This is a genomic window from Staphylococcus lloydii (assembly GCF_015775975.1).
In the GTDB taxonomy this organism is placed as follows: domain Bacteria; phylum Bacillota; class Bacilli; order Staphylococcales; family Staphylococcaceae; genus Staphylococcus; species Staphylococcus lloydii.
This window is the reverse complement of the sequence record NZ_CP064056.1, coordinates 115,344-173,014: the sequence shown is the minus strand read 5'-3', so window position 1 is coordinate 173,014 and position 57,671 is coordinate 115,344. Positions and strand designations below refer to the sequence as shown.

The following is a 57,671-nucleotide window of genomic DNA, read 5'->3' as shown; positions in this document are numbered from 1 at the left end:
GATGAAAATGAATAGTTTAACTGATAAAGATATTATTAAAAAATTATTCGAAGCTTCACAAGCTGGCGTCAAAGTAGACCTTATCATCAGAGGTATCTGTTGCTTAAAACCAGGCATTCCTGGGATTAGTGAAAATATAAGAGTAGTCAGTGTGGTAGGTCGTTTCCTTGAACATTCACGTGTTTACTATTTCCATAACAATGGCGACTCTCAAATTTACTTATCTTCTGCAGATGCCATGACACGTAATATGATTAAGCGTGTAGAAATTCTATTCCCTGTCGAAGATAAACGCATCGCATTACGTCTTATTGATTACTTGAAAGTACAACTATCCGACAACCAAAAAGCGCGTTATCAAGACGAAAATGGAATCTACCATTATGTGCAAAATGACCTTAAGCCATTCAATTCTCAAACCTATCTCATGCAAATTGCTTTGAGCTTTGGCGAACGATTGAAACGACAAATTAGCAGACCTTCAGGCAGGCCAGCACCTAAAAAGAACATGTGGTTCAAAAAATTAAAAGACAGATTTCGTAAATAAATCCATTGAATTTACGTTATCTAATCGATGTCGTAAATATTCAAAATCATAAAAGACAAGTAAAATAGTGCACCTATTTTACTTGTCTTTTATACGTTGGAAGACCAATCATTTTCATTATAGGAGTAATAAAAAACAACTAATGATGTTAATCATTAGTTGTTAAAAATACATACTGTGTAAATGGCAATGATTCATCCATTCCTAATCTTAATCGTAGGGCAAATAAACTTTTGATTATTCGCTACCGACACTTCATCAGTCATTAATTGTTTATTCTGCTTTTCTAATTTCCTCGGCAATATTTTTATAGTCTATATCCGTATTCGTGAATTTTTCATCATTAACAGCAAAATGTTGCTCGAACGTCTCAAAATTTTGAATTTCTACTGTGACATTATCCACTTCAAAATCTAATACATGTCCACCGAAATTGCGTTCATCATTAGCAAAATGGACATGGAAGCCTGAAGAACCAATGCCGTGGAACAATTCTGGTGTAAAGATGCCTACAACTGAACCTTCAACATTTTCTTCCGTTTGTTCAGGTTGTTTGACTGCCGCATTAATCAAACGTTCATATGGTGGTTCTTGTCCCGGCATCATACGTACATGCATATTTTTAAATGTACCCGTTATTTTTACCGCAGAAAATAAATTTTTACTCAACATCTTTTCTTCAACTTCTTTAAACACTTCTTCAGACGATTTATTAGACGTATTGAACGACGTATCAGCTGTAAATTTCGCTACTGTTGCATAGGGTGATAATTCTTCCCCTTTTAGCTCTCTAAATTCTTTATGTTCATTGGCATGGTAAGCTTTACCATCAACAATAATTACTTCACCATCAGATCCTGTTAAGGTAGCAATGCCTAAGTCTCCATTTTTAAGCAATTCACTTATAGAAACAGTACCTTCTAATAGTCCTGCCATCAATGTACCTAATGTGCCGTGTTGATATAATACGTTAGTCATAATCATTTCCACTCCTAGTTTAATATTTTTTGTTGTCTCAATATTAATTTAATACATCTGGTAACATCGTTGATGAAAGTTCTTCGTTATCTTCATAATTAACTGGAATATCGATTAATACAGGTCCTTCCGTTTCATAACCTTCTTTAATTGCCGCTTCTAATTCTTGTTGATTAGTAACACGTAATCCTTTGGCACCGAATGATTCAGCATATTTAACATAGTCTACTGCGCCGAAATCAACACCTGCTGAACGTTGGTATTTCATTTTTTCTTGGAATTCAACCATATTGTATTTACCATCATTCCAAATTAATTGGATGATATTTAAATTTTTACGCACAGCCGTTTCTAATTCTTGACCTGAAAATAGAAAACCACCATCGCCAGATACGGAAACAATTTGTGTGTTTGGACGTACTAATGCTGCTGAAATGGCCCACGGTAACGCTACACCTAACGTTTGCATACCATTACTGAAAAGCAGATGTCTCGGGTTATAACTTCTAAATTTGCGAGCTAACCAAATATAATGACTACCTACATCTACCGATACCGTCGTATCATCCGTTAAAACTTTTTGCATAGAATCAATGATTTCGAGTGGATGTAAAATCCCATCTTTATGTGTAGGTTTGATCGCAGTCTTCTCAAGCGTAGTGGCTCTTAATTTCTCTAGTTCATCTAAATCACTTGAATTTATGAATGGCGCATTAACTTTGTCAGAAATGATGTCAATTGTTCCAGCAATGTTACCAATTAATTCTTTTACCGGTTGCATATGATTACTAATTTCTGCTTGGACTTCATCAATATTGATAATTTTAGTATCTAGTTCTTTATTCCAATTACTCGCTTCATATTCAATTGGATCATAACCAATAGTTAACACTAGATCACTTTTTCTTAATAATTCGTCGCCCACTTGGTTACGGAAAAGACCTACACGACCGAAAAAGTGATTTTCTAGTTCGCGGCTAATCACTCCAGCACCTTGGAAAGTTTCTACTACAGGTAAATTCGTTTTTTCAACCAATTTTCGAATAGCCTGCGTTTCATTATGACTCGAGCTTCTCATACCCGTTAAAAGTACCGGGAATTTTGCATTTTCGATGGCTTCTATCACTTCGTTTATATCATTTTCACTTGGCACACCTAAGTTAGGTTTTTGACTAAGTGAAATTGCGCGTGACTCCACCTCTGAAGATATAACATCTTGGGGAACGCTAATAAAGCTTGCCCCATTCTTACCTACAGTCGCCGTTCTGATTGCATTTGTCATGACTTCAGACAATGATTCTGGGTCTTGAACCTCTTCACTATATTTTGTTGAAGATTTTAATAATGATGCATTGTCTACACTTTGATGCGTTAAACGTAGTAAATCTTGACGTTTAACTTGCCCACCTATTGCCAGTACAGGGTCTCCTTCTGACGTTGCAGTTAATAAACCCGTTGTTAAATTACTCACCCCTGGGCCACTCGTAACTATAGCAACGCCAGGTTGTCCTGTTAAACGACCAATACCTTGAGCCATCATTGCTGCATTTTGTTCATGACGCGCTACGATTAACTCCGGACCACCATCTTTAAGCGAATTAAATAAGTAATCGATTTTAGCACCCGGAATACCAAAAATATATTCTACGCCGTTATTTTTTAATGTATCAATTACCAAATCTGATGCAGTATAATTTTTGTCAGCCATTTTATTATTCATTTCCTTTCCACATTGTATTTCTTAATAACAATGAAACCACTTAAGCCTTTTTATAAATGTGCTTCTGTTTTTTTACTCGTAAGTTGTTATTCATATTTTCCCCTTTATATATAATTAGCAAACATTTACCAAATGAATTTATAGTTTTAGCAATTTATAACATATTATTTAAAATATTTTGTAATGAATAATAATATAATTGTCTAAGGCATTAATTGTGAAGTAACTAACACTTACGTTTATTAAAAAAGAAGAACTAGGTCGTAAATGACTAGCCCTTCTTTCTTACTTTTAAAATGCATTCTTAAATCAACAAGGTGCGATTATCTACATTTGACCATTAAATTTCTTTCACAACAACCAATGGTTTCATTACTCATTTTCATAACTAGTGCTACTGTTTGCTCTTACCAAAATTTATATTCCAATCGCCTTTCTTAAACCCTTTAATTGAATATCTCGAATCGTCGCTGCAACTTCCCTCACGTCAATACTCTCTTTATTAGCTGACCAATATTGGAATGTTTTAATTAAAATGACATATAAATATTCTTTCACTAAGTCCTCACGTACTTTAGAAACATGGTGGAGTTCCCCTAAATTGACAAACCTTTTAGCTATTTCATTTTTTATTTTCATTTCAAAACTCGTGTCCCCATTATGACCGAGTAAAACACGTATTGCTTCCGAGTACGACTCTAAACTTTCAAACAATTGTTGAAACACTTCGACAGTAAACATATCTTCTTCCGTAAATTGTTGATTAATCTTCTGGCGTGCTTCATGTAATTGATTTAAAATTTCTTCTTCTATTTCTGATAGTAGACTATATTTATCTTCATAATATCTATAAAAAGTACTTCTTGTGATTTCTGCTTCTTCCACAATTTGGTTTACCGTAATTAAGTCAAATTTATGTATATCTAATAACGTTATTAAACTATTTTTAATGTGCTTCTGAGTTAAAGCAGTCTTTCTTTGATACCCCATGTCATCACTCCTATTTTCTAAATATAACACAAAATAATACAATTTGTTCGATTTCATACATAGTATCATATTTTGTTCTTTTATAATTTCATACAGGGTGCTATATTTCCTAAGTATTAATTATTAAGAACTTTAGGAGGCTTGTTTATGTCTACTCAAACAAGTAAAAATATGAACTTAGACATTCATGGACAACAATATAAACCCAAAATTATTATGAGTATTATTCTTCTAGCAACATTTGCTGGCGCACTCATGCAAACGTCATTAGGAACGGCACTGCCTACTTTGATGAATGACTTTGATATAGATTTTAGTACAGCGCAACAAGCAACGACTTGGTTTTTACTTGCCAATGGTATTATGGTGCCATTATCTGCCTTTCTAGCAACAAGAATTTCTACTAAGTGGTTACATGTCTGTGCATACGGCATGCTATTAATCGGTTTAATACTGACTGCTATCGCACCATCACATCATGATGCATGGATTATTTTCTTATCAGGTCGCATCGTAACAGCAATAGCAGTAGGACTGATGATGCCTTTAATGCAAATTATTATTATCAATATGTTTCCTATCAATAAAAGAGGAACAGCTATGGGATTGAGTGGTTTAGCTGTAGGTTTAGCACCGGCTATGGGTCCTACATTTGCAGGATGGATCTTAGATAAAGACCATGTTTTATTAGGTATTACGATTTCTGATTCATGGAGAAATATTTTTGTATTACCAATTATTATTGTAGCTATCGCATTTGTATTGAGTTTCTTTTTTATGAAGGACGTTATACCAAATCGTAAATTAAAATTAGATATTTATTCACTGATACTATCTTGTATTGGCTTCGGTCTCTTTTTATGGGGATTCTCCAATGTTTCAAGTGAAGGTTGGGACAGCGTAAACTACGTTATCCTCCCTATCATTATTAGTGTTATAGTTTTAACACTATTCGTAATAAGACAGCTCAAATCCAAAGATCCTTTCCTAGATTTACGTGTCTTCAAATCTAAAGGATTCACTATCGCAACTATTGGGTTGATTGTGGTCACTATGGCCATGTACGGTGTGGAAATGATGTTACCAACCTATTTACAAAATATTCATGGCTTTTCACCTTTTGAATCAGGTTTAACATTACTCGCTGGTGCTTTAATGCTCGGTTTTATCTCACCAATATCAGGTACGTTATATAACAAAGTGGGCATTAAACGTTTAGCTTTTGTAGGCTTTTCAATTTTAACTTTATCATCCATACCATTTGGATTTTTAAGTGATAATACATCACCTACATTAATACTTGTACTTTACGCAATTCGTATGTTCGGTATCGCCATCTTGATGATGCCTTTAACTACAAACGCAATGGATGCCTTAACTGTTGAAAAAGGAACACATGGCACAGCGGTCAATAATACAGCTAGACAAGTCGCTTCATCTATAGCCGTTGCACTATTAACTTCCGTTACACAAAATATCATTAATAACAATATGCCGGCTTCTGGCCTTAAAGATAGCAACCCTTTAAAATATGCTGAACAAGCACAACAAGCGTCAATTGACGGCTTTAATACAGCATTTATGATAGGTATCTTCTTTGCGTTAGTCGGTGTGCTCATCGTGCCATTCTTGAAAATGAATTCAACAGAAAGTGAGGACAAATAATATGATAATAACAATTATTTTAACGTTATGTGTATTTGTTAGTTGGTTATTAATTCCTCATAAAGTCACACGTTATATATTAGGTTCTATTTTCACATTCGCCTTATTACTGATGATTGTGGGTATCACAGCTAATATGACACATCATTGGGGTATGGAGAAAAAAGTAATCACTTCTGACAAAAAAGAAATATATAGTGCTGGTTCTAAAGACAGCCCAGCCAATATGTTAATTGCTAACGAGATTGGCAAAAAGACAAACAATTATATTATGGTTTATAAGAATCATTCAGACGACCAAAAAGCCCAGACACATTTCAAACCTAACATGGATAAAGATCAATTATCAGAATCAGTTAAACACCAAGCGACGTATAAAGTGAAAGATACTAAAAAAGCGACAAAACAAACTCGCAAAGAAGTTTGGGTTTGGAAATCAGATATTTACAAATCATTATTTAGCTTCGGGCATAACAACCAAGAACTAATAAAAAAAGTGACAGTTGTAACAGTACCTAAAGATACTTGGGTCGTTTTAGATGCTAAACAGGCAAAGCAATTACAAAATTCACAACAAAAGCAAAATAATGCAGGAACTCAACAAGAACAGAAAAAAGTAATGCAACAATTAGCGAGTAACTATAAAAAGCAAAATCCAGAAGCGTCACAACAACAAGTAAAAGATTATTTAAACCACCAAAAACAAATCCAAGCAACCAAACAAATCAAACAAGAAATAGGGAAATAAATTCGTAATAACGTTCAATACAGCATAAAAATTTTGCTTTATGTACGATTATAAAAACAATCATATGATTATTAAAATCAACAAATAACCAATATATAATACAAAAAGCTACATGGTATCCAAATAGATATCATGTAGCTTTTATTTACTTATAAATTATTACCCTGCTAAGTGAAACAATTATTTTATTGTTTTTTTCTTCTTCTACCTAATAAGAAGATTCCTACAATAGCTGCTAGAATACCACCAATTAATGTAGTATTGCTCGACTTATCTCCACCAGTTTCTGGCAATGAATGCTTATTGTTTTCCTTCTTATCTTTTGTAGCAACATCATCTTGAGTGCTGTTATCTGTTGAACCTATACCAGAAGTATCTTGAACGTTAAGTTCCGGTGCGACCGTTTCGCTTGATGTACTTGGTTCTGCTGGGTTGCTCGGTGCATTTGGCTCCCCTGGATTACTTGGTACATTTGGCTCCCCTGGATTGCTTGGCGTACTTGGTTCTCCTGGATTACTTGGTGTACTTGGCTCTCCTGGATTACTTGGCGTACTTGGTTCTCCTGGATTACTTGGTGTACTTGGCTCTCCTGGATTACTTGGTGTACTTGGCTCTCCTGGATTGCTTGGTGTACTTGGCTCTCCTGGATTGCTTGGTGTACTTGGTTCACCAGAATCTTTTGGAGTCACTGTAATTATGAACGTTGTCTCCGTTTGATTACCATTCGCATCTGTTGTTATCACTGTAATTGGGTATGTGCCCACTTCACTTGGTGTACCACTTATTGTGTTCGTTTCTGGATCAAACGTTACGCCTTTTGGTAAACCTTTTACTTCATTTGTGACTGGTTTACCACTATTATCTTCACCTTTGATTATGATTGGGTCAATCGGTGTATTTACTTCTTTGGTTTGATCACCTATCGGTTCTACTGTAGGTGCTGTCTTGTCTACCACTGTAATCGTGAACGTTGTTTCTGTGTGATTACCTTGCTCATCTGTTGTTATCACTGTGATTGGGTATGTGCCCACTTCACTTGGTGTGCCACTGATTGTGTTTGTTGATGGATCAAATGTTACGCCTTTCGGTAAACCTTTTACTTCATTTGTGACTGGTTTACCACTGTTGTCTTGACCTTTAATTTTAATTGTATCAATCGGTGTATTTACTTCTTTTGTTTGACTCGGAATAGCTTCCACCGTTGGTGCTGTCTTATCTACTACTGTAATCGTGAACGTTGTTTCTGTATGGTTACCTTGCTCATCTGTTGTTGTCACTGTGATTGGGTATTCTCCAACTTCACTTGGACTACCACTGATTGTGTTCGTTGCTGGATCAAATGTCACGCCTTTTGGTAAGCCACTCACTTCATTCGTTACGGGTTTACCACTATTGTCTTGACCTTTAATTGTAATCGTATCAATTGGTGTGTTCACTTCTTTCGTTTGATTGCCAATCGCTTCGACCGTCGGCGCCGTCTTATCTATCACTGTAATTGTGAATGTTGTTTCTGTGTGGTTACCTTGCTCATCTGTTGTCGTTACCGTAACTGGGTATTCTCCAACTTCACTTGGGCTGCCACTGATTGTGTTTGTTGTTGGATCAAATGTCACGCCTTTTGGTAAACCGCTCACTTCATTTTTGACTGGTTTGCCACTATTATCTTTACCTTTGATTGTAATTGAATCAATTGGTGTGTTCACTTCTTTGGTTTGATTACCTATTGCTTCCACCGTTGGTGCCGTGTTATCTGTCACTGTAATCGTGAACGTTGTTTCTGTGTGGTTACCTTGCTCATCTGTTGTCGTAACTGTGATTGGATATTCTCCGACTTCACTTGGACTACCACTGATTGTGTTCGTTGATGGATCAAACGTTACGCCGTCCGGTAGACCTTTCACTTCATTTTTGACTGGTTTACCACTATTATCTTCACCTTTGATTGTAATTGAATCAATTGGTGTATTAACTTCTTCCGTTTGACTATCAATCACTTCCACAGTTGGTGCTGTTTCATCTTTCACCGTAATCGTGAATGTCGTTTTCGTTGTATTACCACTTGGATCTGTCGATGTTACAGTTACTGTCGAATTTCCAACATTAGTAGGTGTACCACTAATTGTGTTCGTTTCTGGATCAAACGTGACACCCTCTGGTAAACCTTCTACTTTGTTTGTGACAGGCTTACCACTATTGTCTTCACCTTTGATTGTAATCGTATCAATTGGTGTATTGACTTCTTTTGTTTGACTCGGAATAGCTTCCACCGTTGGTGCTGTCTTGTCTACTACTGTAATCGTGAATGTTGTTTTTGTTGTATTGCCGCTTGAATCTTTCGTTGTTACCGTAACTTCAGATGTTCCTACTTCGCTTGGTGTTCCGCTAATTGTGTTTGTTGTTGGATCAAATGTCACGCCTTTTGGTAAACCGCTCACTTCATTCGTTACGGGTTTGCCACTGTTATCTTCACCTTTAATTGTAATCGTATCAATTGGTGTGTTTACTTCTTTGGTTTGATTACCTATTGCTTCCACCGTTGGTGCCGTTTCGTCTTTTACTGTAATCGTGAACGTTGTTTCTGTGTGGTTACCTTGCTCATCTGTTGTAATCACCGTTACTTTATTTGTTCCAACTTCACTTGGCGTGCCACTAATTGTGTTCGTTGACGGATCAAATGTTACACCGTCCGGTAAGCCTTTCACTTCATTCGTTACGGGTTTACCACTATTATCTTGACCTTTAATTGTAATCGTATCAATCGGTGTATTAACTTCTTTCGTTTGATTGCCAATCGCTTCCACTGTCGGTGCTGTGTTATCTGTCACTGTGATTGTGAATGTTGTTTTTGTTGTATTACCACTTGGATCTTTTGTCGTAACTGTCACTTGAGATGTTCCAACTTCACTTGGACTACCACTAATTGTGTTTGTTGATGGATCAAATGTCACACCTTTTGGTAAACCACTCACTTCATTTGTCACAGCTTTACCGCTATTATCTTGACCTTTAATTGTAATTGTATCAATTGGCGTATTTACTTCTTTGGTTTGACTCGGAATAGCTTCTACTGTCGGTGCTGTGTTATCTGTCACTGTGATTGTGAACGTTGTTTTAGTAGCATTACCGCTTGGATCTGTCGATGTTACAGTTACTGTCGAAGTCCCAACATTAGTAGGTGTCCCGCTAATTGTATTCGTTGTTGAATCAAATGTTACACCCTCTGGTAAGCCATCTACCACATTCGTAACTTTACCTTTACTATTATCTGAAGTTGAAATAGTAATAGGTGTAATCGCTGTATTCACTTCTTTGGTTTGATTACCTATTGCTTCCACCGTTGGTGCCGTTTCGTCTTTTACTGTAATCGTGAACGTTGTTTCTGTGTGGTTACCTTGCTCATCTGTTGTAATCACCGTTACTTTATTTGTTCCAACTTCACTTGGACTACCACTAATTGTGTTCGTTGACGGATCAAATGTTACACCGTCCGGTAAGCCTTTCACTTCATTCGTTACGGGTTTACCACTATTGTCTTCACCTTTAATTGTAATCGTATCAATTGGTGTATTGACTTCTTTCGTTTGATTGTCAATCGCTTCCACCGTCGGTGCCGTTTCATCCTTCACTGTAATCTTGAATGTCGTTTTCGTTGTATTACCACTTGGATCTGTCGATGTTACAGTTACTGTCGAAGTTCCAACATTAGTAGGTGTACCACTAATTGTGTTCGTTTCTGGATCAAACGTGACACCCTCTGGTAAGCCTTCTACTTTGTTTGTCACTGCTTTACCGCTATTATCTTTACCTTTAATTGTAATTGTATCAATTGGCGTATTTACTTCTTTGGTTTGACTCGGAATAGCTTCTACTGTCGGTGCTGTATTATCTGTCACTGTGATTGTGAATGTTGTTTTTGTAACATTACCGCTTGGATCTGTCGATGTTACAGTTACTGTCGAATTCCCAACATTAGTAGGTGTACCACTAATTGTGTTCGTTTCTGAATCAAACGTGACACCCTCTGGTAAACCTTCTACTTTGTTTGTGACAGGCTTACCGCTATTGTCTTCAACTTTGATTGTAATTGAATCAATTGGTGTATTAACTTCTTTCGTTTGGTCACCTATTGCCTCAACCGTTGGTGCCGTGTTATCTGTCACTGTAATCGTGAATGTCGTTTTCGTTGTATTACCACTTGGATCTGTCGATGTTACAGTTACTGTCGAATTTCCAACTTCGCTTGGTGTTCCGCTAATTGTATTCGTTGTTGGATCAAACGTCACACCTTTTGGTAAGCCACTCACTTCATTCGTTACTGGTTTGCCACTGTTGTCTTGACCTTTAATTGTAATCGAATCAATCGGTGTATTAACTTCTTTCGTTTGGTCACCAATCGCTTCCACCGTCGGTGCTGTTTCATCTTTCACCGTAATCGTGAATGTCGTTTTCGTTGTATTGCCGCTTGAATCTTTCGTCGTTACCGTAACTTCAGATGTTCCAACTTCGCTTGGTGTTCCGCTAATTGTATTTGTTGATGGATCAAATGTTACACCTTTTGGTAAACCGCTCACTTCATTCGTTACTGGTTTGCCGCTATTATCTTCAGCTTTTATTGTGATTGGGTCAATTGGTGTGTTCACTTCTTTTGTTTGTTCACCAATCGATTCAACTGTTGGTGCTGTCTTGTCTACCACTGTAATCGTGAACGTCGTTTCTGTGTGATTACCTTCCGCGTCCGTTGTCGTCACTGTGATAGGATATTTACCAACTTCACTTGGTGTGCCACTAATTGTGTTCGTTGTTGGGTCAAACGTTACACCCTCTGGTAAACCTTCTACTTTGTTTGTGACAGGCTTGCCACTATTATCTTCAGCTTTTATTGTGATTGAATCAATTGGTGTATTAACTTCTTTCGTTTGGTCATCTATTGCTTCCACCGTTGGTGCCGTTTCATCCTTCACTGTAATCGTGAACGTTGTTTCCGTGTGGTTACCTTCTGCGTCTGTTGTAGTAACCGTAACTGGATACTCTCCAACTTCACTTGGGCTGCCACTAATCGTGTTTGTTGATGGATCAAATGTCACACCTTTTGGTAAGCCACTCACTTCATTCGTTACGGGTTTGCCACTGTTGTCTTCAGCTTTTATTGTAATCGTATCAATTGGTGTATTAACTTCTTTTGTTTGATCATCTATCGCTTCCACCATCGGTGCTGTTTCATCTTTCACCGTAATCGTGAATGTTGTTTTTGTTATATTGCCGCTTGAATCTTTCGTTGTTACCGTAACTTCAGATGTTCCAACTTCGCTTGGTGTTCCGCTAATTGTGTTTGTTTCTGGATCAAATGTCACGCCTTTAGGTAAACCGCTCACTTCATTCGTTACGGTTTTGCCGCTATTGTCTTCAGCTTTTATTGTGATTGAGTCAATCGGTGTATTAACTTCTTTCGTTTGACTATCAATCGCTTCCACCGTCGGTGCTGTTTCATCTTTCACTATAATCGTGAACGTTGTTTCTGTGTGGTTACCATTCGCATCTGTTGTAATCACCGTTACTTTATTTGTTCCAACTTCGCTTGGTGTGCCACTAATTGTGTTTGTTTCTGGATCAAATGTCACACCTTTTGGTAAGCCGCTCACTTCATTCTTAACTGGTTTGCCACTATTGTCTTCAGCTTTTATTGTAATCGTATCAATCGGTGTATTAACTTCTTTCGTTTGGTCACCTATTGCCTCAACCGTTGGTGCCGTGTTATCTGTCACCGTAATCGTGAATGTCGTTTTCGTTGTATTACCACTTGGATCTGTCGATGTTACAGTTACTGTCGAAGTTCCAACATTAGTAGGTGTACCACTAATTGTGTTCGTTGTTGGGTCAAACGTGACACCGTCCGGTAAACCGTTCACTTCATTTTTGACTGATTTACCACTATTATCTTGACCTTTAATTGTAATCGTATCAATCGGTGTATTAACTTCTTTCGTTTGGTCATCAATCGCTTCAACTGTTGGTGCTGTCTTGTCTACCACGGTAATCGTGAACGTCGTTTCTGTGTGATTACCTACCGCATCTGTTGTTGTCACTGTGATTGGATATTCTCCCACTTCACTTGGACTACCACTAATTGTATTCGTTTCTGGATCAAACGTTACACCGTCAGGTAGACCTTTCACTTCATTTTCAACTGGTTTACCACTATTGTCTTGACCTTTAATTGTAATCGTATCAATTGGTGTGTTCACTTCTTTGGTTTGACTCGGAATAGCTTCTACTGTCGGTGCTGTGTTATCTGTCACTGTGATTGTGAACGTTGTTTTTGTTGTATTGCCGCTTGAATCTTTCGTTGTTACCGTAACTTCAGATGTTCCAACTTCGCTTGGTGTTCCGCTAATTGTGTTTGTTGATGGATCAAATGTCACGCCTTTAGGTAAACCGCTCACTTCATTCGTTACGGGTTTACCGCTATTGTCTTTACCTTTGATTGTAATTGAATCAATTGGTGTGTTCACTTCTTTGGTTTGATTACCTATTGCTTCCACCGTTGGTGCCGTTTCGTCTTTTACTGTAATCGTGAACGTTGTTTCTGTGTGGTTACCTTGCTCATCTGTTGTAATCACCGTTACTTTATTTGTTCCTACTTCGCTTGGTGTACCACTGATTGTATTCGTTGCTGGATCAAACGTTACGCCGTCCGGTAAACCTTTCACTTCATTTTTGACTGGTTTACCACTATTATCTTCACCTTTGATTGTAATCGTATCAATTGGTGTATTAACTTCTTTCGTTTGACTATCAATCGCTTCCACTGTCGGTGCTGTGTTATCTGTCACTGTGATTGTGAATGTTGTTTTCGTTGTATTACCACTTGGATCTTTTGTCGTAACTGTCACTTGAGATGTTCCGATTTCACTTGGGCTACCGCTAATTGTGTTTGTTAATGGATCAAATGTTACGCCTTTTGGTAAGCCACTTACTTCATTTGTCACAGCTTTACCACTATTATCCTTACCGTTAATCGTGATTGTATTAATCGGTGTGTTCACTTCTTTGGTTTGACTCGGAATAGCTTCTACTGTCGGTGCAGTGTTATCTGTCACTGTGATTGTGAACGTTGTTTTTGTAGCATTACCACTTGGATCTGTCGATGTTACAGTTACTGTCGAATTTCCAACATTAGTAGGTGTACCGCTAATTGTATTCGTTGTTGAATCAAATGTTACACCGTCAGGTAGACCTTTCACTTCATTTTTAACTGGTTTACCACTATTGTCTTGACCTTTAATTGTAATCGTATCAATTGGTGTGTTCACTTCTTTGGTTTGACTCGGAATAGCTTCTACTGTCGGTGCTGTGTTATCTGTCACTGTGATTGTGAACGTTGTTTTTGTTGTATTGCCGCTTGAATCTTTCGTTGTTACCGTAACTTCAGATCTTCCAACTTCGCTTGGTGTTCCGCTAATTGTGTTTGTTGATGGATCAAATGTCACACCTTTTGGTAAGCCACTTACTTCATTTGTCACAGCTTTACCACTGTTGTCTTCACCTTTAATTGTAATCGTATCAATCGGTGTATTAACTTCTTTCGTTTGACTATCAATCGCTTCCACCGTCGGTGCTGTGTTATCTGTCACCGTAATCGTGAATGTTGTTTCTGTGTGATTACCATTCGCATCCGTTGTAATCACCGTTACTTTATTTGTTCCTACTTCGCTTGGTGTACCACTGATTGTGTTTGTTGATGGATCAAATGTTACACCTTTTGGTAAACCGCTCACTTCATTCGTTACGGGTTTGCCACTATTATCTTCACCTTTAATTGTAATCGTATCAATTGGTGTATTAACTTCTTTCGTTTGACTATCAATCGCTTCCACCGTCGGTGCTGTGTTATCTGTCACTGTAATTGTGAATGTCGTTTTCGTTGTATTGCCACTTGGATCTTTTGTCGTAACTGTCACTTGAGATGTTCCGATTTCACTCGGACTACCACTAATTGTATTCGTTGTTGGATCAAATGTTACGCCTTTAGGTAAGCCACTCACTTCATTTGTCACAGCTTTACCACTATTATCCTTACCGTTAATCGTGATTGTATTAATCGGTGTGTTCACTTCTTTGGTTTGACTCGGAATAGCTTCTACTGTCGGTGCTGTGTTATCTGTCACTGTGATTGTGAATGTTGTTTTTGTTGTATTACCACTTGGATCTTTTGTCGTAACTGTCACTTGAGATGTTCCAACTTCACTTGGACTACCACTAATTGTGTTTGTTGATGGATCAAATGTCACACCTTTTGGTAAACCACTCACTTCATTTGTCACAGCTTTACCGCTATTATCTTGACCTTTAATTGTAATTGTATCAATTGGCGTATTTACTTCTTTGGTTTGACTCGGAATAGCTTCTACTGTCGGTGCAGTGTTATCTGTCACTGTGATTGTGAACGTTGTTTTTGTAGCATTACCGCTTGGATCTGTCGATGTTACAGTGACTGTCGAAGTCCCAACATTAGTAGGTGTACCGCTAATTGTATTCGTTGATGAATCAAATGTTACACCCTCTGGTAAGCCATCTACCACATTCGTAACTTTACCTTTACTATTATCTGAAGTTGAAATAGTAATAGGTGTAATCGCTGTATTCACTTCTTTGGTTTGATTACCAATACTAGTTACTACTGGTGCGATTGTGTCTTTAACCGTAATCGTAAATATTGTTTTCGTCGTATTGCCACTTGGGTCTTTTGTCGTTACTGTAACTGTCGAAGTTCCAACATTAGTAGGTGTACCGCTAATTGTGTTTGTTGATGGGTCAAATGTTACGCCTTTTGGTAAGCCACTCACTTCATTCGTTACGGGTTTGCCACTATTATCTTGACCTTTGATTGTAATTGTATCAATTGGTGTGTTTACTTCTTTGGTTTGACTGCCAATCGCTTCCACCGTCGGTGCAGTTTTATCTTGCACTGTGATTGTGAATGTTGTTTTCGTTGTATTGCCACTTGGATCTTTTGTCGTTACTGTAACTGGATACTCTCCAAGTTCACTTGGTGTACCGCTAATTGTGTTTGTTGATGGATCAAATGTTACACCTTTTGGTAAACCACTCACTTCATTCGTTACGGGTTTACCGCTATTGTCTTTACCTTTGATTGTAATTGCATCAATTGGTGTGTTCACTTCTTTTGTTTGATTCGGAATAGTTTCAACTGTTGGCGCCGTGCTATCTGTCACTGTGATTGTGAATGTTGTTTTTGTTGTATTACCACTTGGATCTTTTGTTGTAACTGTCACTTGAGATGTTCCGATTTCACTCGGACTACCACTGATTGTATTCGTTGCTGAATCAAACGTTACGCCTTTTGGTAAACCACTCACTTCATTTGTCACAGCTTTACCACTATTATCTTTACCTTTGATTGTAATTGAATCAATTGGCGTATTCACTTCTTTTGTTTGACTCGGAATAGCTTCTACTGTCGGTGCAGTGTTATCTGTCACTGTGATTGTGAACGTTGTTTTTGTAGCATTACCACTTGGATCTGTCGATGTTACAGTTACTGTCGAATTCCCAACATTAGTAGGTGTACCGCTAATTGTATTCGTTGATGAATCAAATGTTACCCCGTCTGGTAAACCATCTACCACATTCGTAACTTTACCTTTACTATTATCTGAAGTTGAAATAGTAATAGGTGTAATCGCTGTATTCACTTCTTTTGTTTGATTCCCAATACTAGTCACTACAGGTGCGATTGTGTCTTTAACCGTGATCGTAAATGTTGTTGTTGCGGAATTCCCAGTTGCATCCGTTGATTTAACAGTTACAGTATAGTTACCAACTGTACTTGGCGTACCACTAATTGTGTTCGTCGTAGCATCAAACGTCACACCTTTTGGCAGACCACTTACGCTGTTAGTAACAGTACCCCCACTATTATCTGAAGTGGAAATGGTAACAGGTGTAATCGCTGTATTCACTTCTTTTGTTTGATTGTCAATACTACTTATTGATGGCGCAGAAATATCTTTAAAAACATAAGTGACTGTTTGGTTTTTAGTACTTACTGTTGCAGAATTACTAGCGCTATCAAAAGCACTTGGTACAGTCGAAGAAGATGACACTAATTGGTAACCATTCTTTTGCGCCTTAGCTATTGCATCACTAAAATTAATTTTTTCATTAATAGCTCCTGATTTTTCTTCGTCTGACATACCTGGTATAGTATTTCCTTTTTCATCAACATACTTTACGTTAACAATACCTTTGGCAGTGTATGTAAATTGCGAAATTTGGAATTGTTGTAAATTGGTTGCCAATCCAGTAGAAGAAGACATGGAAAGCGCATAATTTGTATTAGGTTGGATTAATGAAGACAAGTTTTTTGTAAAGGTATACGTTGTTCCACTTGCCACATAACTCACAGTCATTGTTTTAGTGTCTCCATTGTAATCAATAGTTACATCATTAAATGTATTATTAGTGGGTCCAGGCAAAAACTTTACACTATCAGCATCTGTTGTCGCTTTACCATTTTGGTCAGTAGTCACAAAGGCACCCATTACTTTTGAACTATTTGATGCAAAACTAGATGGATCTGGGTTAAAAGTCGTTGTCTTGTCACTGTTATACCAAGTATCAAATTTGAAGCCAAAGGCATTTTTCAAACCACCAATACCAAGCGCGCCTCCATTATCACCAATATCATTCACATTATTAGGTTGAAAAACAAATCCAATTCCGTCTCCACCTAGTTTTGTACCGTTTTTATCACCTAAATTAATCTTACCTGTTAAAGTGAAACTTTGTGACATGTCTATTTTGCTACCTAAGGACATATTACCTTTTTGTGTTCTTGCATTTTGCGTTAAAGTTACGATGCCTGTAGAGGAATTATATGAGGCATTACCACCTACATTAAAATAATTACCAAAATTGTTTTTGTCCACTGTTTGTACTGTTGTTGTGCTAGCAGCAGACACAAGTTTATTATTTACAGCTAATTTTTTTACAGATCGTGTTGTTACTGGTTGTTTTATTTGTGTATCAGTAGTTGACGGTGACTTTGAGTTGTCATTATTTGATTGATTAGACACATCGCTTTTACTTACTTCATTTTGACTGTTCGTATTAAGCTTATTTGTTGATGATAAGCTTGATACATCATCATTTTGGCTATTATCAGCACTGGCGATATTAGCTATTTTATGATTATCTGCTTCACTACTTGTTTCAGACAACTTATTACTTTCTTTAGGTTGTTTTATAGTGTCTTCTTTACTATTTGCATTTAAAGTGCTTTCTTTTTCATTAGTAGTTAATTTATCTTCACTTTGTACTTCTGTAGTTTTATTTTCAGCATTATTTTGTTTGTTTTCATCTGTATCTTTTACGTTATCTTTAGCATTACTTTGAGTGCTTTTAACTGTATCTTTTACATTATCTTCAGTTTTATTTTGATTATTTTCCTCTGTGTCTTTCACATTATTTTCAGTATTATTTTTATTTGTGTCATTTACGTTATTTTCTTCAGTCTTTTCTTCTTTTTTTGAACTTTCAGTTACAGGTTTTTCTACTGTTTTCGTTGCATTGGCGTTTTCAGCTACTTGCTCATCTTCAACATTCTGTTTTTCCGGGATACTTTCACTATTTTTTAATTGGTTGGCATCTTGATTTAAGTTAGTTTTATTTGCTGACTGTTGAGGTTTGTTTTCCGAGGCATTATCTGATGCTTGAGTAGTTGGATTTTCAGTATTGACTTGCTCATTTTCACTATTTTTGTTTGTACTATCTGTATCAACATTGTTATTGACATCTGATTTATGACCTATATTGGTTTGTACATTTGTTACTGTTTCAGCTGCTTCAACTTTAGTTGTATGTACAACAAATGAAAGACTTAATCCTATAAGTACGGAACCCGCTCCAAATGTATACTTTCTAATCGAAAATCTCTGTTTTTTAAATTTTTCTCCATATAAATCTCCTTTTTCTATTGCATTACTACTAATTAATTTTTATTAAATGATGTTCAAGTTAATCGCTATTATTATTATTAATTTTGTATTTAAAATGATTCCCTACAACAAATAATATTATACGCTTTTAAAATTTTTAATACAATATAATTACATAAAATTTACAACCATTAAATAATGTACTCTTTATTAATGCAATAAATTTTATTTAAATACATTTTAAATATGCACAACTATTTGAATATGCTATTATTTTTAACGTTTATGCTCATTGAATAGAGCAATAAAATGAATAAAAAAGGAATGTTTAATTTTCAAAAAAATATAGTGCTGGTTTTAACTGCAGATCAGCCAATATGTTAATTCCTGACAAAGTGGAAAAAAACACAGAAAGTGATAAAGTAAAAGATAATAAAAAACCGTCAATTTCTACTGAAATTAAATAGAAATTGACGGTTTTTTGAATTTAATATAATTAATTAAGTGGTACTCTCTTTATTATCTTTTCCCTTCTCACTGGCGCACCGTTTCCTCCTATAATACCTATTTGTTTACGCATAATTTACAGTCTCCAGCCTTCTGATTGTGTCTTAGTCTTAATGAAGTTTTGATATATTCCAGACTCATTAATCAATGTATTATGAACACCTTTTTGAGTGATTTCACCCTCGTTTAGTACGATTATTTCATTAGCATTTTTAATCGTTCCAATTTTATGTGCTATGGTAATCACTGTTTTTCCTTTACTTAATTCATCAATCGCACTTTGTATGAGGTGTTCGTTTTCTGGATCAATACTTGCAGTTGCTTCATCCAAAATTATTATCGGTGCATCTTTCAATATAGCTCTCGCAATTGATATTCTTTGTTTTTCTCCACCAGATAAATTATTACCTTTTTCATTCACCATTGTCTGATATCCATCTGGCAATGACATTATAAAATCATGACAACATGCTTGTTTAGCAGCTGCTACCACTTCTTCTTTACTTGCATTTGGTTTTCCATATAATATGTTATTCTCGATTGTGTCATTAAATAAGTATACTTTTTGAAATACTGCACTAATCTGAGACATAAGGGTGCTAAGCGTCATATTTCTAATATCAATACCACCAAGTCGGATAGCTCCTTCATCTACATCATAAAATCTTAACAATAAATTACAAAGTGTCGATTTCCCACTTCCTGAAGGGCCTATAATAGCGGTAGATGTATGTGAACCTACTTTAAAATTAACGTCTTTAATAACTTGTTTATCTCCATATGAAAAACTAACGTTTTCAAATTCAATATCATAATGATTAATCTCTATATTTTTTCCTTTTTCATCTAATATAGGCGCTTTATTAATTTCCTCAATGTCATTTAAGGTCATATCTATCATTTCTAGTACATGGGCTGCACTATTTACATTCTCCACACTTTCAAAAATAACAAACGAAAAGATAGAAATCATAATGAGCGTTGATAAATCGATACTTTGATTCATATAGAGTAAACATGCTACTAATACAATAACTATAGATATTACTTTTAAACTTAACAAATGTAGTAAATTATATGGAATATACTGTAATTCAATTTTAGAATTGATTCGTTTACTTTCATCTACTGCTTTATTAAAACTTTGAAGACTTGCATTTTCCTTTGAGAACGATTTAATAACTTGTATACCTCTAACCACTTCTAATACTTTTTCAACAAGTTGATTTTGAACATAATGGTATTGTGGCGCATTTTGGTGACTCTTTTTTTCTAATAGATGAATGCTCGCCAGAGATAAGACTATGCCGATTAACACTAATAAAGAAACTTCCCAAGATACAACTAGTAATGATAAAAGTAGTACTGTAATTAATATGTAGCCATTTACGACGATATCTACCATTTTCATTGCATAATTTTCTAAAAATGTTAAATCCGTAGTTACAACCGTTGCTAATTCATTTGTCTGGTTATCTTCAAAGTAACCTAACCTTACATCTTTTAACTTATCACCAATGTTCAAACGTTCTTTCGCGCTCATTTCATAGGCAATACTTTCTTGAAGTCTGTTCTTCATGTATGCTGTAACAAATCTTGCTAACACTAATAAAATCATAATTCCTAATACAGCCATAACTTCATACATCGCAATCTGTTTATTGGACAAGACACGGTTAAATACTTGTGCAGCTAAGAAAATCGGGAGTGCAATAAAAATAGAATTAACAAAGGACATGACAAAACCTAGTATCATTCTTGTTCTATAAGGTATTGCCCATTTTAAAATCTTAAATGTAATATGAAACATTTTTTACCTCCTTTAGATTTGAACTTTTTACAAATTAAGAAGATACCCCCCAATCTTTTGTCCCTATGTGCACATCCCACATTTTTTTATATTGGCCTTTCTTCTCCAATAATTTAGTATGAGTTCCTTTTTCAATAATTTGTTGGTCACCCAAGACAATAATTTGATTTGCTTGTGTAATTGTCGATAATCTGTGAGCAATAACGATAACCGTTTTGTTATGAGTCAAAGTATTTAAAGCGGCTTGAATTTTTTGTTCATTATCTGGGTCAACATAAGCTGTCGCTTCATCTAATACAATTATAGGCGCGTCTTTTAATATCATTCTGGCAATTGTGACGCGTTGTTTTTCACCGCCAGATAATTTATCTCCGACAGAACCCACATTAGTATCGTAACCATGCGGTAACTTTTCAATAAATTCATGACACTGTGCTAACTCTGCTGCTTTTTCAACCGCTTCATCTGTTGCTTCTGGATTTCCAAGTTTAATATTTTCTTTAAAAGTAAGATTTAATAAATAATTATCTTGTCCTACAAAACCCACTAATTCATTAAGTTTCTTAGGTTCAATATCTTTAATGTTTATGCCACCAATATCAATTTCACCTGATGTAACATCCCAATACCTAGATAAAAGTTTAGCAATTGTTGACTTACCACTACCCGATGCACCAACGATTGCAGTAAAAGACTTTTCAGGAATTGTAAATGATAAATGATTAAATACTAAGTTATCTTTATCATTTGTATAAGAAAACCTAACATCATTAAATGTAATTTCATTATGTCGTGGTTCTTTATATTGGTCAGAAATTTCTAGATCTTTTAAACTCAATACTTTTCGTACTTCCACAATCGCATATTGGATAGACTTCAATTGATTCACATAGTTAGTAAAATTCTTGATTGGTGCTACAACACCTAAAGACAATACTAAGCACAGAAAAAATTCTGCGTAAGTAAGTTGGTCTATTGAAATCAAATACATACCAAGTGGTAGCACTCCTAGAAAAGTTGAAGGAAGAATGCTTGCCCCTAAGTTCATATAACCCCACGTACTTTTAAACCAATTTAAAGTATGTGTTTTGTATGCATCTACTGAGTCTTTATACTTTTTATATGAATTTTGAGATTGATTAAATGCTTTTATAACTTCTATACCTTCTATATATTCAACGATTGAACTATTCATATAATTATTTGAAGCCATTTGTTCTTCGTATGTTTCATTAAACCCAGACATCAATTTTTTGAATGCAAAAAATGCTATCGGAATTGTAATCAACATAGCACAGGCCATACGCCAATCTATAATCACAATATATACAAATATAGAAATTGAAAGTAACAAGTTTCCAATAACTTCCGGAATAATATGTGCTAAAGGTAATTCGATCGTTTCAACTTTATCGACAAATATACTTTTAAGTTCACCAATTTTTTTTGATTCTACAACGCCTAAAGGCAAGCGCATTAACTTTTGAGCTAACTGTTTTCTTATATTGGATAAGATATCGTAGGCTGTAACATGCGATAACATTGTTGAACTACCGAAGCATACAACTTGTATAATATAAGCGCTTATTGCGATACTAATATAAAGAACAACTTGATTAAATTCTTGATTGCCTTTAATTATTGCTAGAATAATTTTGTAAACTGTCCAATAAGGTATTAATCCAGAAAACACACTAATAATAGACAATAATACAGATAAAATAATTTTAAATTTTGCATCTTTACCAAATTCAAATAATGATTTTATCCAATGTTCATTGGTGTTCATATATACTGGCTCCTCTCATTGCCACGTTTTATACATCAAAGTAATCATTTAATTGCTCCATGCCTTGATGATTTAAAGCGAATTGATTCACAATACGCCCATCTGCAAAATGTAATACATAAGTACATATTTCTAATATCAAAGATTTATCATGTGTAATAATAAAAATTTGCTTACCTTGGTCATGTAAGTCCTTAATCATTTCCGCAATTTTTTTCATATGATATAAATCTAGCCCTGAGGTAGGCTCATCAAAAATAATGATTTCTTTGTCGCTTAATATCGCAGTAGCGATTGCAATTCTTTGTTTTTCCCCTCCAGAAAGTGATAACGGATGTTCATATTTTTTATTCAATAAGTTCACATTTCCTAACAGGTCATCGACTTGTGATTCAGTTACCTGAACATCTAGTAGTTGCAATTCTTGATTTAAGTTTTCTGTAAATAATTGCGTATTCACATCTTGGAAGACCATATAGCTATACTTTAATAATTGCTTCTTCTTGAGCCGTCTGTTGTCATAAGTCACATGGCCATTGAAATGCTTTGGTAAACCACACAGACATTTGGCAAAGGTTGACTTGCCACTCCCGTTATCCCCAATTATCGCAACGACTTCTCTTCTTGGTATTGTTACTGAATTCATTTCTAACTGTTTATCTTTACTAAATTTATCGTACGCATATGTAAAGTCATGCATTACCATTACATCAGATTCCGATTTGGGTTCACATATGAATTGCGTTTGTTTATCATGTCTAACCCCCATACTTTCTAATTTGTGACAATTGAGTGCTTTGAATTCGTCTGCATAATAACGTGTATGTATTTCTCCATTGTCCATATAATAAATAGAATCTGCATAATTTATAATATAATCCATGCGATGTTCAATAAGTACGATTGTTTTGCCATGCTTCTTTAAATAGCAAATCATTTCTTTCAATTTTTTAATACTAAACATATCCAAATTTGATGAAGGTTCGTCTAGTACGATTACTTCAGGGTTAGAAATAAGTACAGAAGCACACGCAATAATTTGTTTCTCACCACCTGACAATTCGAATATATTACGATTTAACAAGTGCTCTATTTTAAATCTGTTCATCACTGTTTTAATCTTTTCAATAATGACTTCTTTATCTATTCCTTGATTTTCCATATTAAATGCTAGTTCACTCGTCGTATCAACGTTATAAAATTGCGTTTTGGGATTTTGGAACACACTTCCAACCATTTGCGATAACTGATACATTTCAATTTCTGAAATATTTTGACCGTCAATATAAACGTGACCACTTATTTCACCATTTTGAACTTTAGGAATTAATCCATTTATCAATTTTGTAATTGTAGATTTACCACTACCTGATTTTCCACAAAGCACAACTAATTCACCTTGTTTAATTTGAAGTGATACATTTTTGATAGCTGTTTCTCTTGAAGAAGCATAGTTAAAAGTCACATCATCAAATTTAATCATTGAATAACTTCTCCTTAAAATATATAATCCATAACATTATTAATACGATTAATAGAAAGATATCTAGCATTTTAAATCTTACGACGCATATATTTGTCCTTTTATATGGCGAATCAACCCCTCTTGTCATCGCTGTAAAAGAAAGATCATTTCCAATTTGTACAACAGATATAATGAGTGGTATCATCCTATATTCAATCATTTTAAGAAAATTGTTTGAAAACGTAATACCACGCATTTTCATCGCATAATTAATATTTCTATATTCTTCAGCAATCGTTGGAAAGAATCTAAAAATTACCGATATCGGGATGATAATATTTCTTGGTAATTTCATTTTTTCCATAGCTGCTATAAATTCACTTATCTTTGTAGAAAATAATGTGTAATATCCAACAATAAATCCCGGAAACATATTCATAAATATGCCAACAAAAGCTAAAAGCACAAACTTAAACATACCTTCAGAATATGGAACGACGAAATTTTGAATCAATATAAGCACCAAAAAAGTAATAGTACATTTTATAAATAAGCTTATTTTATGAATCGATAATAATAATGAGAGAGAAAATAATGACAAACAAATTCTTAAAATACTTTGCGAACTACCACTAGATATTAAAATTGTACTTATCGTAATCGTTAACGCTATCTTTGTTCTAGGATCTAGTTTCGCAACAATATTTCTATAATCTACTAATGGATCAGCCGTCACCTTCATACTAGTCCCGCCTTTTTAAAATGTTTACCAAACATTTTCTTACCTAACCATGCACCAATAAGTCCACCAATTATCGTTAAAATAAACATTACTGGTAATGTCCATATAGGGGTAATAGATTCTAAGATATCCACATAATCTTGTCCGTATGACTTAGCGATTTCTTTAAAGTATTGATCTCTTGCGATAAACATTCTTACTACAAATCCCATCATCCAAAGAGAGAAAATTGCATATCCCCACGTAATAGATTTCCAATTTTTATAATTTCCAGATTTCATCAATAAATCTCCGATTAAACCGCAAAGAATACCGAATGGTATCATAATTAAGCCACTACCCATTACTGTAAAAGCAATACCTAAAATAGTGCCTGTCAATGTCACCATGCCAAACTTGTCTATTTTCATAACATATAGGATAAAAGGAATACCACATATGATCGGGCAAATTAATCCTAAAAACGGAATTAAAAATGGTATATATCCAATCATAAAAGTTACAAAGAATACTACTAAATAAATTGCTGTAAAAATACCTACTGTAATTAAATCTTTAACTGATAATTTGTTCATAATCTAACTCCTTTAATAATAGTCTGAATTTGCAATACATGAAGTTGTTCACTATTCAATAAATACAACATTCTCTGACTCTCAACACTCTATTAACTTGAGAAATACTCGGTTAAGTTTTTGAAAATTCTGATTTTTAATATCCCACTAAAACTGCCTTTTTAATATATTAAATAACAAAATAATATTTTTAGAATTTTCTATTACATATGTACTGGAAAAATAAATTATCCAAACCACATATAAGATTTTGTTTAGCAGCATTCATTTTTATATTATTCATATTAATTTAAAACTTAACACAATATTATAATACAGTAATTGAAAACAATTATCAATTAGCGACGAGTCTATTTTCTCTTCTATACGCTTGATAGTCTTGTTTTGTTAATTGCTAAGCAAATAAGTTATTTTAAATTCATCGAAGACTATTATCTGGTAAATGATAATTCCAATTATTGAACATGCAAAATGCGTTTATTGTAAAAACATTTTTATAATAAACGTAGGGCGTATCTCATTATTTTTAAAGATACGCCCTACTATATTTCTTTTCTATAAATCCCAAATGTATATTGATTTTATTGTGGTTTCGCTTTTTCTGCATGTCTAGCCGCTTTAACATCTTCTGCTGTTCTTCTATTTTCTTCTGCCTCTTTTTTTGTAGCTTCATCTCCACATACAACGTGATCGATTCTTTGTTTTAATGCTTCATACCCTTGTTCAGCAACAAGTTGTTTATCATTTTTATGGTTTTCATCTCCAAAATACGTGGCATCCATACCAGCATTATGGTGAAAATCTGTATTTGTTGCACCGGGCAACATAGCAGTTACGTTAATATTATTTTCTTTTAATTCTTCTCTTAACGCTTCAGCAAACATAAATCCAAATGCTTTCGACGGTCCATAGACTGTTTCATATGGTGTAGGTAACGTAGCTGATAATGACGATACAATTAAAATGTCCCCAGATTTATTTTTGGCCATATGTTGTGAAACTCTTTTAGCCATATGCACCATTCCTGAAATATTAATATCTATAAGTTTTAACTCTTCAGCTAAATCATTTTCTAAAAATGCACCACCGATACTAATACCAACATTTAAAACTGCTGCGTCGATTCGGCGGTTTTTATTTTCAACGAAACGCCAAAAATCTTCTACTCCTTCATAAGTTGCAGCATCGGCTTGAAATGGATATGTTTCAACACCTAATTTTTCAATTTCTTTTGCAGAATCATAAATTCTTTCACTTGAACCTGACATTGCAACATCATAACCATCTTTGGCAAATAGTCTTGCCAATTCAAAACCTAAGCCTGAACTAGATCCTGTTATCAATACGAGTTTGCTATTTTCAACCATTCGAAACGCTCCCTTTTTTTATATTTAAGTTTATACTCTAATACTAAGGGTTAAAGTGCACTTTATAGCAAATAAATAATTTTACTGTTCTTGTTCATATTCTCGTTCTAAATCATTGAAATATTGAAGTTTTACATCAACTTTATTAAATGCTTTGTTTAACGCTTCTTGTTGTTCTTCTAGAACTTTTTTATGGTCTAATAAAATTTTACGTCTAGAGTCAAAATCCTTTTCTCCATTTACAGTCATTGTAATAATTTTTCTTAAATCATTGATAGACATACCAGTTATTTTTAAACAATTGATGAAATCAAACCAACCTAAATCACTTTCTTTAAAAACGCGATAACCATGTTCATCTCTTCCAATAAATGGTAACAAGCCTTCTTGTTCATAATATCGAATTGTATGGGGTTCTAAATTTGTTTTTTGTGCTACATCTTTAATATACATATTTTTCTCCTTTTCGTTAACATCTTCAAAGTGTCATACAGGAAAAACAAATTCACATACTCCCTAATACACCAACTAGCTCATAGGTAACACAACTGAAAACAACTAATTAAACTGTTTAAGTGTTAAGGAGATAAATTCATCACAAACTTTAGTTAAATTTTTGGTGTCTTTATAACCAATAACAACAGTGTTTGTAAATGATTGGTTTAGTTCTACGTAAATGGCATCGCTATTATGTTCTATAGAACTGCTGGGTATAAATGTCAGAACTCCTGCGGATATGGCAAGACGATGCGCATTATCGACGTTAGAAGTTTCTAAAATAACGTTAGGGTAAATGTCGTATGTTTCTAAAGCTTTATTAATAATCTGCTTTAGTCCATACCTATCTTTTAAAATAATAAAGTGATCGTGTGATATGAGTGACATGATTTCAGTTGAATTTACTTCGTTTTGTTGTATTCTTTTATATAAATGGTGTTGTGGTGGCACGACCAAATAAATCGGTTCCGTATAGATTTGAGTGTATTGGATGTTTCTATTCAATAAAGGTAGCGTGTTTAAACATAAATCTACTTTGCCTTCTAATACTTGGTTTTCAATATCCTGAGAAGTACCTTCAACTAAGTTTATTTTAATATTCGGAAAAACATTCATGAACTTGGGCAAAATTTTATGCAGTATATGGAATGCTAACGTAGGTGTTATACCTATATTTAAAAAACCAGAGTTCAAATTTGAAATGTTAGTGATTTTTCGCGTTACATCGTGATAAAGTCGCTCTTGTTCTTGTAAATATTTGTAATAAACTTCTCCTTCCGGCGTAAAAGTAAGTGGATGCTTTTTTCGATTAAAAATAATGATATTCCACTCAGTTTCTATGTTTTTTATAAAACTACTTAGATAGGGTTGCGAAACATAGAGTTTATTAGCCGCCTTCGTGATTGTGCCTTCATTAATAATCGTTTCAATGTACTTATAGTTACGGTTAATGAGGTTCCCTCCTTCATAGTATAAGTAATTACTTATATATTATATATACTAAAAACTATTTTACTTTTAGTCAATCTGGGCAGACAATATATATATTGGTTTTATTTTTTGAGAAAACTTAGTAGCAAGTAGAAAGGAAGTCAATATTTATGGAAAATAGTGGAATGGATACGGAACGGATTTGGACCAAAAATTTCACAATGAACTTTATAGTTAACTTTTTGGTTAATTTAAATATGTATTTACTTATAGTATTAATTGCCGGATATGCACAGTCTCAATTTAATGCATCGGATAGTTCGGCTGGTCTTGTAGCAGGTTTATTTATAGTAGGATCTCTTATCGGTAGATTTGTTATGGGAAAATATATCAATAGTTTAGGCCCTAGAAAGGTACTCTTAATTGGCACAGTGTTATTTACAGTTACGAGTATTTTTTATTTTGTAGAATCTTCTTTATTATTTTTAATCATTGTTAGAATCGTTAATGGATTTTCATTTGGCGTATGTACTACTTCAACTGGCTCAATAGCAGGATATATTACGCCAGAAACTAAAAAAGGTGAAGGCATTAGCTTTTTCAGTTTAAGTATGGTGCTTGGCGCAGCTATTGGTCCATTTTTAGGTTTATTATTAATGCAACAATATTCAATAGAAGTTATTTTTGGACTTAATTTTGTTTTAAGTTTTATTTCTTTAATTTTAGCAATCATCTTAAAAGTGCCATTCGAAACAATAGCTAGAACAGCAGAAGATAAAGGTTTTAAAGTTTCAGACTTTATCGCAAAAGAAGCTGTACCGATCGCAATTATCGTGTTTATAGCAGGTCTCTCTTACTCTTCTATTCTTAATTATATTAAAGATTTTGCACTAGAGAGAGATTTAATTGTAGCTTCTAGTTACTTTTTCATTGTGTATGCAATTGTTTCAATTTTTTCAAGACCCGTTTGCGGTAGATTAATGGACGCTAGAAATGAAAATGTAGTTATTTATACTAGCATTATATTTCAAGCTATCTGTTTCTTAGTCATTGCATTTTCACATTCATCTTGGATGTTATTAATTGGCGGTGCATTACTAGGTTTAGGCTACGGCAATATCACTTCAACTTCACAATCGGTATCTGTTAAAGTCGTACCGAAAGAAAAAATTGCCCGTGCCACTTCAACCTTCTTTATTGGTTTAGATTTAGGTTTGGGCTTTGGTCCTTATATATTAGGACTGTTTACTAGTAATATTGGTTTAGGAAATATGTACATTATAATGGCTATACTATTAATCGTTACTTTCTTTATTTATCATTTTATACATGGCAGAAAAGTAAGTTTACCTAAAGCGAGTCATTAGATATTTCAAATAGAAATAAATTAAACGCCTCATCTCTGAAATTGTATCGGAGATGAGGCGTTTTGTTTTTTTCTGAATGCTAATTTTAGTCATTTTATAATAAAACTGTAGCTAATATTGGCGCAACGACGACAACAATAACACCAACAATGACTAGTGAAATTGATGCCATAGAGGCTTCTGTTTCACCAAATTCCTGTGCAGATGAAACACCTAATGAATGGCCACTCGTTCCAAGTGCTAAACCACGTGCAATTGGGTTTGTTATATTAAATAATTTAATCAATTTAGATCCTAATGCATATATAATAACACCATTTAGAATAACCGCTAGTGATGTTAATTCTTTGATACCACCTATATCTGCTGATACGGGTAATGCGATGGCCGTTGTTGCACCTTGAGGTAACATAGACGCTATGATGCCATTAGAAAATTGGAATGCTTCTGCAATAAGGTAAATACAAACAAGTGCAGCAGTTGTACCTAAGGCAATGCCACCTATTATTTGTTTCCAATATTTTTTTAAGACATCGCGACGTTTATACAATGGTATAGCGAAACATATTGTTGCTGGTTCTAAGAAGAAATTGATGATATCTCCACCAATTTTATAATTTGCATAGTCAATACCTGTTAATTTTAAAAAGGCGATGCCGACCACCATACTGACGAATAATGGTGTGAATAAGAAAAAGCCATTTGTTTTTTTAAATAAAAACGTTGCAATAATAAAAGGTATTAAAGATAGAAGAATACCAAAATAAGGTGTGTTGATCGCTAAATGTTCAATCATAATTTATCCTCCGCCAATTTTTTATGTTTTGATTTTTTCGGAATAAATGATTTCGTAATAATCATCTGAGATAAAAATCCTGTACATAACAACAAGAGCAATGTTGAAATGATAATTAATAATATAATTAGGATTGGGCTAGTGCTTAACACCCCTAATGAATTAATGACCGAGACACCTGCGGGTACGAATAAGAAACCAATATTATTAGTTAATGTTGTACCGACCTTTTCAACTTCACCTAGTTTAACAATACCAGTGCATAAAGCGATGAATAATAGGACGAGTCCAATTACTGAAGCTGGCATTGGTACTGGCATAAAACTTTCGATAATATTTGAAATAAACATAACGATAGCTATAACAAGCGCTTGATGGAAAAAGTTATAAGTTTTAGAACTTTTACTTTCTGTTTTATGTTGTTTATTTTCTGCTTCCATTTTAAATTGCCTCCCAAATTGATCTTGAGTTAATTATAAAATGAAAGCGATTTCCATAGTGTGATTTTAATGTGACTTACGACACGTTGGAGCTGAAATGCATTAATTGAAATGTGACTATCAAGATAATCCCATCATCTGTTTAAACGTCTTCATATACGAACGGCTAACTTGGAATTTTAATTGGTTGGTCATTGTAAGTTGATATGTGTAATTAAACCAATGCTCAATTGTTTGTATATGTGCTTTATTAATTAAAGTCGCCCGATGAATACGCATAAATTTTTCTGTTTCAATTTTCTTCTCGTAATGACTCAACGGTTCTGACGTTTCAAAATCTCCAAGTGTTGTATTGATGGTAGTAATGCCATTATTCACCGAAAATGCAATAATATCATTTAAATTAATGATATGAATGCGTTCATCTACCTCTATAGGTAAAACTTTTCTTGCTCTAGCATCTTCATGACTACTTTCACTACTTATTGAAGCTGTTAAATCAATATCATTATCTTGTTCGCTAGTGTGACCCATGGCAAGCTCCACTTTATGAACTGCCTGCGCAATACGTTGTTGTTCAAAGGGCTTAAGAATATAATCAATGGCATCTAATTCAAAAGCTTTAACAGCAAATGTATCATGTGCTGTCGCAAAAACGATAAAAGGCGCGTGTTTCATTTTCTTTATTTTATTTGCAAGGTCCAAGCCACTTTCATCCATCAAATTAATATCAAGAAATATAACATCGTAATCATCGTAAAGTAACAATTCTAATGTCTCAGAAACATTTTCAGCTTCATCAATTTTGTCAAAGTGACGAATTTGATTTAGTAAATAATGGAGTTCATTACGTGCTAAAGGTTCGTCATCTACAATTATTGATTTCAAATTTATTCCTCCTCTATATTATGATACGGAATTGTGCAACTCACAGTTGTACCGTGTTGATTAGATTGAATTTGAAGACTTGCATCATAACCAAACAATCCTTCTAATCTGTGATTTAAGTTTTCGAGTGCGCTACCAGTACCAGATTCCGAATAAACACTGGTTTTGCCAATTTTATCAAGTTTTTCAGTAGGAATGCCGTGGCCATTGTCAGTTACAGAAATAACTAAGCCAGTTTGAGCTTTGTGTGCTTTAACAATAATTTCGTTATTATATTTTCTGTTTTTAAAAGCATGTTTGATGGCATTCTCAACAAGTATTTGTATAGCAAAAGGTGGTACAAGAGCACCATAACAAGTTTCATCAATATCAAAAGATACATTAAAACGGTCTGGATAGCGTGCCTGCTCTAAAGATAGATAAGACTCAACTTGTTGCAGTTCCTTTTCTAAAGAAATGGTGTTGTTGCGCGCGCCTTGCAGATTTGATCGGAAAAATTGACTCAATTGTAAAAGTAATCCACGTGCTTTTTCACTATCAATGCGTACTAATGCTGAAATAGTATTAATTGCGTTAAAGAAGAAATGCGGATTAACTTGTGCTTGTAGTGATTTAATCTCGGCATCTCGAATTAATGCACTTTGCGCTTCCGCTTGGCCTAATTCAAGTTGACTGGAAAAGATTTCTGCAAGTCCCGTTGCTAACTGTTTGTCTGAAAAGTTCACATCATATTTGTTTGTAAAATATAATTTCAAAGTGCCTACTACATCATTTTTCACCCGTAAAGGTACAACAATAGCCGCTTCTAAAGGACAACCTGGATGATTACAACCGATGTCTTCGCTAGAATATGCTTCTTTTAAAGTGCCAGATTGAATGGCGCGTTTAGATAAATTAGTAATAATGGCTTTTTGAGCCACATGATGGTCGCTTGCTACGCCTACATGGGTCAAAATATCTTTACGATTAGTAATAGCAACTGCAGACACACGCATTAAATCAAGAATAATCTCAGCAGCTTTTTTCGCTGATTGCTCATTCAAACCAGAACGGAAATAAGGCAACGTTTGATTAGCAAGTTGTAATACATCATGCGTTTGTATCGCTCGTGTTTTTTCTTCTTGTTTAATTGTAGATAAAATAATAGATAAGAATATGGCAGTGCCGATAGAATTGATAGAAATCATTGGAATAGCTATGAGTTTAACTAATGTCCAAGCATGTTCCGTATTATTTGAAAAAGCGAGAATACACAGCATTTGAATAATTTCAGTAGTGCCTCCAATTAAAGCACCTTTTACAATCGTAGGATAACGGTTAGCACGCATGGCCTTATGACCAAAGTAACCAGAAACAATCGCTATTATAATAGAAGAAATTAAATAGATATATGCGTCTGCCCCACCAATGTAAACACGATAGATACCTGAAATTAAAGCAACCGCCATTGCTACAAACGGCCCACCGATAAGCCCAGAAACACCGATAGTCAATACACGTGTATTGGCTAAAGATGCATCAGGACCAAGATGGTTATAAACCGTGCCATTAATAATTTCATCACCACGTATTTGTATACCTGTGAAGTTTGAAATCATAGAAAAACAACCAAAAATAATAATTAATTGCCATTGTGAACGTCGCTTGTCACGCTCGTTCATCATTGTTTTAAAATGATTAATGTTCATTAAAATATAGGCAATCAGTATGATTAAGCCTACGCGTTCAAGTAGAAGTATAAATAAATTTAACATAACGTATCCTTATCATTTTTTTATAGAGCTATTTATATTAATAGCTAAAATATATTGAGCATATTCATTCTTAGACATATACATGAATAAATCATACTTATCATTATATCAAGAATTATCACGTATAATTGTATCGAATGTTGGCTTATCCGGAAAGGAATTTATATATAGAAGGAAGTGTGCGGGGAGCCTTAATAGAGGAACACGATATAACTCATGGATTTTAAAATAAGTAATAAAGTTATGGTGTGTTTTGTAAGTAGTTTTCAAATAAGATTTATCTATGTTAAATATTTCAAAAATAACAAAATAAACCTCACCATCTAAATCTAGATGGCGAGGCTAAAAGTTATATTAATAATTATATAAAACTAAATTCATGTTAATTATACTCATCTTCAATATCGCCAACTATTTCTTCAAGAATATTTTCTAATGTAATAATACCTTTGAATTCCGAAGCATCATAAACTGCAGCGATATGAATTTTTTTCTTCTTCATTTGTTCTAAAATATGTTTCAATGGTGTTTCCACTTTGATATTAACAATTGGATTAACAAAATCTTCTAGGGAAGTAGGCTGTTCCACGTTAAACAATGATTTAGAATGAATAAATCCTACTATTTCATTATTCTTCATTACGGGATATCTTGTAAAAGCATTTATTTTTATTTTTTGAATTGCTTCTTCAAAATGTGTGTTAATATCAAGCGTCTTTACATACGGTTTTTCAATCATTACATCTTTTGCGACTAAATTATCAAATTTGAAAGCTTGGTTAATATGATGAAGCTCACTCTCATTAATCTCGCCACCTTCGTGACTGTCACGAATTAATTGCTTTAACTCTTCTTCAGAGTGAAAGACTTCACTTTCTTTCGCAGGTTTCATACGGAACATCTTCAAAATAATGCGTGCTGCACCATTTAAAATATAGATAAATGGATACATCAGCCTATAGAAAAAGATGATTGGTTTGGCGAATAGCAATGTGGTAGCTTCTGCCTTTTGTATCGCGATTGTCTTCGGTGCCATTTCTCCAACTACTACATGTAAAAATGTCGCAATTACAAATGCACTAGCAATAGTAAATGGATATATCCAAGAATCAGGCACACCCACACTACTGAATAATGGATGAAGCATAAATTCAAATGTTGATTCACCCACCATACCAATACCTAACGCTGTGATAGTAATACCTAATTGACAAGCCGCTAAATATTCATCTAATTGATTAACCACTTTCTTAGCCGCCACAGCTTTATTATTTCCTGCTTTTGACAATTGATCGATTCTAGTTGCTCTAACTTTGACAATAGCAAATTCCGTCGCTACGAAAAATGCAGTCAGGACTAATAGTAATATAAAAGTAATAAGACTAAATAAGGTCCCCAATAAATTTCCTCCAAAATAAAATATTGTAGCTTAGCTACTATACTAATTATACCAAATTCGTTTAATGGTTCAAAATATAAAAAATTCTTGTTATTGATAATTTCAGCACTACATTATAGTTTACCTATCAACTTTTAAAAAACAGTGTTTATTTTATTTAAACTAATGATATAAAGGCTTTCATCATTTATATCTGCTCCCTTTAACTATGCAGCTATTTGAATTGTTAAGTAATAACGTCGTTCCCCATCAATTTATAAATAGGAAAAACACATTGTTCTTTATCAAAGTTATATTGAATAATTATTTATACTATTATTAAAGGAGGGTAACGTAACTTATAGATTTCAATTGGCATATTTAGGAGGAGTAAATTTGAAAAAATTATTATTTTTAATCGCGTTAGCATTGTTATTAAGTGCTTGTAGTACTAAAAAATCAACTAACGATGAAATTAAGAAAATCGAGAAAAAACATAACGCTAACCTAGGTATGTACGCACTTAACACTAAAAATGGTAAAGCATTGTCATTTAATAAAGATAAACGCTTTGCTTATGCTTCCACATTTAAAACTATAAGTAGTGCTATGCTACTTAAAAAAACACCTCACAACAAGTTAGATAAAAAAATTCACATCACTAAAGACGATATTGTTCCATATTCACCAGTGTTAGAAAAATATATTGGAAAAGACATAACATTACATAAGCTTATAGAAGCGAACATGCTATATAGCGATAACACAGCTAATAATAAAATTATTGACGAGTTGGGCGGCTATAAAAAAGTAAAAAATAGATTGAAAAATCTAGGTGATACAACAACACATCCATCAAGAAAAGAACCAAACTTAAATTTATATGCACCAAAAGATAAACGAGATACAAGCACGCCATTAGCCTATGGTAAAACTTTGAATAAACTTATTACCGATGGCAAACTTAGCAAAACGAACAAGGATTTCTTACTTGATTTAATGTTGAAAAATAAAAGTGGTGATACATTAATAAAAGATGGCGCGCCTTCAAACTTTAAAGTTAAAGATAAAAGTGGTCAAGCACTAACATACGGTTCAAGAAATGATGTTGCCTTTGTTTATCCAAAAGGACAAGATAAACCTATCATTTTAGTTATATTTACAAATAAAGATAAGAAAGATGCTAAACCTAACGATAAAACAGTAAGTGAAGTAGCTAAAGTTGTTTTAAAAAATATTAGTAAATAAAAAATAATGCCCAACACCTGAATGGTGTTGGGCTTATTTATAAATATTTAGGATGATTGGGTTTTATGAATCAAGCTATCGTCTACTTACGAAGTACTACGAATAGTTTGACTGGCTCGAGGACCCATCGTTTAGAAACTAGTCTTGCCCATTGATTCATAAGGCTAAACAACTAAAAGTGTCATTTCAACATATCCTTCAAAAATGTTTCACGTTAAACACTTAATACCTTTATTTTGACGCAATTCATATTACGAAAAGGGACCTGCGAGTTGTATTTATTTCAAAAATGAACCATTAAATATTATTAATCAAACTCATTTATGAGATGAATAAACTACAAATAAATGTCCAAATACATACTAAAATCAATAATCCAATACTGAAACGCATCGCCATTTTCATCAATTCCGATTCTTTACCTACTTTATTTACAGCTGCTGTAGCGATTGCTATAGATTGTGGTGATACAATCTTCGCTGTGACACCACCAGCAACGTTTGCTGCCACAAGTAATGATCCTTTTGTGCCAAGTTGTTCGGCAACAGATGCTTGAATAGGTGCAAACAGTGAATTATTATTTACGACTGATCCCGTCATAAATACACCAATCCAGCCTAGTAACGGAGATAATAATGGGAATACAGCACCAGTTTTAGATATGCCTTGTCCCATTGCGTTACTAAGTCCACCATATGTTGTGATTTTTGACACTGCTAAAATAAAGCAAATTGTTATCACTGAAATCCATAGTTCTTTAACCGTAAGGCCTAGTAAACGACCAGCCGTTTTAAAACTTATGTTTTTCGCAAGGATAATCGTAATCAATGCTGTAATTAAAATGGCTGTTCCTGTTTGCGCAAAGAAATTAAATGTTAGTTCGTTCGGTTGATGCGTAACGTTGTTCATCGTACCCGGCACATCAAAGTTCACAACGAGCGCACTTAAGGCACCACCTTTTTCAAATAACCCTTTAAATGCTGGTAAGCTCCAAATCATTACTACAATAGTTAAAATGATAAACGGACTCCATGCATAAGTGATGCTTCCAATAGAATGTTTAGGCGTAGTATCAGCTTTTTCATCTTTATTAAATCTGAAAATATTTTTAGGTTGCCATTTTCTAGAGAATAATGCTAATGCAATCATGGCTGCCAGACCCGGGATAATATCGGCTAATTCTGGGCCAGCAAAAGCAGCAATAAGCACTTGTAAAACTGTGAAAGTAACTGCCACAACTAAAGTAGCCGGGAATGTTTCTTTCACACCTTTAAAGCCATCCATGATGTACATTAATAAAAATGGTACAACAAAACTAATAAATCCTAACGTTAAGTTACCAATTAATGCTACTTGAGATGATGTTACATCACCTGATAAATTCAATGTGTCTACAATGGCGATGGGTATACCTACCGCGCCATATGCACCTGCTGCTGCATTAGCGACTAAACAATACATTGCAGCTTGCAATGGTTTGAAACCTAATTGTGTTAATAGAACCGCACAAATGGCAATAGGTACACCAAATCCTGCAGCACCTTCTAAAAATCCATTAAAGACAAAACCAATCAATAATAATTGAATACGTTGGTCTCGTGACACACTTGCAATACTGTCTTGGACAATACCAAATTGACCAGTCTCTGTAGCGATTTTATATAACCAAACCGCCATGATTACAATAAAGCCAATCGGTATGATGCCTTGATAGAAGCCTTCTAAAGTCGCACCACCTGCAATGCTTCCTGGTAATTTGAAAAATGCCATCGCAACAATAATTGTGACAACTAATGTAGTAATTGCGGCATATATACCTTTCATTTTAAATACAGTCAAACATAATAAAAATACTATGATTGGAATTGCGGCTACAATACTAGAAAGTAACAAATTATTAAATGGGTTAAAGCTTTCAACTAACATATATACTCGCTTCTCCTTTATTCAGCCTCTCTGATTTCATTGGCAATATCTTTATAGTCAATTTCAGTATTTGTAAATGCTTCATCATTAACTGCAAAATGTTGTTCGAACGTTTCAAAGTTCTGAATTTCCACAGTAACATCAGATACTTCAAAATCTAATACATGTCCACCGAAATTACGGTCATCATTAGCAAAATGTACGTGGAATCCTGCTGAACCAATACCATGGAACAATTCTGGCGTAAAGAAACCTACAATTGAGCCTCTAATATTTTCTTCTATTTGTTCAGGCTGTCTATTCGCTGAATTAATAAGTCTTGTATATGGTGGTTCTTGTCCTGGCATCATACGCACATGCATTTTTTTAAATGTACCTGAAATTTTAACGGCAGAGAATAAATTTTCGCTTAACATTTTTTCTTTAACTTCATCATAAACTTCTGATGAAGATTTATTACTCGTGCTATATGTTTTATCAGGTGTAAATTTTGATACAGTTGCATATGGAGATAGTTCGTCACCTTTTAATTCAACAAATTCTTTGTGTTCATTAGCATGATAAGCTTTACCATCAACGATGATTACTTCACCATCTGACCCTGTTAAAGTAGCAATACCAATGTCTCCATGTTTTAATAAATCATCGATTGAAGCAGTACCTTGTAAAAGGCCTGCCATCAATGAACCTAGTGTGCCGTGTTGATATAGTATGTTAGTCATAACTTCATTCACTCCTATTTTGAAAATTATTAATCATTTTTCCCGTGTGATTCCATATTAGTTAAATGCATCAGGTAACATATTTGTAGAAAGTTTAACGTTATCTTTGTAATTAACTGGGATATCAATCAATACTGGTCCTTCAGTTTCATATCCCTCTTTAATCGCCGCTTCTAATTCTTCTTGGTTTGTAACACGTAGTCCTTTAGCACCGAATGATTCAGCATATTTAACATAGTCTACTGAACCAAAGTCCACACCAGCACTACGTTCATATTTCATTTCTTCTTGGAATTCAACCATGTTATATTTACCATCATTCCAAATCAATTGGATGATATTTAAGTTTTTGCGCACTGCTGTTTCTAGATCTTGTGCAGAAAATAGGAAACCTCCATCACCTGCTACTGACACAACTTGTGTGTTCGGACGTACTAACGCAGCTGAAATGGCCCATGGTAATGCCACACCCAATGTTTGCATACCATTACTGAATAGTAAGTGTCTTGGATTATAACTTCTAAATTTGCGCGCCATCCAAATATAATGACTACCTACGTCTACAGTGACAGTTGTGTCATCTGTTAATACTTTTTGCATTGATTCAATAATTTCTAGTGGATGCAATACGCCATCTTCATGCGTTGCTTTAATACCAGTAGTTTCTATTATATGTTCTCTTAATGTTTCTAATTCATCTAAATGTTCTTGAGTGATAAATGGTTCGTTAACTTTTTCAGAAATAAGTTCAATTGTACCAGCAATATTTCCGATTAATTCTTTTGCTGGTTGCATATGATTTGTTATTTCAGCTTGAACTTCATCAACATTAATAATTTTTGTATCTAATTCTTTGTTCCAATTGCTCGCTTCGTATTCAATTGGATCATAACCAATCGTTACAACTAAATCACTTTTTCTTAGTAATTCGTCACCTACTTGGTTACGGAATAGACCGACACGACCAAAGAAATGACTTTCTAGTTCACGACTAATAACGCCCGCACCTTGGAATGTTTCCACTACAGGTAAGTTTGTTTTTTCAACTAATTTACGAATTGCTTTCGTTTCATCTGCGCTTGAACTTCTCATACCAGCTAATAATACTGGGAATTGTGCATTTTTAATCGCTTCAATCACTTCATTTACATCTTGTTCGCTTGGTACACCTAAATTAGGTCTTTGGCAAAGTGAAATTGCTTGTGACTCAACAGGTGAAGATATAACATCTTGTGGAATGCTGATAAAGCTTGCACCATTTTTACCTGAAGTTGCTGTTCTCATCGCATTAGTCATAACTTCAGACAATGACTCCGGATCTTGAACTTCTTCACTATATTTTGTTGAAGATTTTAATAATGCAGCATTATCAATACTTTGGTGAGTTAGACGTAGTAAATCGTTACGTTTAACTTGTCCACCTAACGCTAATACAGGATCTCCCTCTGAAGTTGCTGTTAAAAGTCCAGTAGTTAAATTACTTACCCCTGGGCCACTTGTAACTAAGGCAACACCTGGTTTACCTGTTAAACGACCAATACCTTGTGCCATCATTGCTGCGTTTTGTTCATGTCTAGTGACGATTAATTCTGGACCGTCATCTTCAAGTGCATTAAATAAATAGTCTATTTTAGCACCAGGGATACCAAATACGTAGTCCACCCCATTATTTTTTAAAGTATCAATTACCATATCTGCTGCAGTATATTGTTTGTCAGCCATTTTATATTCATTTCCTTTCGCCTGTTTAATTTATAAAATCATTGCAAGGTAAATAAATCATTAACTCTACAATTTATTAAAAATTCAAACGCAACTCGTTTTTATGAAAATTCCAACGTTATTGTTTTAAATTAGGCCTAAATAAAACTGATAACCATTGCTGGTAAATAACGATTTTTTTGCGCTGTAAATTGATTACAATGTAATTATAAAACGTGTAAACACATAAATAAAATACATGTTATCTATTTATCTCATAGAAAAAAGTAATGTTTCAGACAAGAAAGAGCCATCCTCATCATTAAGAGAGGATGGCTTACTTTTTAATATTCAATTATGAATGATTTGGATTTTTTTGCTTTAAGAATAATGTCAAAACAAACCCTATCACTGTGCATACAAGTAATATATAGAAACTATTATTAAATGCATGAACTACTTCTAAAGTACTCGATTTGCCCTTAGTTTGACTGGCAAAAAATGCAGTAATAAATGCGATTGCAAATGAATTCACTACTTGTAACATTTCATTGGATAATGGTGTCACTCTATTCATAACCTGTGGCGGCATAGACTTCAGCGCATGATTATTCACTTGCATATTAACCAAACCTTGTCCTAATCCTAAAATCAACAACCCAACTATAATATAAAAAGATGACGTATGTTCTTTCAATTGTGTAAACATCACAATACTTATGGTTGTTAGTAAAAAACCAGGTAGCGCTGCAGATTTAGTACCAAATTTATCAAATAGTTGGCCACCCACTGTCATACCTATAAAACTCGTTATAGCTTGGCTAACCATAATCATGCCAGCGGTTTGTGATGAGTAGTTTCCAATACTTTGTAAATACAGAGGAACTAACAACATCGAACTAAATATCGCTATTTGATTTAACCACATTAAAATTAATCCCTTAGTAAATTCAGGCGTTTTAAATCCTGTTAAATACAATAAAGGGTTTTTAGATTTAAGTTCAACGATTACGAATAAAGCCAACATAATTATTCCAAACATAAATGTAGTAATAATCTTAATATCAAATTGATAGTGAAGTGAATACTCATGTATTGCGTATATAATCACAGGAAACGTAAACGGTGAGATCAATCCCCCTAACCAATCGATACGTGCTGTTGGATTCGTTTCAAAATATGGCAGTAATGTCAGTGACATAATAACTGCAATAATGCCTATTGGAATATTAATATAAAATACAACATGCCAATCATAATGTTCAATAATCCACCCTGAAAGCGTTGGTCCCAATGCAGGTGCCAACAACATTGGTAACCCCAATATACTCATCATCTTTCCGCGATGTTCCATAGGAATCGTCTTAAATGACATAGCAATTCCAATTGGGCCAATGACTCCTCCTGCTAAACCTTGGATAATTCTATATAAAATTAATTGTTCGATACTAGTAGAAATAGCAATTAACAATGATGCAATAGTAAAAAATACTAAAGCTAATGAAAATATTCGTTTTGGTGAATATTTATCTGCCAGAAAACCAGCAAATGGAATGACCAATGCCATTGCGAGCGTATAAACCGTAACTGACCATTGGGCAGTGTTTAAAGCTATATGAAATGATGATTTAATATGTGGAATTGCTATATTCATAACTGTAGTATCCATCATGACAAGTAACATACCTATAGAAATTGTGAGTACAGACGGCAACACTTTACTTAATTTTAATTCAGCCATAATAATCTCCTTTTTGTAACGTTGTAACAAAATAAATGTAACACCGTTACAAAAAGCTGTCAACTTTATATCAATTACGATTTAACTTATATTCAGCTTTCAGTTAAAATAGAGATAATATGTACTTAGGAGTTGCTATAAATGAACAAAGAAGATAAAAAGGCTCAGATTATCGATATTTCCTGGGAATTATTGCAAAAAGAAGGTATAGATGGATTTTCTATGCGTAAATTATCAGCGGCCTCAAACACTACCATTTCTTCACTCTATCATTATTACAAAAATAAAGAGTCCATATTTCAAGCAATGATAGGTAAAGCACTGTCGGAAGTCGATTTTCCAATTAACGCCAATGATGTAGATGATAAATTAAAGCAATACGCTTACAGCATCTTAAGCACTTTAAAAAAATACCCAAACTTGGAATGGCTACTGCTTATTTATCCACCTACTGAAATTAATTACACCAAATTGCTAGACAACTTATTGATGATTGTAGATGGATTAGATATTAAACGTGAACAAAAATTTTATTTCGTAAATGTCTTTATAAACTTTATTCTTACATTTCAAATCGATCGTCAACTTCAACTCGACGATCAAGCCAAACAGAATCAACTCAATAAATCAAATTGGAGCAATTCAATTGCTCCTTATTTAAATTACTATTATCAAAATAATATATTCGAAAAATTAGGCGAAGAAGAACTCTTTGATTTCGGCATCGCTCTACTAATCAATGGCCTAAAAACTAAATAGCAAACTAATAAACCCCGTTAAATTGACAGTTACAAGTCAGTTTAACGGGGGTTTGCTATATGACTATGAGGAATAATTAACTACCTGAGCTATTTTGACATTTCTGGTTTGTAATATATAAGTTAAAGAAATGACGTATTAAATCAAGCAATACGTTTTTTAATTAATTTAAAAAATATATAGAAATGAGTTGCGAAATAAATTAATATAATAATATAAAGTAAATATTAAAAGAATGATGGTAATAAATTAATAAAATAATTTAAAGCAGGTGCTAAAAGACTGGGGGAGAATATATTAAAAGCGTCTTATCAAGTTTAGATGTTGTCTTATTAGTTGCAATTTTGGGAGTTGCAATTGTATTTGCACATGAGGGTTACATAGATTTAGAACTAAAAAATGAAACATCTTATCAGGGGAAATTGTAATACTATATAGTGATTTAATAACAAAGTCAGATACCAAAGACTTTAAATTAAACAAACCAAAACTTTTCTAAAATAGTCATTTTAAATACATCATTGGATATGAAGTATTAGACTCGTGCGCAATGGTTTTAAAACTTGGTATTACAGTTTTAATTTAATAGTTTTTAATAAATTAGGGAGTGGGAGTATGGAAATGGAATTTTACAACTATAAAAATGAAAAATTTTTATATTTGGATAATGAAGACCTAGTAAGTAATTCAGCACTAATTGAATCCATTTATAAAGATTATGAAACATTAGAAGGAGAAGTAAAAATTATTAATTCAGCACCATCATTATTTATCAATGGATATTTTGTATCGAAAGTAAAGAATGACATAACTAAACCACAAAAATTAAGTTTTTTACAAATTGATAACGGAAAAATAAGCGCTTATATAGAATAAAGCGACTTCAATAATTAAAATTATAAGGGGTTACTAATTATGAATAATATAGTTTTTATAACTAGTAGATTAGATAAAAAACATGGTGGATTAACTGCTTCCATGTTAAATAAAGCCAGGATATTACATGAACAAAAAAATGTAACAACTACTATACTAACTTTTCATGCAGATGAGAATTTCGAGGAAGCTAGATGCTTGATTAATGATCGATATGACTTATGGGATAAAGCAGATATTTATAATATTAACGATTATTTTAGGGAAAGACATGTAAACTACCCGAATACAAAGTACACTATTAAAATAGACAATTATATTTCTGTAAAAATCAATGAGAGTACATTTGAATATTATAAAAATGGGATGAAAGAACTTGAAATACTTTATAATGGAAATCATATAAAAGAAGTTAAGCATTTTACTGAGAGTAATAATTGTTTCAGTAAAGATATTTTAGATAACAATGGATATTTATATATGAAAAACAATTATTTGAATGGTTACTTATCTAGACAGGTTTTTTATAGAAAAGATCAAACTTCTTTTTTAACTAGGGAATTTAATGCATTAAATAAGTCTAATCAAATTAAAAGTATAATACTTTTTGAAGAAGAAACAAAAAGATTCAGTAGTTTCAATCAATTCAAAAAATATTTTATAAATTTATTTATCAAAGAGCCTATTACTTATTTAGTTAGTGAAACTCGTGGTCAAGACCCAACATTATTAGAACTTGATAATCCTCTAGCTAAAAAAATATTTATGTCTCACAGCATTCACATTAGACCAGGAACAGATATAATTCGTACCGGAAATAGACCTGTTTTAAATAATTTAAATGCAGTTGATGCTTTAGTTTTATTAACTAAGAAACAAAAAAACGATATAATCAATAGATTTGGTTATAGAAATAACTATTATGTAATTCCTCATTCAATAGAATTACCTGTTATAAAAAAGAACAAAGTAAATAACAAAGTGGTTATAATAGCAAGGTTGCATTCTGAAAAAAGATTAGAGCATTGTATAAGAGCTTTTAAAGCCGTCGTAAAATCAATACCTGATGCAATCCTTCAAATATATGGCGACGGTGATGAAAAGAACAAACTTCAAATGTTAATTAATGAATTGCATTTAAATAAAAATGTTAAATTGGAAGGTTTTTCTACAAATGTCGATGAAATTTTACAATCAGCAGAATGTTCATTAAATACTTCCTATTACGAAGGCTTTCCATTGTCAATTCAAGAAAGTTTATCAAACGGTACACCTATAATTGCATATGATATAAAATATGGACCATCAGATATGATAGATCATGATAAGAATGGTTTTTTAGTAGAAGAAGGAAATATAGAAGACCTTTCAAAAATTATTATAAAATATTTAAGTAAATCTCGAGAACAAAAGGATCAATATTCAAATAATGCTATAGAAAAAGCTAAATTATACTCAAACAAAAGATTTTCTGATGAATGGTTTAATTTATTCGAAAGTCTCAATAAAGATTCTGTGAGATTTAACCCTTCAGCCAAATTGTTAAATGTAACGAATTCAAAACTCAACAAATTGAATTATAAAATAAATATAGACGTTAAATTAAATTCAATGGATCAAATTGACCCTATTTTTAAAGCGAATTTCTATCATAGGTCTACACTTAATGATTTAGAACAAAAAAAGCATGATACTTTGAACCCTAAAATAATATCAGTCAAAGATGATTTATATACTCTTCAAGTAAGCTTTGACGCAAAAAAATTTAAAGCAAAAGAAATTTATGATTTGAGCTTATCTATACAGTATGAGTCTCAATATTTTGATATTAGAATTGGTAATAATAGACAGGAAATTAATATAAACGCATTAAGCAATAAAAAATGCACACCATATTTTACTGAAAATCATGATAATCTTAGTTTTAAGTTATAAAAAGATTGGATTACCAGTAAATTTTGAATAATAAAAGATATATTTTTATAATATAAGTAATCTTTATTTATCAGGGGGAAATAAAATGAAAGCATTAGTCACTGGCGGGGCTGGTTTTATAGGGTCCCATATTGCAAAAAAATTAGTAGATAACAATATTGAAGTTCATATTATAGATAATTTATCTACGGGTAACTTAGAAAATATTCCTTTTATTCCAAAAAGTAATATTCACATAAAAGATATAACTGATCTTGAATATATTGAAAGTTTGTTTCAAAAATTTGAGTACACATATGTAATACATTTGGCTGCTATGGTAAGTGTGGTTGAAACAATAGAAAAACCAGTGCAATCTAATGAAGTTAATATAGATGCTTCTTTAAATTTGTTAAATTGTATTAAGGAATATAATCCGAATATACAAAAAGTTATTTTTGCTTCTTCAGCAGCAGTTTATGGTAAGCTAGATGGGTTGCCTAAATCAGTTGATTCGCCTATTAATCCTTTATCACCATATGCTATACAAAAATATGCTAGTGAACAATATACAAAAATGTATAATGATTTATATAATATACCTACTATATCTTTAAGATTTTTCAATATATATGGTCCGAGACAAAACCCTAAATCTGATTACTCTGGAGTACTTTCTATAATTAATCAAAAATTTATTGAAAATCAAAAATTTACATTTTTTGGAGATGGTGAACAAACCAGAGATTTTGTGTATATAAATGATTTAGTACAAGCATTTTGGCTAGTCTTGAATAATGATAACGTACATGGAGAAGTTTTTAATATCGGAACTGGAAAACAAACAACTTTAAATGAAGTGTTTGATGTTTTTCAAGAAAATTATAATTATACAATACCATATGAATATAAGGAAGAAAGACAAGGTGATATAAAATATTCATATGCTGATGTAACTAAACTACAAAAAATAGGATACTCTCCGCAATATACAATTAAAGAAGGCATAAGAGAGTATTTAAAATATAATGAAAGCACTTTAGATGAAAAGTGAATACTAAGATGTACCCAGCAAATAGAAAATTATTATAATGGACGGAATCTTTAATACAACAGTTCTTTTCAGAAATAGCATTTAACTTTAAAATGCTATTTTAGTAGTCAAATATAAGACGATTTGTAACAATGAACAAAATATAAAAACACACCAAACAATAATAAATTGTTTAGTGTGTTTTTTATATTTTATTAGTAATTTTTTTTGAGCATTTCATTAAAGGAATTCCGACCTATAATAAATTTTGAAAAAGGTAAATGCGATAATAACAGTGCAATACCTATACTAAAGCCAAGTGTGAATAAAATCATTAATGCTAAAAATATTAATGGTATGTCGACAAATGATGCAAGCCCTCTAGATAAATGTGCATTTATTAATGGATGAGACATATATATAAAAAATGATACTTCGCTAATAAATAATAATAAAGTTAATTTAAACTTCTCAAGAGACTGCATTGCATACAAAACAATTAAAAAGGTAAAAACTGTATATAACATGATATCAAACCTATTAGACTGAGCATATGTTACATCCATAAAATGATATATGCAAATAATTGGAATAGTTGATAAAATCCATAATCCAAAAAGAACCCATATATACTTTTTGACTAAATTCATTACATACTCATAGTTTACACCTAAATAATAACCAAATGTAAAATAAAAAAGCCAATAAGGAATGGCAGTTCTGGAGTAAACTGGATAAAAATCTATCCACCATTGTAAATAAGGATTATGTACATACGCTAGACATGAATGAGTAAAACTGATTAAAAAAGTTGTACCAAGTACAATTAAAGGATTAACTTTGTTTAAAAACTTATAGAACAAAGCATGTAATATATAAAACTGAAAAATAACAATTACAAACCAGCCATACCAGCTACCATGTAAAACATAAGTTGTAAATATTTCAATATAACTTCTAGATTCATTTGAACTTAAATAAATGTTTAATGAGAAAAAGGCACCAATCAAAATATAAGGTGTTAATATAAGCTTTATTCTTTTAATGAAAAAATTCTTAGGTAAACCGGTAGAATATCTCATTGATAATAATATTTCCGATAAAATTATAAACGATGGTGTAGCATATAATAATAATATTCTTAAAAATGAATTTAATGACCTACTAAATTCTGAAGTATTTGGATCATTAATTAATCCTGGAAACGAATGCAGTGCAACTATAGATATACAGAAAAAAGCCCTGGCATATGTAATCTCTATTTTCTTATTCAATTTATTCATCCTTTACATCAATTCTTAATTTAACCCCTTTATTTTACCATAAAAAATTATACTTATAATAAAATAATTATCTTTATATAATATTATAATTCATTAATGCAATTATTTTAATGAAAATTGGATACAGCATCTAAAATGAAATTGATTAGAGGTATTTTCGGTAACTTAACTGATTATATAAGAAGTGAAATTACAATAAGATGCGGGATTATGTTTATAAAGAGTTGGATGAAAAGTGTTTGAAAATAATAACTAGATTAACTTAGTACATAGTATACCTACTATTTTTAATTTTGAAATGTTATGAATTAAAATTTGGTAGTGTGCTTTTTTAGCAACTCATCTAACAAGGATAAATCTTATCAAATAACGCAGCAATTACGGTTTCAATATTATTTGGTGTTGTTCATTTATTTTCACTTCCCCCTCCAAACGGCTGAATATATATTTTTATTATTCATTAAGTCTAACAAGCTTATAGAAGTAAATAATATATCCTGAATAGTAAATTAATAACATTATATTAATGCTATTATCTTAATAATATTAACAAATTACTTAAAAGGAACGATTAACGATGAAGGTAAAATTATTTATGAATTTGAGAGGAATTAAATATCATGATAACTGTTAAAGACTTATCATTTTCATATAATACCAAGCAAGTTTTATTTAATATTAATTTTAAATTTGAAAAAGGAAATATTTATTGCTTAGTTGGGGAAAATGGCGCAGGTAAGACAACATTACTAGAAATTATTTTGAAATTAAAAAAAATACAAAAAGGACAAATTATTTTTGGTAAAACTGAAACTTTATCAAATTCAATATTAGAAAAAACAGGAGTCGTATTTCAAGAAAATGTATTGAGACCTAGGTTGAAAGTTAAGGAAGAAATAAATGCGTATATGGATTTATATAATGTTGAAAAAAATTGGGTGAACTACATAATTAATATATTTAAATTGGATGAGTTGTTAAACAAAATAGGAAATTCTTTAAGTGGCGGAGAACGAAGAAGAGTATTAATGGCGTTATCTTTTATAAATAAACCTGAGTATATAATACTTGATGAACCATTTACAGGGATAGATACAAAATTGAGAGATGAATTAAGAATATTTTTAGATGATTATGTTAGAGACAATAATGTGACAATCATTTTTAGTGAACATAATATATTAGAATGTCAAAAATATAATTATAATTTTATATTCATGTATGCCGGAAATTTTTTGTTAACAGGTAAACGAAAAGATATAAAAAGCACCTTATTAGCAATAGATTATGAATATACAGATTTGCAAGAGTTATATTTAGATATATGGGAAAGGAAAGAGTTAGTTGAAAAGCTTATTAAAAAATGAAGTGATGTCTTATATAAGAGAACCTTTTGCAACTTTTTTCAGTATCATATTGCCAATTTTATTAGTCTTTATTTATGGAGATGCATTTGGAAAATATAAGTATAATGAAGTTTTATCTGGGTATGATATGTCCATACTATTTAATGTTGTATTTTTATTAGGTAATTTAGGATTGATGGGTTTAGTAATGACAATAATTGAGAAAAGAATATCTAAAACATCTAAACGTGATCAAATCTTACCAATTAATAATTTTGATAGATTTATATTAAATGTTTTTTCTTCTTTTATATTGGCAATACTCATAACTGCTATTGTTGTTTTATTAAATTTTATGATTTACCCAGTTACTTTAAAATTCCACTTTTTATATTTACTTGTTTATGTAATTATATTATTTAATTTTTTTGCTATCGGTTATAATATTGCAACTTTAAATATATCTCCAAGAACAGCACAAGCTATAGGTATATTAGTCTTTTTTATTTGTTTATTTTTTTCAGGATTAGTTATACCATTCGATGATTCAAAACCAATATTAAGTGCTATTTCAATGTATTCCCCTTTTAGAACTTCTCTTGGCGTATTTACTGCTGTTGCAGATATAAATAATTTCACTTCATACTATAAACATTTTGTGGCAATTTTTATTTATACAGTGATTAATTTGGTATTAATTGTATCAAAAGGGAAATTTAAATTTAGTAAATAACTTAAAGATAAAAAGCCAAATGGAAATTGAAATCTATATTTTTAGAAACATCATGTCGATAGTCTACAAATATACCTTCTAAATAGTTCTCTTCAGTCTAACTCTTATTAAAATTAAAAAATGTTAATCCTTTTTACAACTAAACATTACAATTTTGTTCGTTTAATTCGTAAAATTGTTACCTCAAAAGCAATATAATCCGCATTTTTCTTACTATAATCACACTATAATCATAAAAGAAAGAGGGATAATAGTGGTTAAACAGAGAATTGTTGGATTAGATATTATTAGAGGATTAGCTATTTGCACAGTTATATTTGTTAATATGCATGAAGTCTTACCTATAATTGAAGGTACAAAGCCGACTTTTTCTGAGACTGACAAAACTATAAACTCATTTTTCAACATTTTTATAGATGAGAAATTTATTAGCTTATTTACAATGTTGTTTGGTATTGGCATGGGCATATTTATGAATAATGCTAAATATAAAAATTTATCTCCCCTTAAATTAATGTTTCGAAGATTACTATTTTTATTTGTTATAGGATTACCATTATTGCTTTATGAGTTACCATTTTCAGCTTATGCGTTTTATGGCTTTATCATTATGTTTGCCACATTAATCAAACGAAAGTGGATTATATTAGTACTCTCCCTTGTAGTACTGTTATATACTTCAACCAACATCGCTATATTTAATAGCAGTTCTTTAAATATAATGTTTCTAATGTTATTTGGTCTTTATTTAAGTGAAAGCAAAAAAATATATTATCTACAAAAAAACAAGAAATTTTTCTTAGTAACGTTAAGCATTTCCGTAATCATTATACTTATCTTAATCAGTTTACATCTATTAGGTATGTATGATGGACAACAAACACGGTCATTAGTAACACCTTTCCAATCTATTGTGTACTTTATCGTATTGCTTTATTTAACACTGTTAACACCCGTACAAAAATTATTAAAACCCTTTGAAAAAGTAGGAAAAATGGCATTTACATTATTTATTTTACAAGTATTGTTTATCATTATTACTTTAAAAATAACTGGCATTGATTACCCTAAACCTACAGAATCAATTCTTTACGGACTGCCTATATTATTGTTTTTAATAATTATTTCAACAACATGGTTAGCAAAATTTAAGCAAGGTCCATTAGAAAAATTATGGAGAAAATGGACTTACAAAAATGTAAGGTATGAGAAACATTCATTGAATGACTATCTTTAAAGCTTATCAAAAACGACCGCAAGTAATTATGATTACTTAAGGTCGTTTTTAATAATATTATTAAAATAAATATCCTTAACATAGATGCAACGATTAAAGATTTTGTATTACAAATTTTAATTCATTCTAATTATCCATCTAATTTAGCCAAATAACTGCGATTTCTATAGATTCTTATTTTGATAATAATTTAGTTTATCTTTCAGAATCTTCACATCAGATTTTAAATCTAATTCATGCACTTTTCTGTGACAATTAGGGTCTAAAGCAACAGCATTATCTATACTATCTTTCCCGCCGTTAGCTAGCCAGTCTACATGGTGGCATTCAAGATATGCTCGTCCACTTCGATCATTAAAGGGAGCTGGTTCACTACATAAATCACAGTAACCATTAGCTCTATTTTTTACATGTGCAGCTACATGAATATTTCTGGCATATACTTTAGTAACAGCTTCCTTTCGTCCAATATGTTTCGCCTGTATAGCACGTTCATAGATATCATTATCACTAAGTTTATCTAATTGTTTCTCCTGTTCTCTATATTTCTCTTCCGAAATATTTCCTGGGATATAATATTCACTATTATTAAAAGTTAGTGGGAAGATCCAAACTGTTCTATCATTTTGTTCTGCAGTGTAAGGTTCATCTGACAACTTCACTTCTCCACGGAATATATGTTCATTCGAAATATATGATTCAAACAGATATACTTTGATACTTAAATCCTCAGAATGATTTAAAATCTTATTTTGACCATGATCAATATCTTGATCACCTTTTTGTCCCATACCCGTGTAATGCAGTGTTTCATTTCCTGCATCATCTATAACTGTATAATCTTGATAAACATCATTTGTATGATTCGAGAATAATACTAGTGTATTAGTTAAATGAGAACGTCTCATCCCTCCCTGCTGTGAACATTTGAAGACATCACTGATTGTATTATTGTCATACTTCTTATCAATTATTAGATTATCAATTGCTTCTGTTATATTTTTATGCCAATTCTTTACTTGTTCTATATCAAAGAACTCTCCATTTTGCTCTTTAACTATTGGCATTCCAGCTTCTTTCCACTTACGAAACGTGTCGCCCTCTATTCTTAATGATTGTATTAGATCTTTTTTCTTTAATAATTTACTCATAATACTTTCCCCTTATCTCTATATCTATTGCTTTAACATTATCACATTGTCAGGTTCTATTAGTTCCTTTTTTACATAAAAAAAAGATATAACTAAATCAATAGTTATTTCCATTCAAAAATTCAGGTTGAAGAAGCAAGGCACGAGATGATATAAAATTTTAATTGTACAAACACACATTCAATAAACTTTAAATTGAATAAAGACAACAATCTCTATTCAATTTGATTAGCATGATTGTTGTCCTTTTAATAACTTTTTGCTTTTTTAACGAGCTTTTTCTATTTCCAATTCTTCTCAAACAACTAGTATATTATAGTAAAGTAAATTATTCTTCTGAATCTGATAGTACTTACTCTTTGTATATACTAATGTAACAATAACTAACACTTAAATGGTAACCATTTGGAGAGTTATTGTCGAAAATGCTTTATTTTAAATCAAAAAGTTTCAAATACAAATTATTAAAATGGGATATTTTGAACTTCAGAAAGTATATACTTTGATAAATCAAATGTTAAATTTCCATCCTCATTATTAAGAACCTCACCATTCCACCTATGAGGTAATCCACTTTCAACAATTAGCTCTAATCCACCATTTGCATATTCATCTATTATATTTTTAATTTTCATTTTATTATTTAAATTTACAATTTCATCAATATTATTATCTATTTCACTATCAGCAAAGACCATATTAAGTAATAATGCTTCTTCTTTATATGATAAGTAACTAGTTCTTGTTTCTTTACCTTTATTTGCTATTTGAACCCGTTTTGAATTTTTAAATCCTACTGCTGCAGCCAGTATATATAATTGTTTAATTTCTATTTTGTTTTTGGCTTCTTTTTTGTTAAAAGTATCAAAAACATCATTATATTTACTGTCGGTAAAAAATATCATTTGATTATCTTTTAATATACCCATTTAAAACCCTCCTCTAGTAGACATTGTTTCATTTAAATCTACGGCTTCAATTTCAGAATGGTGTATGTCTAATTGGTTTATTCTATACCATCTCCCTAAACGATTCGTGGATTTAAATACTTTTTCTTCACTTGGAGTTAATTCAGTATCTGTAACAAGTAGTATCCACTGTGCTGTTAGATTTGGTATTTTTTCAATTAAATTATCTCTGTTCATTCCGCTCAATCTATTAAAAGGAGAATCCATAAACAGTGGGTAGTCAATTTTATCAACAGAATCCTCTCTAACTGCTAATTTAGCTAATGCAGTTATAAAAGAAAGGGAAAGTATTTGTCTCTGTCCTTGTGAAATATCTTGAGTAATTTTATATCCATTATTATTAAGAGCAACAATTTGGAAATGTGCATCTATTTCAACATTATTAATAACCTCGATATCTTTTTTATCAATTAACTTTTTAAAAATGTCAGAAGTATATTTACCTAGTAAGCTCCTTACATCCTCACTAAATGTTTTTGAAATATCTTTTAATTCATGTTCCAATGCTACCAACATTTGTAACTGTGATTGATCAAATTCATTTCTGCTTTCCTTTTTCAAAAGTTCTTGATATTGTTTTTCAAGTTTTTCTTTTTCCACATCTAATTCTTCAAGTTTATTTTCTTTAAGTGCAATTTCTCTAATGGCATTTTCTTTTTTGTCTTCCTCTTGTTCTATCATGCTTTGAATATCCGCTAAATCCACAGAATTTTTAGCTGAGTTAGCAATATCATCTTTCAAGTCTTTAATAGCATCTACTTCTTTTGAAATTTGGCTACTCAAATTTTTATAACTCTTTAAATTACTATTAAAATCTTGTTCACTTTTTTTATGCCCATCTAAACTATCTTGAGCTTCTTTCAATAAATTTCTAGCTAGTTCATAGGACTCAGAATGTTTGTATGTTTCTAGTAAAGATTCAATGTATTTCTTGTTTTGTTCATGTTCTTTTAAATCATTGTCACAGACAATACATTTATCATTTAATAATGATAAATTTAAAATTTCTTTAGGTATACTTACTTTATTATCACCTAGAAAATTATCAAAATAATTTTTATTCTCATCTAGAAAACCTTCTACTAATAAAGATGGCCCTACCTCAAATAAACTACGACTTAGTTGTGTCTTATTATTTTCTAATTGCGTTTGTAATAATTCTATTTGATCTTCTTTTTCTTTAATTCTATTTTTAGTTTCAACAATATGTTTATTTTTTTCTAATGTTAATGAATGCTTTGCGATCATTTCATCCATTACTTGTTTATCATCATCTAGTTTAACTAACATGCTTTTGATTTCATCTGACTCTAAATCGATATCACTCATTTTTTTTGATATTTGGTTTGCGTTACCATCTTTCATATCTTCAGACAGGCGATGACGAACAACTTTACTAATATCCTTCACAAATGTTTTAGCAGTTTCAATTTTATCTAGCTGTAGCAAACTAAATATTGCACTTTTAACTTCTTTTCTCACGTTAGAATCTGCTTTTGCTATTGTATCTATTTTTTCAGCATCAAATAAAAAGAAGTCTTTAATATCTTCATTAATAATTTTATTTATTTTTATATTAATTTCTTGTTTATCAGTTAATGCATTAGCTTTGACATTCCCTGTTTTTGCATCAATTTCGAGAAGACTGACATCCCCTTCTTGTTCTTGAATTGAATTTGAAGATATTTTTATAGCCTTCATTACTCTTTTAATTTCATAAACATTATTTTCATGCTCAAATTTTAATGTAACGGAAGACTGAGCTGGTCCCGAAGTATCATCAATAATCTTAAAATTTGTCAAATGTATATTTTCATTAGCTGTATCTTGAGAAATTTTCTTTGAACCAAATAACACAAACATAATAGCTCTATATATACCTGTTTTTCCTTTACCATTTTCCCCAAACAGAATAGTAGTGTTTTGATCACCTTGATATGCAAAATCAATAGACTGTTTACCATAATATTGTCTAAAATTTTCTAAATCCATCCTAATAAGTTTCATATCACTGTTCATCTCTTTCTTTAATAAATTCGCTTAATTGTTTTTTGAACTTATCTTTCGCTAATGTTTCTTCTGTGCTTGTATTCGCACTTGCTAAATCATTAAGCAATGGTCTTAATAATGTTTCATACTCATCGTCCAAATTTGATAATCTTTTACTTAATTCATTATTTAATGCTGTCATTATCATACAACTCCTTCGTTTCTTTATATACATCCCATGGTTTTTTATACATTAAGTGTGTTAGATTATAATCTTCTAATACTTTACTCATCTCTATTTTATTTTGTGTTGTATTTATAGCACTATCATTAAATTCAGAAAATCTAGGCAATTCTTTTACTGCAATTTTATAAAAATCGTCATAAGTTAACCCAATTGGTAAAACAATATAATCATGTATTACCGCAAAAGATTTTCCTTTATGATTTCGAAGAATTCGTCCTCGTCTTTGTACTAATTCTCTAGGGTTAGATGTACTTGCTAAAAAATAAGCTGTTTTAGTTGCCGGCACATCTACACCCTCATCTAAACATTTAATAGCAACTAAAACCTGAATTTGTGCTTGTTCAAACATAGTTAGCAACTTTTCTCTATCCTTGTTATTAACATCCGAATTAAATTTAGAAACTTTAACACCTAGATCTGAAATTGATTTCACAATCATTTCTATGTCACCAGGTGCACAATAAACTAGTGTATGAGAGATTTTATCAAGGTCCTCTGTTTTAAAATCTTGCAAGAAAACTTTTATCTTATTTCTAGCTTTATTGATTAAATTAGACCTTTTTCTAAATAAACCTTCTAATTTTTCTTTGGTATCAATGTCATCTTTATTTAAATGATTAATAATTTGTTGTGTAATTTTATTATATTCCAGCATTTCTGATTCATTAAATTCAACAAGATGTGGATAATAATCATATTTTGTTAATTTTTCATTACTAATAGCTTGATCTAGAGTATATTCATAGACTACTTCTCCAATTGATTTTTTCATATAAGAGGTACCTTCTTCATCCCACCAACGATCTGGCGTTGCTGACAGACCTAGTCGAGCTTTGAATTTCTCAAATGGGAAATCTTTGAATCCTTTAAAAGTTATGTAATGACATTCGTCTGTAATCAGCATTGCTGAATTGTTCAATTTTCTAAATAGATTTTTAAAATGAGATGATGTTGCAGTTTTATAAGTAGTCACTACTACAAATTGATCAATAAGTCCTAAATTATACTCTTGAACCATTTCTTTCGCTTTATTTATCCATGAAGATTGAGATCCCATACATTTAACTACATCTGTTCCTAAAATAAAATTAATATCTTTTTCCCATTGGTTCACTAAATGCTGAAATGGAACTACTATAACAGTCACACAAGTTTTTACTGTTTCATTAAAATCTTTTGCTGCTAATAGACTAGTTATAGTTTTACCTGTTCCTGTAGCCATTTCTAATATCCCTTTGTATCCTGCTGTTTTCCAGCTATTGATTGCTTCTTTTTGATATTTTCTAGGTTCAATCCTTCTTTCATTTGCTTCTAATTCTTTATTTTTTAAGGCAAGCGGCGGTACTGAAGATTTGTATTCAATCATTTTTTTTCTTATAGTTTCTGGTAAATTTATTACTTTTAATTCATTAGTTTCATTTGCCCATAATTTTTCGAAATCCACTATTGCATTATCAATTCTATGTTTATCTTGCTTATTTGAATAAACATCTATTTTTTCAAAATTTTGACTCAATCCATTATATGTTTCATTAGCAGAACCTGAAAATGCAATTGAATTATTATTTTGATCAGTAAAAATCCCAAATTTTTCGTGATATATTGAGCCATTAGTAGTAAACGCAATTTTAATATCTAATTGCCCTCGATAAATTAACCAAGATAAAACATTAAGCGTGTCATCTTCAATAGTTTTATAACTTAATTCAATTTCTTTTAATAAACGTCTTTCAATTACACTTTCTCGTGCAGCATGACCTTTTTCAATGGCCTCAATATCTTCTTGAGACAAGTTAGGATTAGCTACAATTCTAATTTGACCACCATTAAATAGAAATACGTCTAAACCCTCGGCTAATAATTTCAAACTTTCACTTGTAAAATAT

At 32.2% G+C, this 57,671-nt stretch carries 39 protein-coding genes and 1 pseudogene (2 of these 40 cut by a window edge); 12 read left to right on the top strand and 28 right to left on the bottom strand.

Going from position 1 to position 57,671, the window contains the following annotated elements; translation table 11 throughout:
• A protein-coding gene (locus ISP08_RS00730; protein ID WP_195718974.1) for an RNA degradosome polyphosphate kinase crosses the window boundary here: on the top strand, positions 1-547 show its 3' portion. It extends 1,613 nt beyond the left edge of the window; only the last 547 of its 2,160 coding nucleotides appear in the window; the start codon falls outside the window, past its left edge; the stop codon is at positions 545-547.
• Positions 548-820: 273 nt separating this feature from the next.
• On the opposite strand, the gene budA (ISP08_RS00725) is transcribed toward ISP08_RS00730, so the two are convergent.
• The 3 genes from budA (ISP08_RS00725) to ISP08_RS00715 form a co-directional block, all read right to left on the bottom strand.
• Positions 821-1,525 carry an acetolactate decarboxylase gene (budA, locus tag ISP08_RS00725; RefSeq protein ID WP_048793970.1) on the bottom strand — a complete coding sequence of 235 codons (705 nt, stop codon included), beginning with the start codon at positions 1,523-1,525 and terminating at the stop codon, positions 821-823.
• 43 nt (positions 1,526-1,568) lie between these two features.
• Positions 1,569-3,233, bottom strand: a complete 1,665-nt coding sequence (alsS, locus tag ISP08_RS00720) for an acetolactate synthase AlsS (RefSeq protein WP_195719366.1) — start codon at positions 3,231-3,233, stop codon at positions 1,569-1,571.
• 429 nt (positions 3,234-3,662) lie between these two features.
• On the bottom strand, positions 3,663-4,235 hold the full coding sequence (locus tag ISP08_RS00715; protein WP_195718973.1) for a TetR/AcrR family transcriptional regulator: 573 nt from the start codon (positions 4,233-4,235) through the stop codon (positions 3,663-3,665).
• A gap of 147 nt (positions 4,236-4,382) precedes the next feature.
• Between ISP08_RS00715 and ISP08_RS00710 the strand changes: the two genes are divergently transcribed.
• Both ISP08_RS00710 and ISP08_RS00705 read left to right on the top strand, forming a co-directional pair.
• On the top strand, positions 4,383-5,900 hold the full coding sequence (locus ISP08_RS00710; RefSeq protein WP_195718972.1) for an MDR family MFS transporter: 1,518 nt from the start codon (positions 4,383-4,385) through the stop codon (positions 5,898-5,900).
• 1 nt (position 5,901) lies between these two features.
• Positions 5,902-6,648 (top strand): DUF4811 domain-containing protein, encoded by a 747-nt coding sequence (locus ISP08_RS00705; RefSeq protein WP_195718971.1) that lies wholly within the window; start codon positions 5,902-5,904, stop codon positions 6,646-6,648.
• Positions 6,649-6,833: 185 nt separating this feature from the next.
• Here the strand turns inward: ISP08_RS00705 and ISP08_RS00700 are convergent, their stop codons facing one another.
• From ISP08_RS00700 to ISP08_RS00655, 10 genes and pseudogenes are all read right to left on the bottom strand, one after another.
• Positions 6,834-18,131, bottom strand: coding sequence for a putative Ig domain-containing protein (locus ISP08_RS00700; protein WP_195718970.1), 11,298 nt, complete (start codon positions 18,129-18,131; stop codon positions 6,834-6,836).
• A gap of 384 nt (positions 18,132-18,515) precedes the next feature.
• Positions 18,516-18,644: pseudogene (locus ISP08_RS13005) on the bottom strand (YSIRK-type signal peptide-containing protein); the annotation flags it as partial.
• 544 nt (positions 18,645-19,188) lie between these two features.
• The gene (locus tag ISP08_RS00690) at positions 19,189-20,922 is read right to left on the bottom strand and encodes an ABC transporter ATP-binding protein (protein ID WP_195718969.1); all 1,734 of its coding nucleotides are present in this window, start codon (positions 20,920-20,922) and stop codon (positions 19,189-19,191) included.
• Between the two features lie 34 nt (positions 20,923-20,956).
• Positions 20,957-22,711, bottom strand: a complete 1,755-nt coding sequence (locus ISP08_RS00685) for an ABC transporter ATP-binding protein (protein ID WP_195718968.1) — start codon at positions 22,709-22,711, stop codon at positions 20,957-20,959.
• Between the two features lie 28 nt (positions 22,712-22,739).
• A complete protein-coding gene (locus ISP08_RS00680) occupies positions 22,740-24,194 on the bottom strand; it encodes an ABC transporter ATP-binding protein (protein ID WP_195718967.1) in 1,455 nt (484 codons plus the stop codon).
• The gene (locus tag ISP08_RS00675) at positions 24,187-24,918 is read right to left on the bottom strand and encodes an energy-coupling factor transporter transmembrane component T (RefSeq protein ID WP_195718966.1); all 732 of its coding nucleotides are present in this window, start codon (positions 24,916-24,918) and stop codon (positions 24,187-24,189) included. The genes ISP08_RS00680 and ISP08_RS00675 overlap by 8 nt, the downstream gene beginning before the upstream one ends.
• Complete coding sequence (locus ISP08_RS00670) at positions 24,915-25,493, bottom strand: MptD family putative ECF transporter S component (RefSeq protein WP_195718965.1); 579 nt, start codon at positions 25,491-25,493, stop codon at positions 24,915-24,917. Before ISP08_RS00670 ends, ISP08_RS00675 begins: the two co-directional genes overlap by 4 nt.
• A gap of 581 nt (positions 25,494-26,074) precedes the next feature.
• Positions 26,075-26,860 carry an SDR family NAD(P)-dependent oxidoreductase gene (locus ISP08_RS00665; protein ID WP_195718964.1) on the bottom strand — a complete coding sequence of 262 codons (786 nt, stop codon included), beginning with the start codon at positions 26,858-26,860 and terminating at the stop codon, positions 26,075-26,077.
• A gap of 81 nt (positions 26,861-26,941) precedes the next feature.
• Complete coding sequence (locus ISP08_RS00660; RefSeq protein WP_195718963.1) at positions 26,942-27,313, bottom strand: MerR family transcriptional regulator; 372 nt, start codon at positions 27,311-27,313, stop codon at positions 26,942-26,944.
• A gap of 105 nt (positions 27,314-27,418) precedes the next feature.
• Positions 27,419-28,288, bottom strand: coding sequence for a LysR family transcriptional regulator (locus ISP08_RS00655; RefSeq protein WP_411847789.1), 870 nt, complete (start codon positions 28,286-28,288; stop codon positions 27,419-27,421).
• A gap of 170 nt (positions 28,289-28,458) precedes the next feature.
• Between ISP08_RS00655 and ISP08_RS00645 the strand changes: the two genes are divergently transcribed.
• Positions 28,459-29,655 (top strand): MFS transporter, encoded by a 1,197-nt coding sequence (locus ISP08_RS00645; protein WP_048792896.1) that lies wholly within the window; start codon positions 28,459-28,461, stop codon positions 29,653-29,655.
• A 94-nt stretch (positions 29,656-29,749) separates the two neighbouring features.
• Here ISP08_RS00645 and lrgB read toward each other — a convergent pair whose 3' ends face one another.
• The 5 genes from lrgB to ISP08_RS00620 form a co-directional block, all read right to left on the bottom strand.
• Positions 29,750-30,451, bottom strand: coding sequence for an antiholin-like protein LrgB (gene lrgB / locus ISP08_RS00640; protein ID WP_195718961.1), 702 nt, complete (start codon positions 30,449-30,451; stop codon positions 29,750-29,752).
• Positions 30,448-30,891 carry an antiholin-like murein hydrolase modulator LrgA gene (gene lrgA / locus ISP08_RS00635; protein ID WP_195718960.1) on the bottom strand — a complete coding sequence of 148 codons (444 nt, stop codon included), beginning with the start codon at positions 30,889-30,891 and terminating at the stop codon, positions 30,448-30,450. Before lrgA ends, lrgB begins: the two co-directional genes overlap by 4 nt.
• Positions 30,892-31,011: 120 nt before the next feature.
• Positions 31,012-31,779 (bottom strand): response regulator transcription factor LytR, encoded by a 768-nt coding sequence (locus tag ISP08_RS00630; RefSeq protein ID WP_195718959.1) that lies wholly within the window; start codon positions 31,777-31,779, stop codon positions 31,012-31,014.
• 2 nt (positions 31,780-31,781) lie between these two features.
• Positions 31,782-33,533, bottom strand: coding sequence for a sensor histidine kinase (locus ISP08_RS00625; protein WP_195718958.1), 1,752 nt, complete (start codon positions 33,531-33,533; stop codon positions 31,782-31,784).
• Positions 33,534-33,915: 382 nt separating this feature from the next.
• Complete coding sequence (locus ISP08_RS00620) at positions 33,916-34,932, bottom strand: hemolysin family protein (protein ID WP_195718957.1); 1,017 nt, start codon at positions 34,930-34,932, stop codon at positions 33,916-33,918.
• Positions 34,933-35,307: 375 nt separating this feature from the next.
• On the opposite strand from ISP08_RS00620, the gene bla reads away from it, so the two are divergent.
• A complete protein-coding gene (gene bla, locus ISP08_RS00615) occupies positions 35,308-36,159 on the top strand; it encodes a BlaZ-like penicillin-hydrolyzing class A beta-lactamase (protein ID WP_195718956.1) in 852 nt (283 codons plus the stop codon).
• Between the two features lie 321 nt (positions 36,160-36,480).
• Here the strand turns inward: bla and ISP08_RS00610 are convergent, their stop codons facing one another.
• From ISP08_RS00610 to ISP08_RS00595, 4 genes are all read right to left on the bottom strand, one after another.
• Positions 36,481-38,085 carry an L-lactate permease gene (locus tag ISP08_RS00610; protein WP_195718955.1) on the bottom strand — a complete coding sequence of 535 codons (1,605 nt, stop codon included), beginning with the start codon at positions 38,083-38,085 and terminating at the stop codon, positions 36,481-36,483.
• 17 nt (positions 38,086-38,102) lie between these two features.
• Positions 38,103-38,807 (bottom strand): acetolactate decarboxylase, encoded by a 705-nt coding sequence (gene budA / locus ISP08_RS00605; protein WP_048792888.1) that lies wholly within the window; start codon positions 38,805-38,807, stop codon positions 38,103-38,105.
• 57 nt (positions 38,808-38,864) lie between these two features.
• Positions 38,865-40,529 (bottom strand): acetolactate synthase AlsS, encoded by a 1,665-nt coding sequence (alsS, locus tag ISP08_RS00600; protein WP_195718954.1) that lies wholly within the window; start codon positions 40,527-40,529, stop codon positions 38,865-38,867.
• A 334-nt stretch (positions 40,530-40,863) separates the two neighbouring features.
• Complete coding sequence (locus tag ISP08_RS00595; protein ID WP_195718953.1) at positions 40,864-42,249, bottom strand: MDR family MFS transporter; 1,386 nt, start codon at positions 42,247-42,249, stop codon at positions 40,864-40,866.
• A gap of 141 nt (positions 42,250-42,390) precedes the next feature.
• Between ISP08_RS00595 and ISP08_RS00590 the strand changes: the two genes are divergently transcribed.
• The 4 genes from ISP08_RS00590 (at position 42,391) to ISP08_RS00575 (ending at position 46,852) form a co-directional block, all read left to right on the top strand.
• A complete protein-coding gene (locus ISP08_RS00590; protein WP_195718952.1) occupies positions 42,391-43,008 on the top strand; it encodes a TetR/AcrR family transcriptional regulator in 618 nt (205 codons plus the stop codon).
• A 615-nt stretch (positions 43,009-43,623) separates the two neighbouring features.
• Entirely contained in the window at positions 43,624-43,884 is a 261-nt protein-coding gene (locus tag ISP08_RS00585) for a hypothetical protein (RefSeq protein ID WP_195718951.1), read from the top strand.
• Between the two features lie 39 nt (positions 43,885-43,923).
• Positions 43,924-45,819: a glycosyltransferase gene (locus tag ISP08_RS00580; RefSeq protein ID WP_195718950.1), complete on the top strand. Its 1,896-nt coding sequence runs from the start codon at positions 43,924-43,926 to the stop codon at positions 45,817-45,819.
• A gap of 85 nt (positions 45,820-45,904) precedes the next feature.
• A complete protein-coding gene (locus tag ISP08_RS00575; protein WP_195718949.1) occupies positions 45,905-46,852 on the top strand; it encodes an NAD-dependent epimerase/dehydratase family protein in 948 nt (315 codons plus the stop codon).
• A gap of 194 nt (positions 46,853-47,046) precedes the next feature.
• Here the strand turns inward: ISP08_RS00575 and ISP08_RS00570 are convergent, their stop codons facing one another.
• Entirely contained in the window at positions 47,047-48,114 is a 1,068-nt protein-coding gene (locus ISP08_RS00570) for an acyltransferase family protein (protein ID WP_244138704.1), read from the bottom strand.
• A 620-nt stretch (positions 48,115-48,734) separates the two neighbouring features.
• Here ISP08_RS00570 and ISP08_RS00565 point away from each other — a divergent pair.
• The 3 genes from ISP08_RS00565 (at position 48,735) to ISP08_RS00555 (ending at position 51,430) form a co-directional block, all read left to right on the top strand.
• Positions 48,735-49,481 (top strand): ATP-binding cassette domain-containing protein, encoded by a 747-nt coding sequence (locus tag ISP08_RS00565; RefSeq protein ID WP_195718947.1) that lies wholly within the window; start codon positions 48,735-48,737, stop codon positions 49,479-49,481.
• On the top strand, positions 49,459-50,193 hold the full coding sequence (locus ISP08_RS00560; protein ID WP_195718946.1) for an ABC transporter permease: 735 nt from the start codon (positions 49,459-49,461) through the stop codon (positions 50,191-50,193). Before ISP08_RS00565 ends, ISP08_RS00560 begins: the two co-directional genes overlap by 23 nt.
• A gap of 253 nt (positions 50,194-50,446) precedes the next feature.
• The gene (locus tag ISP08_RS00555; protein ID WP_195718945.1) at positions 50,447-51,430 is read left to right on the top strand and encodes a DUF418 domain-containing protein; all 984 of its coding nucleotides are present in this window, start codon (positions 50,447-50,449) and stop codon (positions 51,428-51,430) included.
• A gap of 164 nt (positions 51,431-51,594) precedes the next feature.
• Here the strand turns inward: ISP08_RS00555 and ISP08_RS00550 are convergent, their stop codons facing one another.
• The 5 genes from ISP08_RS00550 to ISP08_RS00530 all read right to left on the bottom strand — a co-directional run.
• A complete protein-coding gene (locus ISP08_RS00550; protein ID WP_195718944.1) occupies positions 51,595-52,581 on the bottom strand; it encodes an HNH endonuclease in 987 nt (328 codons plus the stop codon).
• Positions 52,582-53,045: 464 nt separating this feature from the next.
• Entirely contained in the window at positions 53,046-53,510 is a 465-nt protein-coding gene (locus tag ISP08_RS00545) for a hypothetical protein (protein ID WP_195718943.1), read from the bottom strand.
• Positions 53,511-55,556: an AAA family ATPase gene (locus tag ISP08_RS00540; RefSeq protein ID WP_208456867.1), complete on the bottom strand. Its 2,046-nt coding sequence runs from the start codon at positions 55,554-55,556 to the stop codon at positions 53,511-53,513.
• A 1-nt stretch (position 55,557) separates the two neighbouring features.
• A complete protein-coding gene (locus ISP08_RS00535; protein WP_195718941.1) occupies positions 55,558-55,740 on the bottom strand; it encodes a hypothetical protein in 183 nt (60 codons plus the stop codon).
• On the bottom strand, positions 55,724-57,671 hold the 3' portion of the coding sequence (locus tag ISP08_RS00530; RefSeq protein WP_195718940.1) for a DEAD/DEAH box helicase family protein. It continues 113 nt past the right edge of the window; 1,948 of the gene's 2,061 nt are visible here — the last part of the coding sequence; its start codon lies off the right edge, out of view; its stop codon occupies positions 55,724-55,726. The genes ISP08_RS00535 and ISP08_RS00530 overlap by 17 nt, the downstream gene beginning before the upstream one ends.

What these genes read in the sequence shown, in the direction of transcription:
- budA (WP_048793970.1), bottom strand. Translation starts at nt 1,525, where the DNA reads ATGACTAACGTATTATATCAACACGGCACATTAGGTACATTGATGGCA.
- alsS (WP_195719366.1), bottom strand. Translation starts at nt 3,233, where the DNA reads ATGGCTGACAAAAATTATACTGCATCAGATTTGGTAATTGATACATTA.
- ISP08_RS00715 (WP_195718973.1), bottom strand. Translation starts at nt 4,235, where the DNA reads ATGGGGTATCAAAGAAAGACTGCTTTAACTCAGAAGCACATTAAAAAT.
- ISP08_RS00710 (WP_195718972.1), top strand. Translation starts at nt 4,383, where the DNA reads ATGTCTACTCAAACAAGTAAAAATATGAACTTAGACATTCATGGACAA.
- ISP08_RS00705 (WP_195718971.1), top strand. Translation starts at nt 5,902, where the DNA reads ATGATAATAACAATTATTTTAACGTTATGTGTATTTGTTAGTTGGTTA.
- ISP08_RS00690 (WP_195718969.1), bottom strand. Translation starts at nt 20,922, where the DNA reads ATGTTTCATATTACATTTAAGATTTTAAAATGGGCAATACCTTATAGA.
- ISP08_RS00685 (WP_195718968.1), bottom strand. Translation starts at nt 22,711, where the DNA reads ATGAACACCAATGAACATTGGATAAAATCATTATTTGAATTTGGTAAA.
- ISP08_RS00680 (WP_195718967.1), bottom strand. Translation starts at nt 24,194, where the DNA reads ATGATTAAATTTGATGATGTGACTTTTAACTATGCTTCTTCAAGAGAA.
- ISP08_RS00675 (WP_195718966.1), bottom strand. Translation starts at nt 24,918, where the DNA reads ATGAAGGTGACGGCTGATCCATTAGTAGATTATAGAAATATTGTTGCG.
- ISP08_RS00670 (WP_195718965.1), bottom strand. Translation starts at nt 25,493, where the DNA reads ATGAACAAATTATCAGTTAAAGATTTAATTACAGTAGGTATTTTTACA.
- ISP08_RS00665 (WP_195718964.1), bottom strand. Translation starts at nt 26,860, where the DNA reads ATGGTTGAAAATAGCAAACTCGTATTGATAACAGGATCTAGTTCAGGC.
- ISP08_RS00660 (WP_195718963.1), bottom strand. Translation starts at nt 27,313, where the DNA reads ATGTATATTAAAGATGTAGCACAAAAAACAAATTTAGAACCCCATACA.
- ISP08_RS00645 (WP_048792896.1), top strand. Translation starts at nt 28,459, where the DNA reads ATGGAAAATAGTGGAATGGATACGGAACGGATTTGGACCAAAAATTTC.
- lrgB (WP_195718961.1), bottom strand. Translation starts at nt 30,451, where the DNA reads ATGATTGAACATTTAGCGATCAACACACCTTATTTTGGTATTCTTCTA.
- lrgA (WP_195718960.1), bottom strand. Translation starts at nt 30,891, where the DNA reads ATGGAAGCAGAAAATAAACAACATAAAACAGAAAGTAAAAGTTCTAAA.
- ISP08_RS00625 (WP_195718958.1), bottom strand. Translation starts at nt 33,533, where the DNA reads ATGTTAAATTTATTTATACTTCTACTTGAACGCGTAGGCTTAATCATA.
- ISP08_RS00610 (WP_195718955.1), bottom strand. Translation starts at nt 38,085, where the DNA reads ATGTTAGTTGAAAGCTTTAACCCATTTAATAATTTGTTACTTTCTAGT.
- budA (WP_048792888.1), bottom strand. Translation starts at nt 38,807, where the DNA reads ATGACTAACATACTATATCAACACGGCACACTAGGTTCATTGATGGCA.
- alsS (WP_195718954.1), bottom strand. Translation starts at nt 40,529, where the DNA reads ATGGCTGACAAACAATATACTGCAGCAGATATGGTAATTGATACTTTA.
- ISP08_RS00595 (WP_195718953.1), bottom strand. Translation starts at nt 42,249, where the DNA reads ATGGCTGAATTAAAATTAAGTAAAGTGTTGCCGTCTGTACTCACAATT.
- ISP08_RS00590 (WP_195718952.1), top strand. Translation starts at nt 42,391, where the DNA reads ATGAACAAAGAAGATAAAAAGGCTCAGATTATCGATATTTCCTGGGAA.
- ISP08_RS00585 (WP_195718951.1), top strand. Translation starts at nt 43,624, where the DNA reads ATGGAAATGGAATTTTACAACTATAAAAATGAAAAATTTTTATATTTG.
- ISP08_RS00580 (WP_195718950.1), top strand. Translation starts at nt 43,924, where the DNA reads ATGAATAATATAGTTTTTATAACTAGTAGATTAGATAAAAAACATGGT.
- ISP08_RS00575 (WP_195718949.1), top strand. Translation starts at nt 45,905, where the DNA reads ATGAAAGCATTAGTCACTGGCGGGGCTGGTTTTATAGGGTCCCATATT.
- ISP08_RS00570 (WP_244138704.1), bottom strand. Translation starts at nt 48,114, where the DNA reads ATGAATAAATTGAATAAGAAAATAGAGATTACATATGCCAGGGCTTTT.
- ISP08_RS00565 (WP_195718947.1), top strand. Translation starts at nt 48,735, where the DNA reads ATGATAACTGTTAAAGACTTATCATTTTCATATAATACCAAGCAAGTT.
- ISP08_RS00550 (WP_195718944.1), bottom strand. Translation starts at nt 52,581, where the DNA reads ATGAGTAAATTATTAAAGAAAAAAGATCTAATACAATCATTAAGAATA.
- ISP08_RS00545 (WP_195718943.1), bottom strand. Translation starts at nt 53,510, where the DNA reads ATGGGTATATTAAAAGATAATCAAATGATATTTTTTACCGACAGTAAA.
- ISP08_RS00540 (WP_208456867.1), bottom strand. Translation starts at nt 55,556, where the DNA reads ATGAAACTTATTAGGATGGATTTAGAAAATTTTAGACAATATTATGGT.
- ISP08_RS00535 (WP_195718941.1), bottom strand. Translation starts at nt 55,740, where the DNA reads ATGACAGCATTAAATAATGAATTAAGTAAAAGATTATCAAATTTGGAC.